Raw genomic sequence first — 57,671 nt, forward strand, 5'->3', positions numbered from 1 at the left:
AAGCCACATCGCTAGATGAAGCGCTAGCGATGATCAAAGAGTCCGACACGCCTATTTCTGTCGGTCTACTAGGTAACGCAGCAGACATCTTCCCAGAGCTTGTGGAACGTAACATCACGCCAGACGTAGTAACAGACCAAACCTCTGCGCACGATCCATTGAACGGCTACTTGCCTCAAGGTTGGAGCATGTCTCACGCAGCAGAAATGCGCTTGCGAGACGAAGCGGCCGTGGTTAAAGCTGCGAAACAATCAATGGCAGTGCAAGTTCAAGCCATGCTAGAGCTGCAAAACCGCGGCGCTGCAACACTGGATTACGGTAACAACATTCGTCAAATGGCCTTGGAAGAAGGCGTCGACAATGCGTTTGATTTCCCTGGTTTCGTACCAGCTTACATTCGCCCTCTGTTCTGTGAAGGCATTGGACCATTCCGTTGGGCAGCGCTGTCTGGCGATCCAGAGGACATCTATAAAACCGATCAGAAAGTAAAAGAGCTGATCCCGGATAACCCTCACCTACACAACTGGCTAGACATGGCACGTGAACGCATTCAGTTCCAAGGTCTGCCTGCGCGCATCTGTTGGGTGGGCCTGAAAGACCGTGAACGCCTTGGCCAAGCCTTCAATGAAATGGTGAAAAACGGTGAACTTAAAGCGCCGGTTGTTATTGGCCGTGACCACTTAGATTCAGGCTCGGTAGCCAGCCCGAATCGCGAAACCGAAGGCATGATGGATGGGTCTGATGCAATCTCGGATTGGCCACTACTCAATGCCCTATTAAACACCGCGGGTGGTGCAACTTGGGTATCGCTTCACCATGGTGGCGGCGTTGGTATGGGCTTCTCTCAACATTCAGGTATGGTGATTTGTTGTGACGGCAGTGATGAAGCGTCTGAGCGCATTGCTCGCGTACTTCACAATGACCCAGCGACGGGTGTTATGCGTCATGCCGATGCTGGTTATGATATAGCAAAACAGTGTGCAGCCGAGCAAAAACTGGATTTGCCAATGCTCAATGAAGAACTGAAAAAGCTGAAGTAAGGATAAAAGACATGCTCAATTTAACGCTAAAACCAGGCCATATTAGCTTAAACTTACTGCGTCAGGTGAGCCGCTCACCTGTTAACCTTACGCTCGACCCACAAGCCATTCCAGCCATTGAGGAAAGTACGAAAGTTGTCGAACGCGTGATTGCAGAAGATCGCACCGTTTACGGCATCAATACGGGTTTCGGTCTACTCGCGAACACACGCATTGCTCCAGAAGATTTAGAAACATTGCAACGCAGTATTGTACTTTCACACGCTGCTGGTATCGGTAAATTCATGTCAGACGAAACCGTTCGTTTGATGATGGTACTGAAGATCAACAGCCTTGCGCGTGGCTTCTCTGGCTTGCGTTTGAAAGTTATTAACATGCTCATTGACCTAGTGAACGCGCAAGTGTACCCATGTGTGCCACAAAAAGGCTCAGTAGGCGCATCGGGTGACTTGGCTCCTTTGGCTCACATGAGTACTGTTCTACTCGGTGAAGGCCAAGCACGTCACAATGGCAAAGTCATTTCAGGTCTAGAAGCTCTGCAAATTGCAGGTCTTGAACCAATCACACTCGCTCCTAAAGAAGGTCTTGCCCTGCTCAATGGTACTCAAGCGTCAACGGCGTTTGCACTAGAAGGCCTGTTCATCGCTGAAGACCTGTTCTCATCCGCTACCGTTTGTGGCGCCATGTCTGTAGAAGCAGCATTAGGCAGTCGTCGACCATTCGACCCACGTATCCATCGCGTTCGTGGCCATCGCAGTCAAATGGATGCGGCATTGGCGTATCGACATATGCTAGGATCGACCAGCGAGATTGGTGAATCCCACACCAACTGTGAGAAAGTGCAAGACCCATATTCACTGCGCTGTCAGCCTCAAGTAATGGGCGCGTGTTTACAGCAAATTCGAAATGCAGCCGACATTCTACAAGTGGAAGCAAACTCAGTATCAGATAACCCATTGGTGTTTGCGGAAGACGATGACATCATCTCCGGTGGTAACTTCCATGCCGAGCCAGTTGCTATGGCGGCGGATAACCTTGCGCTAGCCATTGCGGAGATTGGTAGCTTATCGGAGCGCCGTATGGCACTGCTGATCGACAGTGCTCTGTCGAAGCTCCCGCCATTCTTGGTCGACAACGGCGGTGTAAACTCGGGCTTTATGATTGCGCAGGTGACATCGGCGGCGCTTGCGAGTGAGAATAAAACACTAGCTCACCCAGCTTCGGTTGATAGTTTACCAACATCAGCTAACCAAGAAGATCACGTATCAATGGCCACCTTTGCCGCTCGTCGTTTGAAAGAGATGGGTGAAAACACGCGTGGCATCTTGGCAGTAGAGTACTTGTCGGCCGCCCAAGGATTGGATTTCCGTGCACCAAACAAATCCTCTGAGCGTATTGAGGTTGCAAAGCAAATGCTGCGTGAGAAAGTGTCGTTCTACGATAAAGACCGTTACTTCGCACCAGACATTGAGCAAGCCAATGCGTTACTTAAACTAGCACTTCACAATGCATTTATGCCTGAGCAATTGCTACCTAGCTTGCGCTAAGCAACATTCATTCTTTTTCTAATCTAAGGGCTCCATCATGGAGCCTTTATTCTATTTATCCCCATTAAGCCGCGCAGGAAATAGTAAATCAATGAATTATTGCCATACTGAATAAAGACAAGCAGAGACACATGCTTTAGTATTTTATTTCACTGCGTTATCGTTTCATTGTTAAGGTGTCACTGGATGGACCATTGTCACTAAGATATTCGCATATAATCCCTGACAGTTTTGGTTACTATCTAAAAATTATGTTTCTAACACCTTATTATTCACACACTAATCACCAGTTTCAATTCACCCGTGAACAAGCAAGCCATTTTGCTAAACGTGTTGCCGGTGATTACAACCCTATCCATGATGAAGACAATAAGCGCTTTTGTGTCCCAGGAGACCTACTTTTCGCGGTTCTTCTCAGCAAAGAAGGCGTCAGTCAGAAGATGCGTTTCAATTTCTCAGGCATGGTGAGTGCGGGCATTGCACTGCATATTGAAAATAAGTGTGAAAAAGAAAGTACTGTGGTGGATGAGACTGGTAAAGAATACTTGCTCATGTCGCGCGAAGGCGATACCAATCACGACCCTGCATTCATTGAACATGTAGTAACTAACTATGTTCAATTTTCTGGTATGAACTTCCCACACATCATGGTTCCTCTGATGAAAGAGAAACAAATGATGATCAACTGCCAACGTCCATTGGTGATTTATGAGAGCATGGAAGTCGAATTCAGCCGACTTGATCTCACAAACCCTGAAGTGGCCTTTACTGGTGCTACATTTGATGTTGAAGGAAAGCGTGGTGTCGTAACGCTGAACTTTGCATTTAAGCAAGACGGCAATGTGGTTGGGACAGGCATTAAACGTATGGTGGCGACAGGACTTAAACCCTACGATCAAGAAGCAGTAGATGATCTAGTACAGCGCTTCCAAGAACGCAAAGACGCTTTTTTAGCAAAGTTCACTAAAGCAGCCTAAGCCCCCTGTAGGCCTATTGAATAAAAAAGAAAGCCCAACCATTTGTTGGGCTTTCTTTGCTCTGTTTCGCTATTCCACGTTTAAATCCAGCGACGAACCTGATTCTTATAATCGACGTAATCTTCGCCAAATAGCCTTTCTAACGCGCGCTCTTCGGGTTTAATTTGGAACCGATTCATATAAACCACAAACAAAGCGCCGCAAAGTATTACACTTAAATGTTGCCACCAAAGACCCAATGCAATAATAATCAATAGTAATCCAAAGTACATCGGGTTTCGAGTGTAGGCAAAAACACCCGTATTAACCACCGATGACGCCGATTCAGGCTTGATGGGGTTCACCGTCGTTTTTGCTTTACGGAACTCATAAATACCCGCAGCAGCGACAAAAACCGCAATGCCAGTTAAACCCGCAGAAACAACTTTGACAAAAGGCACCGTAATTAATAGCGCTGGCGATATCTCTTTTAACCAATACATCAATAATACAACCGCTAAAAACACAGCCACAGGTGGTACTTTAAGCTCAAGAATTTTCAATTTTCATATCCTTATGAAAGTGTAGATTCGCTAACCCTATATAAGCGTTAGTAATGCTTGTATTGGGTGCTTAGGTTTGATGCCTTCAAAACGCTTCACCTGGCTTCGACATGAATAGCCCGTAATCAAGCATCTCTCGTTGTCGACTTTGTCCAAGTTTGGTTTCCAACTCAGGTCATAAATATCTTCCGAGATTGCAAATTTATCCACCTCATGACCGAATGTCCCCGCCATACCACAACAGCCAACAGGCACTGCCTTCAACACAGCACCAAAGTGAATAAAAATTGCGCCCCACTCTTTTTCTGCGTTTGGCATTTTGGTTTTCTCGGTGCAATGTGCGAATAAATACCAAGGCGCTTGCTCTTTTGGCTCATGCACATCGAACTCGCTCAATCTTGGGTGAAGCCATTCATGTGCAGTAAGCACATCAAACTCACCACGCTGGCAACCTAAGACCTCTGCATACTCATCACGATAGCAAAGTACCAGAGCAGGATCGACGCCAACCATTGGGATATTCAAACCTGCAACCATTTCCAGGAACTTCGCGGTATCTTGAGCGGTATTTCTAAACTGGCGCAAGAAACCTTTGATGTGCTGCGCTTTGCCGTTTGGTTTAAACGGAAGAAGTACCGGATTGATCCCTAGCTTTTTGACGAGCTTGATAAAGTCTTCCACTACCTCTGCATCGTAGTAACTGGTGAATGGATCTTGAACGATAAGTACATGCTTTTTCTTATCCTCGGATGATAACCCGCTCAAAGCTTGAAGATCATAAGCCGTGGTCAACGACTCAACGCGCTCCTTCAACGTTGGAACAGACAATAAAGGCGCATCCAGATAACCTACAGTAGAAGCGGTTAAACTTTGTACCCAAGACTGCTTCAGCATCCCATTCACCACACTTGGCGCCTTTGCCATGAAAGGCAACATCGTTTCGATGTTTGACACCAAATAATCTTTTACCGGGCGTTGGTAACGCGAGTGGTAAATATTGAGGAAGCGAGAGCGGAAGCTTGGCACGTCTACTTTTATAGGACATTGGCTGGCACACGCTTTACACGCCAAACAGCCATTCATTGCTTCGTACACTTCGTGTGAGAAATCGTACTCGTGACGACGATTAATCGAATGCCGCACGCGATCGATCATGGTTTTGATGGCCGGCTTGTTTTCGAGTATCTGCTTCTCTAAATCAAGAATATCGATGCCTTGCTCAGTCAACTGGCGTAACCATTCACGTACTAAACCCGCCCGTCCTTTTGGTGAATGGCGACGATCTGCTGTTACCTTCATTGAGGGGCACATTGGCGAACTAGTGTCGTAGTTAAAGCATAAGCCGTTACCATTACACTCCATGGCCTGTTTGAAGCTATCGCGCACTTGAACGTCAATCTGACGATCAAAATAACCACGCTTTGTATCGGTCACCTTGACCAACTCTGCATCACTGTTTAATGGTGTACAGATCTTGCCTGGGTTCATTTTATTGTACGGATCGAAAGCCGCTTTGACTCTACGTAATTCGGTAAACAGCTCTTCACCAAAGAACTCGGGGCCATATTCGGAGCGGAAGCCCTTGCCGTGCTCACCCCACATCAAGCCACCATATTTTGCCACCAGCTTAACCACATCATCCGAGAGTTCATGCATCAAGGCTTCTTGATGAGGGTCACACAGGTCAAGCGCCGGACGAACATGCAATACGCCCGCATCAACATGACCAAACATGCCGTAGTTAAGCGATTTCGCATCCAGCAACTCACGAAACTCTTCAATAAAATTCGCCAGGTTTTCGGGGGGGACACACGTATCTTCCGCAAAGGCAACGGGCTTCGCGCGACCTTTCGCCGCCCCTAGTAGACCCACCGCTTTCTTACGCATGTTGTAAATACGCCCAATACTGGCGACATCACTACACACTTGGTAACCAATGATGCCGGCTTCCTCAGTTTCTAACATGGTATCCAGCTTGGCAGTCAACGCAGCGACTTGTGCCGTCACCTCTTCCTCATCCTGACCTGCGTATTCCACCATGTTAATACCCAGCATCTCTTTATTTGGTACGTCGGTGAGTAAGTCACTTACGGTGTGCCAAACAATATCTTGTTTAGCGAGATTAAGAACTTTTGAATCGACAGTTTCAACCGACAGAGCGTTCGCTTCTACCATCAATGGCGCGTTACGCAATGCAGAATCAAAGCTGTTATATTTAACGTTCACCAAGGTACGCGCTTTGGGAATAGGCGTTAAGTTGAGCTTGGCTTCAGTGATAATTGCCAGAGAACCTTCAGCGCCACATAATACGCGGGTAATATCGAAGCTATCTTTGTCTTCATCAAAGGCATTCTTTAGGTCATACCCCGTCAGAAAACGATTGAGTGGAGGGAACTTATCGTTGATCTGCTGACGCTTTTCACGACAAACCGACTCCGTCACGCGCATTGCTTCCTCTGCAAACTCACCCTTACGAGGTAAACCATGAGAGAGATCAGATTCCAAAATCGATCCATCTGCGAAGACCGCTTGCAGTGAGAGAACATGATCAGAGGTTTTACCGTATTTTAGGGAACCTTGCCCAGAAGCATCGGTATTGATCATCCCACCAATCGTTGCGCGATTACTGGTCGATAAATCTGGAGAGAAGAAATAACCGTAGGGGCGAACGGCATCGTTCAGTTGATCTTTAACAACCCCCGTTTGAACGCGAACCCAGCCTGCTTCTTTGTTTACCTCAAGAACTTTGTTCATGTGGCGAGATAAATCGATCACGATCCCTTTAGTCAGCGACTGACCGTTGGTGCCCGTGCCACCACCACGAGGAGAAAATGTAATGCGTTCGAACTCTTCGGTATTGCTTAACTTGCCGATAAGGGAAACATCTTGAGTGGTTTTAGGATGCACAACAGCCTGAGGAAGTTGTTGGTAAACACTATTATCGGTGGCTACCGCGAGACGGCTTGAGTATTGGCTTTCAATATCGCCAGTGAACCCGGATTGGTCAAGCTCTTTGAGAAAACGAAGAACAAGAGGATCGACATCCGTTTGCGAGTGTAATCTTGGTAACATTTGCTTCCTGCCCCTACTGCGCTGATCCAATCAGCCACGGGTTATATAACTAAACATCATCCGCCTGCTTCATGCCTCAGAGAGAAGCCGGGGTTGAAGAACGAATAAGGTAATATTCCTTGAATTTCGTCACTTTACAACATTTAAAAAAGCGATCAAATCAGAATCTCAATGCAAGATGCTTTATTTCTTAGGCGTTAATCGCTTACATTGAAAAGAAAATAGCATCTCACTATGAGCTTTCGGAATGAAAAAAAATAAAGTTGTCACGACTGAAGATATTCTTTTAAAACTTTGCCAGTCTGTTTCTGGCGTCCTCACGTCCGCTACGTCATCACAAGTTAACTACTCTGCAATGGTGCAAAAGATCAACAAAACCAGTTTAAAACCTGATTTTGGTTGCTTTGTATTGTTTGACGGCGGTTTCACTGGTCTGGTTGTCATTAACTTTACAGCAAAAGCAGCACTAGAGATTTACACCAACTACATGCGCAACATGGGCATGCCTGAAGAAGAATTGGCGATTTCACATACTTCCGATGAAGTGGGTAACGTACTTGGTGAACTGATGAACCAACTGGTTGGTGATTTCACCAATAAGATTCGCAAAGAACTGCAAACGAATATCACTCAAAATCAACCAAAGATGCTAGCGCTAAACAAGCAAGTCATTCTGCAAGTAGATACCAACCTAGACCGACCTCAGGCGCGCCGTGTAACGTTTTCTACCGCTGACAACAATATTTTCTACCTAGAGTTAGCGATGGACAAAACTGAGTTTATCCAACTCGAAGAGTTTGAAGTGGCAGCAGATGAATGTCCCGATGACATTCTAGAAGCTACACGCAAAAGTATGGCCGATAACGCAGCGCAGTCCACAAGCTCAAGAAATGAAGCCGATGATCTGCTCGACCAATTAGGCCTGTAAGTTCCCCATCATCACAAACTACTTTTAGCCCCTACCACTAGGGGCTTTATTTACTCTCCCCCTCTTTCTCTCTCACCTCTTGTTTCGCTTTTGAAGCAAAAAAGGTAATATAGCCGACTTCATAAATTTTTTGTTCTCGTTACTGGTCGCCGATGAATAAACAAAAAGCCCTGAAAAAAATCGCCAAGTGTTTAGAGTTGGGTAATTCTGCCAACGTGAATGAGGCTGCTAACGCCATTAAAATGGCCCACAACCTCATGCTCAAATATGGATTAGATAAAGACGATATTGAGTTTATCAAAATGGGGAAAACTCAATCTTCTCATCTATTGCCAGCGAATATCAGCTCTACACTACTGCGTGTGATTCGTGGTATTAACACCAAGTTTGGTGTTGAAGCCGTTTTGTTGAATCATAAAGGGCTTAAGCGCGTTGAATTTATCGGTGAAGCTGATCGCGCCATTTTTGCGGCCTTTGCTTTTGACATTATTTACCGCGAGTTGAACGAGAGCACAGGTCAGTTTCGCAACAGCTTTGCGGGTTCTGGTACCTCTTCGATGGAAGTGACCCGTCGAGTGAACTCCTTTGTATCAGGCTGGGTGGAAGGCGCGTTAGAAAAACTGCCCGTGATCTCGCCAGACGAAGAGTCTGCCAACAAAATCAACAACTACATTGATAAAGAATTTAAAAACATCGACCGTGAAACATTTAAGAAGCAGCTTAAAGAAGCGATGAAAAACCTCACCGCCGATTATGAAGTCGGACTTAAAAAAGGTCGCAGAGTATCTGTTAACCGTGGGGTTGGCGGGGAGCAAGCAAGAAGAATGTTAGAAAACAAGTAGTTCTTTCTCAATCATGAGTCAATCTGACGTTCACATAACAAATATCAATAACTATTCATCCATAATCCAACACTTATTATGAGGTGCGCCTGCGCCTCAGTTTTATACGGAGATATTCCCTTGAAAAAGATGTCTATTGCACTTGCGCTAGTGCTGGCACTTACAGGCTGTCAAGCTACTCAACGACAAAACGCAACCACAGGTGAGTACGAAACAAACTCGACGACACAAGGTGCACTGATCGGTGCAATCGCAGGTGCGGCTATCGGTTTGGCAACGGGTGACAACGCAAAAGAACGTCGCAAACACGCATTAATCGGCGCTGCAGCTGGCGGTGCAACCGGTGCGGGTGTTGGCTACTACTTCGATAAACAAGAAGCAGAACTGCGACGTGCACTACTAAACTCTGGCGTACAAGTTGAGCGTGTTGGTGAAAATCAACTGTTACTTCGCATGGAAAACGGCATTGGATTCTCATCGAGCTCTTACCAATTAGATGCAAGCATTCACAATACTCTTCGTGGCGTCGCTCGTATCCTCGTTGAGTACCCAGATACAAGCTTAGTGATTGATGGCTACACCGATAGCACGGGTAGCGACTCATACAACCAAACACTATCTGAGCGCCGTGCCGAATCAGTACGTCAGTTCCTAGTATCTCAAAACGTTGCACCTGGCCGTGCAATCGCTCGTGGTTATGGTGAACGTAACCCACTGTGTTCAAACCAAACTTCTGAAGGTCGTGCTTGCAACCGCCGTGTTGAAATCCAGATCTTGCCACTGAAGTAATTTAGTAGCACCATACCGGTAGTAACCATTATTATCGGAGCAGGTCTAGTGAAATACGCTAGACCTGACATACCCAATGTCTTTCAGAATCACGACTCTTCTCTTTGTTTCAAGTGTCTGCCTATCTAGCCTTGCCCTCGCATTCCAAAATCCGACAAAACCTGAAGCTCAGTTCGAACTCGCTCAGCAACTGGCGCTAAAACCAAACCCAGACTCCCCTTCTGATGTACGTTATTGGTTAGAACAATCCGCTTACCACGGTTATATCCCGGCGCAAAAACAATTAGCGGCAGATTACGGTCGTGGTCTCACTGGTGAAATCAATTACTCACAAGCAATTTATTGGTTCACTTCTGTCGCTTTAAATGACCCAACCGATAGTGGTTTTTTGTTGGCAGACTTTGTCCAATATCATCAAGCACAAGTATCGAAGGCTGACCTCGTCGAATCTTGGTACCAACTCGCCGCACTCAAAAACCCTCAAGCAGAAGAAGCCTATAATCAGTTTTTGGAGGATCGCTTCAATCAGCTAAGAGCCAAGCAAGTCTCAGAGATTGTTGATCTAGATAAAAAAGCCATCGTTCAAGAAGAGCAAGAACAAGTGATATCCACAACGCAACAAAAGGCTGAGTTCTTAACTATAAGGTATGCCGCTGGGACATTTTGTTTGGCTGTTTTGATCGGAGGTGGCGCATTTGGCTATCGTTGGTCTTCCAAACGAGCACACATTCATTCAGCTTCCGAAGTAGCTAAATCTCAACAGTTAGAAAATCAAGTGAATGAACTACAGTTTGCAAACAAACAACTCAAGCGACAATTTGAAAAAGTATTCAAGGAGTTTAAGCAGATAAAAGCGCAAACTGGTAACCAAAAACTGGCTGTCGCATGTGCCATGTTTGGGTACACTCCACATTCTATTCCAGACAGTAAAACAGTGAAGTTGCGCTACAGACAATTGTCCAAACTCTATCACCCTGACTCAAGAGGAAGTGAAGAAGAAATGAAGCGCCTAAATCTCGCATTTAAAACCATCTCACAAAATGTTACAAAAGAGTAAAGTTTACTTCTATATCTTTTGAATCCGAGCTCTTTTTCCCCAAAAAGAGTGGCTCGCAATCGATCTCCCTCTCAAAGAAATTAACAGTCAGTTAACTTTCAACTGTTTTATATGCAATAATAACCACGAAAAATGACACCTAACGACACATAATTAATCTAGGTGGGGAGAAAATCAATGTTCACTGAAGAAGGCACCTGCGACTGGTGTAAAAAACCAAGTTTTATTACTCGTCACGATTATTTAGATGGCAAGCACAATCACTCATGCCAAACATGCTACGACATTGCGAAAATCGATGTTCGCTTGTTTAATCTAGGTGAGATGAAAATGCGTGAGCGCATGACACCGCACGCCAATTAGACAGAGTAAATCAACGGAACTGATTTTCAAGAGCGCCTTTCTCACAAGGCGCTTTTTTGATCGTCGCGCTCTACCCCTCCCCCACGACGCTACATCTTATTTATCCTCTTAACGGCGTCTTTCCTTTCCATTTACTATCCCAGCATAGCCACATTACTTAAATGCACTGTATAGCACACTAAAAACCACTGTATATACCGTATTTAGAATGTAATTATCATCACATTTTTAAATCCATAACAGACATATCCAAAAACAACCTTAAAAATATAAACTTTAATATTCAACAACTTAAACCGAACATTTCAAAATTGTATAAACAAAAGTCCACTAGGTGCATAAAAAATTGGTTGATCAGACATCAAAAACAAACTACTGTATATATACACAGCATGTATAAAGGAACAGTAGGATGCAGTTACAAAGTCAATTTCATACATACTCTCGCTACAACGTATTGTCACAAGCAACACAGCCTATGGATGTGTCTGACCTGCTTCTTGCTAAGTTGGCAGTATTGTCACAGCAACAACAGTGGATCCTGTTTACTGCGGAGTGCCATCGTCCTGATTTTGAGCAACTTACTGCGTCTAACATTCGCTGTCAAAACATCATTCAGATGAAGTCTTCTCAACAGCTTTCTGAAGTGGAAATTGTGATTAAAGCGATTCAGTCTGGGAACGCCAGTGCCATTGTCGCATCGAACAATATTGCGCTGATGAATCAATCAATGCTTCGCGATATTGCCCTGCGTTATCAGTGTGAAGTCTTTTTCGTCGAAGGCAGAATAAACAAGTATCATTAATAAGATCGACGTTATTCATCCTGCATCACGTCTCCATTAAAGGAGGCTTTTTTATGCTGCAACAAATTAAGGCAAACGTTTGCTTTTTCTCTGGCGCGTAAAAATAGTTCTGGTATGATGCCCTCATTCGATTTATTCAGCGAATCATTCTCACTGAATATCTTCTCTTTATGACGTTTGATTAAGATGATAGGAATGCCGAAATGAGCCTTGCCAATCAAGTACTTGCCGTCAATGACGACCTGCCAATTCGCACCCACAAACCTGTTCATAGCGGAAAAGTTCGCTCCGTTTACTGGTTAACTGAAGAAGACAGCGCACGACTGATCAAAGAAAAAGGATACGATGTCGCTCCTGATGCCCCACTGGCAATCATGGTGATCAGTGACCGTATCTCCGCGTTTGATTGTATCTGGCATGGTGAAGGTGGGCTAAAAGGCGTTCCAGGTAAAGGCGCAGCTCTTAACGCGATTTCTAATCACTGGTTCAAATTGTTCAAAGACAACGGTCTTGCGGATAGCCATATTCTAGACATCCCTCACCCATTCGTGTGGATCGTTCAAAAAGCCAAGCCAGTTAAAATTGAAGCGATCTGCCGTAAATACATTACTGGTTCTATGTGGCGTGCTTATGCGAACGGTGAACGTGAGTTCTGCGGTATTCAACTACCGGAAGGCCTTGAGAAAGACAAAGCGTTACCTGAGCTACTAATGACACCGTCAACCAAAGGCACTCTAAAAGATATTCCTGGTGTTCCTGAAGCGGATGATGTCAACATCACTCGTCAAAACATCGTGGATAACTTTGAGGCGTTTAATTTCTCTAGTGCAGAAGACATCGCACAATACGAGAAGTTGCTTAAAGAAGGCTTCAACGTTATCAGCCATGCTCTTGAAACAATTGACCAAACGTTCGTTGATACTAAATTTGAATTTGGCTACGTACACGACGCAGCAGGGAACGAGAAACTGATTTACATGGATGAAGTGGGTACACCTGATTCATCACGTATTTGGGATACGAAAGCATACCAAGCGGGCAACATCGTGGAAAACTCGAAAGAAGGTTTCCGTCAGTTTCTGCTTAACCACTTCCCTGACCCAGACATCCTGCTGAACAAAGAACGCATGCCTGAGCGTGAAGCACTGGCTCGCGATAACGCACTGCCAGTTGCGTCTTTGCTGGACATCTCTCGCACTTACATTGGCATCGCCGAAAAGATCACAGGCCAACCAATTAAGCTAAGCGACAACCCGAAAGCTGAAATCATCGAGATTTTAAGTAAAGACTACGGACTGGTTGACTAAGCGCTCCAGTAAAGAAAGCGTAACTTGCTTGGGTCTATTGACGGTATAAAAAAAGCGACCGATTTACGGTCGCTTTTTGGAGATTATCGTTAGAGCTTTAGATTCAATACATCTTGTTCTGTGGTATCTACTTTTAGTTTACTTCTAGATTCAATGTACTCAATTTGTTTTGGGTCTAACGAATAAGGCATCACTACGCGTAGTTCTTGAATCCCTTCATGCTTTGCTAGCTTAGCTAGTATCACCAAGTTGAATTCATCGCTTTGGCGTGAAGACATCGATTTCAATGCAGCATCCCAAAGGCGATCTTCAGGTTTGCTTAATTCCGCGATGCTCTGTTTCCACAATAGGCCAAAAATAGGTGCGATAGTGGCAAAAGCTTCTAAAAAGGTCCACTTTTTAGCGCCTGTTGCACCTAAAAAACTGGTGTAATCGAATTCAATGCACATCTTTCCTTGTTGTTCCATCCTATGCCTCGAAACTCTAAAAATGAGTTATACAAAATATCGTACAATTACTTTGATATAGCAATAGGATATAAAACAATAGTCTTTTATTTCCGCATTTAAATTCAAAAGGAAATATTAAAACCAACTTTGTAACAAATGATGTACAGCTTAGCTATATATATGCGTTCAATTGATTACTAATTCATACTGAAACAAAAAACGAGGTAAAATCAACAAGCCAATGAAAAGACTCTATAAATTCACCAAACGAATACCGAGTCCAATTCGGCTCTGGGAGTGGGCGTAATCGTTCTGCCGCAATGTAAAATCTATCCCAACAACGAGACAGTTTACTCGATTGACCATTCGACTCATGTCTATAACCTATTTCTAGATGGTTATATAACATCATATTTGTTTGATGGGCTAAGACCACTTGTGGTTTGTAGTTAGACTCTCTGAAAGAGAAGAGATGCCAGAATGAGCAAGTTGCAAAAGAGACTTCTGAGTGTACGAGCCCATCAGAGCAGTACCTGAATTGAATCGATAAAATGGAATAGATACGAAATTTTGAAACTTGACTTCAAAATGTTGCAAAGAGTCCATTTCAGAGCCAAGTTCATTGTATGCGTTTTGATTGATGTATGAGGTGTAGGTACCTAAAACATCGTTGTCTTCATAGGTTAAAATGTGCGTTATGCTTTTTCCGTAAGCCAATACGGGACATAACAGTAGTGGAATCACTTTATACTTCATCGTTTTCGTTTTCCTTTACACCGCCCAAACTGAACGGCAATATCATTCCTTATCGCTAAGATATTGGCCATAAATTGCAAAGGAAAAAAATTAAGCAATTATCTTTCCGAACGCCTACTTCACATCAACAACTCGACTGGCTTTTTTGTATTGTACTTTCCAACCTATCCAGCGAGGCAATTCCCAGCGTTTAGGATCGCCTTTGCGTCCCCCACCACTATAAACAACATGCACCAACTTGCGCGATACAAAGTATTCCACATCCAACTTAAGCTCGGCCAAAACAAGTTTAAGCGGGAACTGCTCAGCAAAATCTTCATATTCCCAATCCGGAATACCTTCGAACGGGATATCATCCGCTTCAAACAAGCCGATATCTTCAATGCCCTCAACGCCCAATGTTTCCAACTGTTCCACTACCCAAGTAGAAAAAGACAATGCGTCTAGAGCCGTTTTATCGACTGGATATGGATTCCTTCCAAGTGTGTTATAGATTTTCCAATGTTGGATCTGCTGTTTTCTTAACGGTGCGAATCCTGGCAACAAGGTTTCATCTTCAATCATTTCAACAATCGATTGGACGGCCACTTCGCCTTGGAGTGCTTGGTATTCCGTACAGATGGTTCGCCCTGCATAAACCAAATGCATGGTGGCTCGCGGTTCGTGTTCATCATAATTGGTTTCGCCTTGCTGCCAATCACCTAACGCTAACTCACGAAGCCAATTAAGTGGTACAGGTAACATAACAGAGGCGAGATTAAGCGTTTGTTTCACCCCTCGTCCTGGTACGCTATGACTGTCTAAAACCAATGCGGCTTCGCTTTTTTCTGGAAATCGGCTATTGCGACCGACCATCATTTCCATCACACCATTGCCCAATGCATCACGTCTACGTTCTCGACGTACAAACACTAACTCCGGGTGCAGTTTAGCAATGGCTTTGATGAGTTCGTCTCGCTTGTATCGCGAAGCTACTTCAAGTTCAGGCAGTTCAAACACTTCTCGCATCTGCGTAGCTAAACCTTGAGCCTCTTCCAGCACGCTAGCATCGATGCTTACACCTGGAAGTTGTTCTCCTCGCACTAAGCGAATCATCAACGATGCATCACAACCAAAAGGTTCTTGCTGTGCCAGTGTTTCAGCTGACTCCCCACCTTGCAATTGATACATCTGAGCAGGCACAGATAATGCTGCAGCTAAGTCAATCATGGCTTCTTTTTCAGTTTTGGCGTGAATGCGCGTCACTAAATCAGCGAACAAGGCATCAATTGGTAATGGATAAACTTTTTGACCATGCTCAGTCACGTCACCATGCTCATCTATCGCTTCCATCGCTTGCAGCGTTTGGGATGCAGAAGTCAGTGACTTTTCTGGCAACATATCGAGAAATTGCAGCTTAGAAAGTTGGTAACCGCAACATGCTGCTGCAAGCATTGGCTCAACAAGCTCTTCGCGGTGAAGCTCGGGAGGCGTCACAAGCTCCAGTGGCGCATGTTCACCGAATAAGCGAATGCATATCCCTTCAGCTACACGACCTGCACGGCCCATTCGTTGTGCTGCACTTGCTTTAGAAATATTGGTTAACGTGAGTGCCGTGCGCCCATTTCGTTGAACGGTTCTGCGCTCTAATCCACTATCAATGACGACTCGAATATTCGGTATCGTTAACGAGGTTTCTGCAACGTTGGTCGCCAACACGATTTTACGTTGCTTTTGGATGGTTAATGCCCTATGTCTCTCCTCATCACTGACTGACGCGTGCAGTTTGACCACCAGCACATCATCCAGACTTTGAAGCATCTGCCAACATTGAGTTATCTCTTTGCGACCCGGTAGAAAAACAAGGACATCGCCCTCTTCGTCTTCCAACACTTCTTTTACCGTTTTGACGACGTCAGTCTCGCAACCTTTCTTGTTTGGCAAGTAACGGCTATCAAGAGACCGATGTGACACTGCTACAGGGAAGCAGCGCCCCTCGGAACGCAGGCGCTTGGCGTCCAAATAGCACACCAGCTTTTCGCCCTCTAATGTGGCTGAAGTCACAATCAAGCGATGTTGTTTTTCTTGCTTTAAAATGGCGGTAAGGAGATCAGTGTCCCAGCGGCGTTCATGAAATTCGTCCACCATAACAATATCGAAGCGAGCAAGTTTATCTTCCACAAACCAACGTAAAGCGACACCAGGGGTCACAAATACGATTTGGGTATTTTCATCAAAATGAGCGTGAAGCTTGATGGCATACCCGACCTTTTTACCTAAAGACTCTCCTGATTGCTCCGCAAGAAACTCTGCTAATGACGTACACGCGATTCGACGTGGCTCAATCACCAGTATGCGACCATGATTGGCCGCCCATAACGGTAAACGCGTGGATTTACCCGAACCGGTTTCGGCTTCTACCACTAGATGATGGTGATTAATGAGTTGGTCAAATTCAGCTTGTAAAGCATCGATAGGTAATGGAGACATAAAGGTCACATCGTGATAAATAACTGCGAAGTATTATACCAACCTAGGTCGCTAATAGGTCAGATTATTACTTAGCAAATTGGCTGATGACGTCACAGAGAGGGAACAAGGTAGGCCCATTCCGCTGCTCTGTTTTATAGAGAAACCATCAGCGGATTTTGGTAAGTCGCCTGTTCTTTTGATAATCAAAGCCCATCAGTCGTATTTTAAAAAGTCACTACGCATCACTTACAGACGATATTTTCATCTACAACTGATTTTTTTTGCGACATTACGTTGATGTACATCAACGATTGTTTACAACTAAATAGTGAAGCCGTTAGAATTTTGCATGCTTCCTTCAACCCTACATTTAAGGCACCCAATGAACAACGACAAGCGCCCACTCTATATCCCATTTGCGGGTCCGGCTCTTTTGGCAACTCCACTTTTAAATAAAGGCAGCGCATTCTCTACTGAAGAACGCGGTTCATTTAACTTAGAAGGACTTCTACCTGAGACAACCGAGACCATCCAAGAACAGGTAGAACGTGCGTATCAGCAGTATAAAAGTTTCGAAAGTGACATGGACAAACACATTTACCTGCGCAATATCCAAGACACGAACGAAACCCTATTCTACCGTTTAGTGCAAAACCACATTTCAGAGATGATGCCTATCATCTATACCCCTACGGTAGGGGCGGCTTGTGAAAACTTTTCGAATATCTATCGTCGTGGACGTGGTCTGTTCATTTCTTATCCGAACCGTGATCGTATTGATGACGTGTTAAACAATGCTGCTAACCACAATGTTAAAGTTATCGTAGTGACGGATGGCGAGCGTATCTTGGGCTTGGGTGACCAAGGTATTGGCGGCATGGGCATTCCAATCGGTAAGCTATCCCTTTACACAGCATGTGGCGGGATTAGTCCTGCTTATACTCTGCCAATCGTGCTTGATGTAGGTACTAACAATCCACAGCGCTTGGCAGACCCAATGTATATGGGCTGGCGTCACCCTCGTATCACCGGGCCAGATTATGACGCGTTCGTTGATGAATTTATTCAAGCGGTGCAACGTCGTTGGCCAGATGCATTAATCCAGTTTGAAGATTTTGCACAGAAAAACGCAATGCCTTTATTGGAACGCTATAAAGATCGCATCTGTTGTTTTAACGACGATATCCAAGGTACCGCTGCTATTACTGTGGGCTCTTTGCTTGCGGCTTGTAAAGCGGCAGGTACGAAGCTTTCTGACCAACGTATTACATTCCTGGGCGCTGGCTCAGCAGGTTGCGGTATTGCGGAAGCAATCATTGCACAAATGGTATCGGAAGGTATTTCAGATAAGAAAGCACGCTCACAAGTTTACATGGTTGACCGCTGGGGTCTGCTACAAGAAGGCATGCCTAACCTTCTTGATTTCCAACAGCGTCTGGTTCAGAAGTTCGACAACACTAAGGAGTGGGAAAATGAAGGAAATGCCTTCTCACTGCTGGACGTCATTCGTAATGCCAAACCAACCGTCCTTATCGGTGTATCTGGTGCTCCGGGCTTATTTAGCCAAGAAATTATCGAAGAGATGCATAAACATTGTCAGCGTCCGATCGTATTCCCACTTTCGAACCCGACCAGCCGTGTAGAAGCGACACCAAACGACATCATCCGTTGGACAAACGGTGAAGCTCTGGTTGCAACGGGAAGTCCGTTCGAACCTGTCGTTCATGAAGGTCGCAGCTACCCTATCGCTCAATGTAACAATAGCTACATCTTCCCGGGTATTGGTCTCGGTGTACTTGCGGTAAATGCCAAACGCGTCACTGATGAAATGCTAATGGAATCTAGCCGTGCACTCGCAACGTGTTCCCCTCTAGCAATTCATGGTCAAGGCCCATTACTGCCACCACTGGAAGAGATTCACTTGGTATCGAAAAAGATTGCGTTTGCCGTGGCTAAGAAAGCGATCGAGCAAGGCGTTGCACTCGAAATTACAGATGAAGCACTAAATGATGCCATTGAGCAATCGTTCTGGCAGCCGGTTTACCGTCGCTACAAGCGTACAGCATTCTAAGTCTTGAGACGCTTTGTATAATTATTAGCCCTCGTTCTACGAGGGCTTTGTTTTTTTATGCTGTTTCATCTTATTTTAACCATATTTTGGCATAAATGAGCTTCTCAATTTTTGTGCCTATCAGATATGATGAGAAATACACATTCATTTAAGGACATCGATCGTTTTGCTGTTTTCTCGTAGGAAGTCAAAATGGAAGCTTAAATTTTCATGGAAGTGTCTGGCCTTGGTTTTGTCGATCTCTTTACTCAGTCTAGTTGTCACTGTCATTGCTATCGACCGGTGGGTGGTGCTTCAAGCAAAAGCGCAAATTTTTACGGATTATGAACAAGTTCCACAACATGAAGTTGCCGTTGTTCTGGGCACTAGCAAATACATTGGGAAGATTCTCAATATCTACTATACCCACCGCATCAATGCCGCTATCGAACTTTACCAACAAGGTAAAGTAAAGCAATTTCTGCTTAGTGGTGACAATGCTCATCGTTCTTACAACGAGCCCTGGACGATGAAACGAGATTTACTCAAAGCTGGTATTCCAGAAGAAGTGATACATCTTGACTACGCAGGGTTCCGCACATTGGACTCGATCGTCCGTGCTAAAAAGATTTTCGCCTCAGAGCGATTTCTTATCGTTACCCAGCGCTTTCATTGTGAACGCGCGCTATTTATTGCCGATGCCTACAGTATTGATGCTCAATGCCTTGCCGCTGCTGGGCCAACCACAAGCAAGCAAAAATCATCGATGCGTATACGTGAATTACTCGCAAGAGTAAAAGCCTTCCTAGACTTATACATCATGAATACGCAACCACGCTTCCTTGGCCCTCAAGTGCCCATTGTTGCGGTAGACGACATTACCGTCGATAAGAGTGCCGAAGAGCATTCCGAAGAGCGACAAATCCCTACGGAATAACAACGACCTCGAGCGTTTCTCTGCCCCTCAACAGACTCCAAAAATAAATGGGTAGTTTCCTACCCATTTCTAATTCTTAACATCACAATTTCTTATTCTTACTTTGATTAAGAACAAATTGATCTGCTCATTGCGTGTAACATCCACCCAACAAACACACAAGTCAGTTACCTTACTGTAATAAGTAAATAACAAGACAAAGCCTAAGGAGCATAACCATGACCGCTTTCGCTGTGACATTGAAGAACTGGTTCTTCACTCGCAACAGCATGATTTTAACATCCAATATCATGCTGTTCGTGATTCTATTTAATACCTTACCCTTTGAACCTCAAATCGTAACCGGATTATGCATTTTGGTCTTCGTCGCAGTATTGTGGTTAACGGAAGCCATTCACGTCAGTATCACAGCCCTATTGATTCCTCTACTGGCGGTGTTTCTTGGTGTCTTTAATACCCAAACTGCACTGAACAACTTTTCCAATTCAATTATTTTCTTGTTCCTAGGTGGTTTTGCTCTAGCAGCAGCGCTGCACAAACAAGAGTTGGACAGAGCCATTGCAGACAAAGTACTGCTTATCGCACGCGGTAAGATGTCTGTTGCGGTGTTCATGCTTTTTGGTGTCAGCGCTTCTCTTTCCATGTGGATCTCAAACACTGCGACCACTGCAATGATGTTGCCTCTAGTACTAGGCGTAATGAGCAAGTTAGACGCGGAGAAAAATCATCGCACATTTTTATTTGTGTTACTGGGCATTGCTTACAGTGCATCCATTGGCGGGATCGCTACGCTTGTAGGTAGTCCACCTAACGCGATTGCAGCAGCAGAAGTCGGATTGAACTTTACGGATTGGATGAAATTAGGCCTACCAATTTCATTGATGTTGTTACCGATTGCCGTGCTGGTATTGTATACCATCACCAAACCAGACTTAGGCCATACGTTTGAACTTTCCCATGAGCCTGTTGAGTGGACCAATGGCAAAATGATCACGTTAGCCATCTTCCTGCTAACCGTAACGCTTTGGATCTTCAGTAAGCCAATCAACGCCATGTTAGGTGGTTTTGCCAAGTTTGATACGTTAGTGGCAATGGGTGCAATCTTAATGCTTGGTGCTTCTCGTGCAGTAGAGTGGAAGGACATTGAAAAAACCACGGACTGGGGCGTATTGATCCTCTTCGGCGGTGGTATCTGTTTGAGTAATGTGCTTAAAACAACGGGGACCAGCGTTTTCCTTGCGCACGGATTAACGGGCTTCTTAGAGCAAGCAGGCATTCTACTGACCATTCTTGCGGTTGTGGCGTTTGTGGTATTTCTTACCGAATTTGCGAGTAACACGGCCAGTGCGGCTCTACTAGTGCCGGTCTTTGCCACTATTGCTGAAGCTCTGGGTCTATCCCCGGTGATCTTGTCTGCACTGATTGCAATCGCTGCTTCGTGTGCCTTTATGCTCCCTGTTGCGACCCCACCAAACGCGATTGTATTCGGTACTGGGCACATCAAGCAACAAGAGATGATGCGAATCGGTCTTGTGCTTAATATTGCTTGCATTGGCGCATTAACGCTCTTTGCATGGCTATTCTGGTAACCCTAAAAATAGAGCAGCATACGCTGCTCTATTTTTACTGTTGGCCACGGCATCAAACCAATGCCGCCACTTCCCCCAAAGAGATGATCATTGGTGGTCACAGACCACTTTTATGCCTTAAAACACCTTACTGGTTGATGGCTAGCTGGTTTTGCATACCATAGTTTACTTCGATACAATTTCGACCGTTTCGCTTCGCCAAGTACAACACCTCATCGGCTCGAGCCATCGTTTCTGACACGCGCTCATTTTGCATTTGAGCCACACCAATACTGCATGTTAGTGGTTCCCCATGAACCCACAAATGGCGTTCCACATTTTCACGAATACTCTCCGCTCGTTTCACCGCTCGCTCAATATTGGTATTTGGGCAAAATACGACAAACTCTTCCCCACCCCAGCGTACCAATCGGTCTTCAGCCTCGATTGAGCTTGCAATGACCATGACAAACTCTCTCAACACATCGTCACCCATTTGATGACCAAACTGATCATTTACATTCTTGAACTTATCTAAGTCCAGATAGAGAACGGAGAAAGAGTCATGCCCCCATCTCACCTCTCTTGCTTTTTGCTCCAACCAGGTTTGAACAGCATGGCGATTCATCGCACCCGTTAATGCATCTCGGTGAGCGAGTTCGGCAAACTCACAATTCTGAGTTCGCAGCGTACTATTCATTTTTTTTAAGTGGCGGTGACGCTTCTCCACCCTTTCAAAAGCCAGTTGGCTCTTGCGCAACTCATGAAGAGAAAAAGCAAGACCAAGCGTCATCCAAGAAAACAATAGAACAAACAGTAATGTTGACTGTTCTACGTATTCACCTTCAAACTCGATTTTCTCAATCACAATCTTGTGCTCGCCAAGGCCTGCACTCGCCCCGGTAGCAAGATCAATACGAGTAATGTTGGAAAACTCTGGGCCCGAATGTTCAATCGCGACATGGTTATCAGCCAACCACCATGTCATCACTTGCAAGTTGTTAATTGGAATTTCAATCGTTTCACCAAAGTCCGATGGTGAAAATTGCATCCCATTGTACTTAATCGTGTATTCATCATCTGGATTCGAATACTCGGGGTTATAGTTTCTCAGATACAAACGAAGCTCTTTATCACCTTCGCCTGCATTTTCATAGCGTAACTTCAGTCGGACGGTGTGGTAGTTTGAAAGGTCAATGCCCTTTGTCGCCTCTATGACATCGGTATAAATTGAGATACCGCAATATGGCCAAGCATATTGGCTTTTTTTAATATCACAACTCAGAGTTAAACCATTTTCTTGATAGGAGATATCAGCTTCACTCATGCCTCCTGCGCTAGCATCACTCGTCGCATGAAAGTTGAATTTGTCCGGCGTAATCACAAGCTTTCGCGTATCACCTATCAGACTATAAATGGCAACCAAACTGATGGTAAAAATAGAGAGTGCAAAAATGAGTTTATGTATCCGCTTCATTGACAATATTACCTAGCTTCGCTGTTGTTATACTTATTTAGCTGTCATTATGCTATATAGCACAGTGTACTGATGCTTTTTCTAACTTCAAATTAAGTTTTTTATCAAGAGATATTGCCACCTCTTTCCAAAAAAATCTCATTTTTGAAACCGACTACAATTATATGGCGTGATATTACTCCAATAAAACATCAATTTTCCATTAAGTACTGCTTTGCGAAAAGGTTCACACTCTCACCTCTTGAGCAGCGTAGGTACTGTTCTGATATAATGGCCAAAAACACAATAATGAGTAATGTCATGTCAATAATTGCGACTGGCACGCTAAACAAAATGCGTGCTTCTCTTGATGGTGCTGTCAGCTACCGTTTACCAGTAGGCAAGGAAGAGGTGGATTTAAGTCTGTTTCTTGGTCAAACACTTACCCTGACTCACACAGGCAACATCTACTGCAGCTCTTGCGGCAACAAAACTAAGAAAAGCTATTCTCAAGGTCACTGCTTCGTTTGTATGAAGAAGTTGGCGAGCTGCGATATGTGCATCATGAAGCCAGAAACTTGTCACTACGAGCAAGGCACCTGCCGAGAACCGCAATGGGGTGAAGAAAACTGCATGGTAAATCACTTCGTTTACTTATCGAACACTTCAAGCCTAAAAGTGGGTATCACCCGTTACACCCAAATTCCAACACGTTGGATTGATCAAGGCGCGACGCAAGGTCTACCGATCTTTAAAGTAAAAACGCGTCATATTTCTGGTTTGATTGAAGTGGAATTAGCAAAACATATCGCTGACAAAACTAACTGGCGTACATTACTAAAAGGCGATGGCGAACCTATCGCACTGCAAGACCGCTTTGCTGAACTTCTGCCACTGGTGGAAGATAAGATTGCTGAGATCAAACAACAATACGGTGAAGACGCGATTGAAGTACTCAGTGAAAGCATTACCGATTTGAGCTACCCAGTTCAGCAACATCCAACCAAAATAACGTCGCACAATTTCGATAAGAACCCTGTCGTAACGGGCACGCTGCAAGGCATCAAAGGTCAGTACCTAATCTTTGATACTGGCGTAATCAACGTGCGTAAATTTACCTCGTACGAAGTAGAAGTGAGCGCATAAGCCATCTTTGACCTTACCGAAAAGCAAAAAGCTCGAGCACATGGCTCGAGCTTTTATTTTTTCTGGGAAATAATAGGCGTTACGCGTCTAGAGTCCTTTCCAACACATCAAACAACATATCGATTTCCGCCGTTGTGTTGTAGTGCATACAGCCAATGCGAACCACGCCACCAGATTCTTCTAAACCTAATTGACGAACCAAGGCAAGTGCGTAGAAGTGGCCATTCCAAACGCAGATGTTATTCTCGCCTAATGTCTTGGCGATGAACTCCGGTGAGTACTTGTCGAACGTAAGCGCAAATGTCGGCGTTCTTCGTTGGCTACTTTCATTATCAATACCAAACAGATTCACCCCATCAAGTGCGCTTAAACGCTGTAAAAAATGCTCGCTCAGTTGTTGTTCATGCTGATTGTATAAAGCATAGCTTTGTTCTAAACGCTGGCGAAGTGATGAGCCCGCATCACCAAATTGAGCTAAATACGCCACCGCAGCCGTCACGCCGGCTAAGCCTTCAAAGCTTTGTGTACCGGTTTCAAAACGCCCCGGACCAATGTTGGTTGCAGGTTCAACTTTATAGGGCTTAATACTGTGTAGCCATTGATCTGCAACATAAGCGATGCCCACGTGTGGACCAAAAAACTTGTACGCCGAACAGACTAGAAAATCACAATCTAACTCTTGCACATCAATTAAGTGGTGCGGCGCGTAATGAACCGCGTCTACATAAACTTGAGCACCAGTGTTGTGTGCCATCTCAACCACTCGATGTATATCAACAATAGACCCGGTCGTATTCGAAGCATAGGTTACGGCTACTAAGCGGGTCTTCTCACTCAATAAGCTCTGAAGATGCTCAAGATCGAGTGTACAATCTTCTTCATTAATACGAACCTGATGAACCACAGCCCCTTTATCTTCTGCTGCTTGTTGCCAGCTCGACACGTTAGAGTAATGATCTAGAGCAGAAACAATGATTTCATCCCCTTCTTTCCAATCGCGGCTAATGGCGCGGCTTAGTTGGAAAGTCAGTGACGTCATGTTGGCACCAAACACAATATTACCGGATGACGGCGCGTTCAGTAATGCTTGTGCTGACTCTCGTGCCGCTTGCATGACATTGACTGTCACTTGGCTAGAGAAGTAGTGGCCACCAAGATTGGAATTAAAATGGCCAAGGTAGTTCACCATGCTATCCAACACCGATTGCGGCACTTGTGAACCACCAGGGCCGTCAAAAAATGTCACCGGCCGCTCATTGTGATATTGCGCTAGTGCCGGGAATTGATCTCGGATTTGATTAAGATTGAAGTTCATTTCGCTTGTCCATCGCTGTCAATACAAAGACATCCATATGACCTTCTTGGTCATTAATTACTGAGCGAATTGGCACAGCATTGTGCCACAGTTTGCTGTCTGCCAGCATCGCCACTTCCCCATTCTCAAGCACTTTGCGGAAGAATGGTGCTTGGTTATGGCTGCTATAAAGCATGATATCGCCACCCATAATGTTGTGGCGACTCACTCCAACCAAAGCAATATGATCGAAACCGTCTTGGTGTACGCCTTCTGGTGCCACTTGGGTTTCATCATAAATCGCGGTGATTCGAATTTGGTGAATTTCTATTTCTTGACCATCGACCAAGTGATTCGCGTTGACGAACAACTCGCACATTTCACGGAAGCCCTCACTTAAAAGAATATCTTTCTCGATCGGTTCGAATTGACGAACCACATCTCCCTGAAATCGGTTGATATCCGAAGATTGCACAAAGCTGTTTTTATTTAAGTCAATGACCTGTCCATCTTCAAAACCAACAACAGAGTAACGTCTTAAACGATATTGACCATCTGCATGCTCGGTACGTGGTAAGCCTTCAAAGGAAGCAGAAAGTTGTTCAATCGCAGCCATGCTGAGCTGAGTTAAATGTAGAGTATTCTCACGTGAATGTAACATCATTGGCTCCTTTAATGAGGCACACCTGGTTAGCTAAGTTAACATTTAATTTACATTCTAGGATACGCAAACATTCTGCAATTACCAGAATTTGACGTTGATAGCTTCAACAAAACAGAAAAAATAATACTTAAAACCACCGAGTTATCACTTCGTAGTTTAAATGTTCAAAACGAGCCTAATGCAACATTTGAAACTAGAGTTCTCCACTATAAACAGAATTTTATTCTGCCCCGTACAGTTGCTCCACTATCACAAGCAAGTTCTAACCTATAACCAATAATTCGATCGGCTCTTTTCGTTTATGCTTTTAAAGCACTAAGAATTTCCATACAATCGAAAGAAATGTTCAGCCCTCTTTGGAGCCATAATGAGCGACGTAAAACACTGTAAACTATTAATTCTTGGTTCTGGTCCAGCAGGTTACACTGCGGCGGTATACGCAGCGCGTGCCAATCTAAACCCTGTGCTTGTGACGGGAATGCAACAAGGTGGCCAGCTAACCACAACAACAGAAGTAGAAAATTGGCCTGGCGACGCAGAAGGTCTAACTGGCCCTAGCTTGATGGAGCGCATGAAAGAACACGCAGAACGATTCGAAACAGAAATCGTGTTCGATCACATCAATGAAGTGGATCTGTCTCAACGTCCATTCCGCCTGAAAGGTGACTCTGGTAAGTACACTTGTGATGCGTTAATAATCTCTACAGGCGCATCAGCTAAATACCTAGGTCTTGAATCTGAGGAAGCATTTAAAGGTCGTGGTGTATCAGCGTGCGCAACCTGTGACGGTTTCTTCTACCGTAATCAAAAAGTGGCGGTTGTGGGTGGTGGTAATACTGCCGTTGAAGAAGCACTTTACCTATCTAACATTGCATCAGAAGTCCACCTAATCCACCGCCGTGACACTTTCCGTGCGGAGAAGATCCTTGTGAATCGTCTGATGGATAAAGTAGAAAGCGGCAACATCATTCTTCATACGGATCGAACTCTAGATGAAGTGCTAGGCGACGAAATGGGTGTTACTGGCGTCCGTATTAAAGATGTCAACAACGGTACAACGGAAGATTTAGAAGTGATGGGCGCATTCATTGCGATCGGTCACCAACCGAATACGCAAATCCTTGAAGGCCAAGTCGATATGAAAGATGGATACATCATCGTTAAGTCAGGCCTAGAAGGCAACGCGACGCAAACCAGTATTGAAGGTGTGTTTGCAGCTGGTGACGTTATGGACCACAACTACCGCCAAGCTATCACCTCCGCAGGTACTGGTTGTATGGCAGCACTTGATGCAGAGCGTTTCCTAGACGCTTTACCAGAATAACTGAACACAATCGGTATATTGACAAATAACTTTTCACATTTGTGTCATATCCTTATAGCCCAACGGTATTCCCGTTGGGTTTTCTTTTGTATACTACTGCCCCATTAAAACAATTATCATTAAACCTTCATAATGGATAAGAAAAAGCAAAGCAGCTTGAATAAGTGGCTTAAGCAACAAAGTAAACTGGCCAAGCGCTGGTTAATGATTGCAATAGGCCTAGGCGTACTATCAAGCGTGTTTTTATTGGCTCAAGCAGCCCTGCTCGCCTCCATTCTTCATCAGTTAATCATTGAGCATGTGGACAAAAGCGAACTCGTTTGGCATTTTGCTGGATTAGGTGCCACTGTAGTTGGACGCGCAGTCTGTGCTTGGGGGCGCGAAATTGCGGGGTACCGTTGCGGTGAACAGATCCGTGTGTATATTCGTCAACTGATTCTAGACAAAGTCCATCAACTCGGTCCGGCATACATCAAAGGCAAACCTGCCGGTAGCTGGGCAACACTGATCCTAGAGCAAGTCGAAGACATGCAAGATTTCTTTTCTCGCTACCTTCCTCAAATGTCGCTTTCTATATTAGTTCCTTTCGTCATCCTTGTGGTGGTATTTCCAATTAACTGGGTGGCTGGCTTAATCTTTCTAATCACGGCGCCGCTTGTGCCTATATTCATGGCGCTAGTTGGCATGAAAGCCGCAGACGCAAACCGCAAAAACTTCAAAGCACTACAGCGACTTTCTGGTCATTTCTACGACCGTCTGCAAGCCATGACGACGATCCGCTTGTTCGACCGTACAACATCAGAAACTGAAACATTGAAAGGCGCGTCAGAAGTGTTCCGTACTCGTACTATGGACGTGTTGAAGATTGCCTTCCTATCTTCTGCCGTGCTTGAGTTCTTCACTTCGATTTCGATTGCCATTACTGCGGTTTACTTCGGTTTCAGCTACATCGGTGAACTGAACTTCGGCTACTACGGAACTGGCGTGACGCTGTTCGCAGGTCTGTTTATTCTGATCCTTGCGCCTGAGTTTTACCAACCACTGCGAGACCTTGGTACTTTCTACCATGCGAAGCAGCAAGCGGTTGGCGCTGCAGAGAGCATCGTTGAGTTCTTAGATCTCGATGTAGACCAAGTTAAAAACGGCAGTAAAGTTGTTGAGCAAAACGCTCCGATTCATATAGAAGCCAATGATCTCGTTATCTTCAGCCCAGAAGGCAAACAGCTAGCAGGTCCCCTCACCTTCTCATTGAATGCCAACCAAAGTACAGCATTGGTCGGCCCAAGTGGTGCAGGTAAAACCAGCCTAGTAAACACTATTCTTGGCTTTATGCCATATAGCGGCAGCTTAAAGATCAACAACTGTGAATTGTCTGAACTTGATTTAGCCATATGGCGTAAGACGATCAGTTGGATTGGTCAGAATCCAATGCTTCTACATGGTAGCATTCGTGACAATGTCACGCTTGGTAAGCAAGATATTCAAGACAAACAAGTGCACTCGGTACTCAGTGACTCTCACGCCGCAGAGTTTGTAGAGATGCACGGTTTGGAATACCAAATCTCTGACCGCTCAGGTGGCTTGTCTGTGGGCCAGGCGCAACGCCTCGCGCTGGCTCGTGCAATGCTACAAAACGGTCGTTTTTGGCTATTAGACGAACCGATGGCAAGTTTGGATGCACGTAGCGAGAAACTTGTGATGGAAGGCATCGACAAATACACAGCGTCGACTACAAATTTGATGATCACTCATCAGCTGGCACCACTGCAGAATGTGTCTCAGATTTTGGTGATGCAACAAGGTCAAATCATTCAACGTGGTGACTACGCAACATTGGCGTCTCAAGAAGGTTTATTTAAAGAAATGTTGACGGCCAACTTAGCTCAACGTGAATCAGACAAGGGCAACTTAGATGCGTGATTTACTCCCTTATCTAAAACTGTATAAAAAGCATTGGTTTGGTTTGTCACTGGGTATGCTCCTAGCATTCCTAACACTAGCCGCTTCTATTGGTCTGCTAACGCTGTCAGGTTGGTTTATCTCTGCAGCTGCGGTTGCAGGCTTGACCATCGCTCGTGAAACCTTCAATTATATGCTTCCAGGAGCAGGTGTTCGTGGTGCAGCAATGGCACGTACGGCAGGTCGTTGGGGTGAGCGCGTTGTTAGCCACAACGCAACCTTCAAATTACTGACTGATTTACGTATCTTCTTCTTCAAGAAGCTTGCACCGTTGATCCCCGGTCGTGTTTCGACTTTGCGTGATGCGGATTTGCTAAACCGTCTGGTGGCGGATGTAGATGCAATGGACCATGTTTACTTACGTCTGATCAGCCCTGTGATTGTGGGCGTGTTTGGCATCTTGTCGCTAACCGCTGTGCTTGCTTTCTTTGACTGGCACCTTGCCCTATTACTTGGCGGTACTCTAACGGTAATGCTGCTAGTGTGGCCGGTATTGTTCTACAAACTTGGTAAGAATAACGGCGAACACCTGACTCAAAATAAAGCACAGTTACGAGTAGCAACACTGGACTGGCTTCAAGGTTACAGCGAACTGAGCCTATTTGGCGCAGAAGAACGCTACCGTAATGTGATTCTAAAGAAGCAAAAGCAGCTACTATCCAATCAATTCGTCAACGCTAACCTAACAGGTATGGCTTCTGGTCTGTTGATGCTAGCGAATGGTTTAACCTTAGTTGCTATGCTTTGGTTTGCTGCGGACGGTGTTGGTGGTCGTGCGCCAGATCCTTGGATTGCGCTATTTGCGTTTGCCACCATGGCGAGTTTTGAAATTCTGATGCCAATCGCAGGCGCTTTCCAATACCTTGGTCAAACATTGACTTCAGCACGTCGATTAAACGAAATCACCTTAGCTGAGCCAGACGTTGTCTTCCCAGAAGCATCAAAACATGTAGACCAACCACTGGATATTGAGTTCAACAAAGTTGATTTCACCTACCCTGATGGGCAGCAAAAAGTACTGAAAGATCTAACACTATCACTGCCACTAGGCTCAAAAACGGCGATTGTCGGTCAAACCGGTTCTGGTAAATCGACGCTTATTCAATTGCTTTGCCGCTACTGGGATGTAAACCAAGGTCAAGTGAGCATCGGTCGTGCGCCTCTACAAGATTGGAGCGAATCCGATCTGCGCGCAGCAATCACAGTAGTGAGTCAACGTGTTGATGTTCTTAATGGCACATTGCGTGACAACCTATTGCTTGCAGCCCCAGAAGCCACGGACGAACAACTGGCTGATATTCTTACGAAAGTAGATTTAACGAATCTATTAGACGAGCCGGGATTGAACGCTTGGTTAGGTGATGGCGGACGTCAACTGTCCGGTGGCGAAAAGCGTCGAATTGGTATTGCTCGTGCCCTATTGCGCGATGCCCCTATCCTACTTCTTGATGAACCAACCGAAGGCCTGGACAAACGCACTGAGCATACGGTAATGAAACTGTTCAAAGAGCACTTTGCGAACAAAACTGTGGTATTTATTACTCACCGTTTGATTGAGTTAGAAAGCATGGACAACATCTGTCTGATGGAGCAAGGCGAGATCATCGAACAAGGTAGCCACCTAGCTCTGCTTGCTCAGAAAGGGCGTTACCACCAGCTTTTTCAGTCTCTGTAATTTAGAGACTCAAATACACAAAGGGCTCATCCGCTCATGAGCCCTTTTCTTTTGCTCTCACTGTTCCCAAAGCAAGTGCAAAATCGATTATCGACCCGATTCTGCCAGGTAAGCCGACATTCCAGCCTCAGGCACCATAACGTCAACCGTAGCCCACACTAGGTGCGTCTCATTTTTCAATCTGTCTTCAGTAAGCACCATTCTCGCTTGGTACTCTTGGTCATTCGAAACATACACCGATCCAACCATACCAGCCAACTCGGAAGGCTCTAAGCGAATACCTGCTGGGCTTCACTGTTGTCCGTATAGCGAAGGTGTCCGGGGTTTCTCGAAGTGGGTTTTATTATGGATTAAGCTCCGTCATAAGGCTATTCAGCGCGAGGCAAATCGTCACGAGCTTGATACAAAGGTCAAAGAGGCTTTTGACAACAGTAAAGGTCGAGATGGCTCGATGCGCATCCACCCATTAGAAATTTACATCTATAGAAAAACAAAAAGCGCCGCAATTGCGACGCTTTAAAGGATTATATCACAGGTCGTGATTAAGCGTACTCTCGCTCAAATTCGCGCATGAAGTCAACCAAGGCTTGAACCCCCTCTAACGGCATTGCGTTGTAAATCGACGCGCGCATACCGCCGACTGCACGATGACCTTTTAACGCTTTCAAACCTTTTGCGTCTGCCAATTCTAAGAACGTAGCATCGAGCTCTGGTTTTGCTAGTTGAAAGGGTACGTTCATTAATGAACGATTTACCTTGTATACATTGTTACTATAGAAATCAGACTGATCGATGTAATCATAAATCAGTTGTGCTTTCTCACGATTCACCTGTTCCATCGCTTTGACACCACCCTGCCCTTTGAGCCATTTGAATACCAGCCCTGATAAATACCAAGCAAACGTTGGTGGCGTATTGAACATCGATTCTTTCTCTGCCAGTACCGTGTAATCTAGAATACTTGGCAGTACTTCTTTAGCTAAACCAAGTAGATCATCTCTAACAATGGCGATTGCAATACCCGATGGACCGATGTTCTTCTGCGCGCCAGCATAGATAACACCGTATTTAGAGACATCGATTTCTCGCGATAAGATGTTCGATGACATATCAGCAACGATTGGTTTGTCCGTTACCGGTAAATCATTGATTTCAACACCATCAATGGTTTCATTTGGACAAAAATGCACGTACGCCGCATCCGGAGAAATGTGCCACTCACTTGCAGGTAAAATCGCCACTTTACCTTCAATTTCAGTCTTAGCGTTGAATACATCTGGTTCACAGTATTTTTGGGCTTCTACAACCGCACTTTCTGCCCAGTATCCACCATCAATGTAAGTCGCTGTTTCCGCGTTACCTAATAGGTTTAGCGGCACAGCAGCGAATTGAGCTCGAGCACCACCCTGGCAAAACAGTACTTTATAGTTATCTGGAATGCTCAGAAGATCGCGCAAGTCTTGCTCAGCCTCTTCTGCAACCTTGATGAATTCTTTACTTCTGTGACTGATTTCCATCACTGAAGTACCCAGACCTTGCCAGTTAATTAGCTCCTTTTGTGCTTGCTGCATGACTGCTTTAGGCAGACCTGCTGGCCCTGCACTGAAGTTAAATACGTTGTCCGTATTTTGTTCCATGATGCTCATTGCTCCTGCTAAATAAAGATTACAAAGAAAGTAATATCACGTTTTTACAAGGATAAAAACAAGAAAAGAGGTCTTACGACCTCTTTTTAAAATGAAAAAGCTAAAACTCACTTTGTATACCCAAATGACCTTAAGATATCGATACTGCGATACGGGTGTGGGTAGCAATCCTCTACTGCATCAAAGCCGGCATGAGTAAGGCTATTAAAGAAAACTCTTGCCCATTTTCGAACTTCAACTTTCCGTCCGATATTTGTGCTTTCAACTCGTAACCGCTGTCAGTTTTTTCAATCAATTCCATCACCATTAACTCGTCAATACTCTCCTGAATGAATGGGTAAAGATCCACTAACTCATCAGAAAAATAGGTACTTAATGAGCCATTAGTCGCCGTCACGAGTTTCATTGGGTCCTGAGTAATATCAGTCGTTCCTTGAGGCACAGACAATTGCCATTCATTGCGGAACTTACCTTCACCAAACGCTAAAGACAGTTCGTTTACTGAAAGACGGAAACCTTTATCAAACAACGTATTAATATGAGGCAATAAACTTTTAATGTCTTGATCATCTAACAGGGGAGAACTTTGATATATCGACATTATTTGATCAAACGACTGACTATCTACATCAGCAATAGAGAAGTCCAGTTTAAAATCGTCTACTTGTGTCCCATCTGTCAGATGCATTTTCTTCGCGCTAATATTCAGATCGCTATTGAGCTTCTCACCCGCCTCATCTAACTTGGTATGACCACGATAGCTTGCATTCTCTATCACGAAAACCGGCACAAGTGTCGCATCAACCACATCCAACTTTTGTAACGTGAAAGTCTGCTCGCCTAACCAATACCCTTTTGCTTGCTTGCCTTTACCTTGTCCAGTTAAATTACTGAGGTGGAACTCTTCGCCATTCGCAAAATCGACTTGAACAGAAGGCACAGACACTTGATAGTTCAAATCACCTAACACGGTGACATCCCCTGTCACTTGTACTGGGCTAGTCGAGAAAGAAACGCCTTGTGCTTCATTCTGGTAACTCCAACTATCGAGATCAAGGGTAAATGCCGTGTTGCCATTAAGTTGAGTTTGGCTGTGCATAGTAAGAGGTAAGAAAGCGCTATCAACCAACGTGGAATCAGCCGTCAGACTGGTGAGGCCATGGCTTACCTTGCTAGTCACATCAAATGTTGTTGCCAACCCATCGCGCTCCAACTGTGTTTTTAACACGGGATCGACAACCGTATAGCGAGTCAGCACCAAAGATGAAAGGTAGCCACGATCGTATTTAACGATTTCCCCCTTAACTGTTCCATCATTCATATTGGCAATACCATCCTCAATGATGGATTGGCCAATTTGCCCAACCGCCAGCGGCCAACAAAGCGCAAGTACAACAGCACCACCGATTGCACCGATTTTTTTTAAATTTTCCATAATGTCACTTTTTAAGTATTTTTGTTCAGTCTAACCTAAACCTAAAGCGGATAAAACATTGAGACAAATCAGAGTATTGATGCTTACCCTAGCCCATTAGTCAAGAATAAAACCTAGCTCTCACTCATTAGCGCACTAAATTGGTATGGTAAATTTGCTAACTGATAACCGGAGCTCAAACACTCGTGAACCGCTACGCTGTATTGTGCCTTGATAATAACCCCAACAGTGCCGAGCAATTTCGATTGGAGCTGACCGCTTTTTCTAGCAAGTTTGATATCCTCTCTGCTGAATCAATAGAAGAAGCAACACTTGCATTAAAAGAGATAGAGCTACGCCAACAAACGGTCGCCCTCGTCATCGCGAGCCATCATGGCAATTTTAATAGCGTTGATTTTCTTATTGGACTTGACCGAGAGCCTCACACTAAACGGGCCCGAAAAATTCTGATCAGCTGTTCCTCAGACATTGACGCCATTCTAACTGCAGTTAACGAAGGCCGACTCGATCATTGTTTAACTAAGCCTCTTCCGGACAACGTGCTTCTCCAAACAGCACAAAAAGAACTGACGCAATTTATTCTGCGCTATGAAAAAGATGACTTACTCAACTACAGTCAAATTCTAGACCAGCACAAATTGTTGCGCGCTCACATCGAGCATCAAATGCACAACTACCAAGCTGGTTTTTTGAATGACTATCATGCCCTTTCCGACCATGATTTAACCGAGCAAGTTGTGAGTGCACTAGAGCACTTTTTCCAACAAAATGACGACACTAACGCCTGTCGCACCTATTCCCCTGAACACTTTCTGACCATTGAAGGAGAACCTAATTGTTTTCTGTGGTTCATTACCAAAGGTGAAGTGGCGCTTTATAAAAGGGATGAATTGGGGATGCAAAGAGAAGTGGTGCGTCATTCAAAAGGCAATATTGTAGGAGGTATGTCCTTTGTCACGGGGGAGAGATCCTTTTCAACGGCACTCACGCTAACTCAAACTGAAGTGATCAAACTTGATCGCAATGTTTTCCGGAAAGTGATGCAAAGCAACTCTAACCTATTGCCCCTATTCACTAACCTGCTGTTGCGCCACTTTAACCGGCGTCTCCAACGTAGTATCAATACAAAACTAAAATTGCAAAAAACCTTAGAGTCTTTGGAGTCTGCTCACCAGCAATTAATTGAACGTGAGAAGATGGCTATGCTTGGTCAGCTTGTTGCTGGCGTTGCCCATGAGCTAAACAACCCCATAGCTGCAATATTGCGGGGGGTAGAAAACCTCTCGTCGACCTTAGAACTCATACTTAACGCGCTCCCCTCCCAGGATATCCAGACCAAAGGCGTGGAATTATTGACCCGAGCAAAAAGTACAACTCCCACCTCAACGGCCGAACTAAGAAAGAGAGTAAAGCAACTGACTCCTGCACTCCCAAATAGGACATTAGCCAAAAAAATGGTGAATTTAGGTCTGGAACGAGACTTAGAGCTCATCTCTCAATTAAAACGCCAAAAAACGGACACTTTACAAACACTCGGCACACTGGATCACTATCACCAGGCTGGCGTATCACTACGTTCTATTCATGTTTGTGCCGCTAGAATCGCCGATATGGTCAAAAGCTTGAAAGGTTATGCCCGCTCGGATGATGAGAGCTTGCACTACGCAGACTTACATGAAGGTATCGAAGATACGCTAGTGATATTTGAGAATAAGCTCAAGATGCACCATGTCACCACTGACTATGCCGAGCTTCCCTATACACTTTGTCAACCAGTCGCATTGCAACAAGTTTGGACGAACTTAATTTCCAATGCCATTGATGCATTCCCTGAAAAAGGGACACTCGCGATTCAATCAAAATTAGCCACAAAAAACCATCAAACCTACGCAGTAATTTCATTTAAAGATAATGGCAGCGGTATTCCAGAATCACAACAACAAGCCATTTTTGAACTCAATTTTACAACAAAAAAAGAAGGTAACTTCGGCCTAGGTATAGGACTGTCTATCTGTCAGCAAATCGTTGCGAGCCACAAAGGCTGGATAGAAGTGGAATCGGAAGTCGGCCACTTCACTTGCATGACAGTCTGGTTACCTATCATACGAGAAGGAAATGAAGAATGACTAAATATCTGATTTTATGCGTGGATGACGAAAGAGAGGTCTTGGACAGTGTCCTTCAAGATTTGATCCCATTCGAAGATAACTTTGTTGTAGAAGGCGCGCAGTCGGTTACGGAAGCGAAGCAAGTTATCGAAGAACTGGCGGAAGATGGTGTTCAGCTCGCGCTTATTCTTTGCGATCACATCATGCCAGAACAAACGGGTATCAGCTTTTTAATTGAACTTAGTCAAAATAGTCATACTAAAGCGGCACGCAAACTCCTCCTCACCGGACAAGCAGACTTGGAAGACACGGTAGAGGCGGTAAACCACGCGAGTCTAGACTACTACATTGCCAAACCTTGGACAGGCAAAGAGTTAAGAGAAACTCTCGTCGCTCAGCTCACTACATTTATGATTGAGAATGACGAGGATCTATTATCGTGGACCACCATTCTTGATTCTGAAACCATCTTAAATGCAATGGCAGCAAGACGGAGTAGCTTTGGCGAATGACGGATAATTAAATCTATCACCTTAACATCGCGGCACGATTTTTGCTCAGAAACTAGCACAATGGCATCATTTGACAAAACATCGACATATTTTTAATGGTCGTAGACCATGGTTTTTATTATGATGTCGAATAAATTAGAATATGGTTCAAGTGGTTACTTGAATCCATGGAAACATTGAACAAGGTTTATCGTTAGTTATGCGTAAAACATTATTAGCCACAGCCCTTTTGTTGGCATCAAGCCACGCGCTTGCCGCAAACGATCGCAACGCCCCGGCAACCATGAGCAACTTTAGCTACGACTACTTCGAAGCAAGAATTGGTGCAAGCCCTTTAACATTTGGTGCTGGTTTTAGTAAATCAATTCACCCAAACGCGCACATCATCGCTCGTATTGACTCTGAGTTCGAAAGCGATTTCGATTCTGCCGCAGGTTTTGGTTTCCACTCACCACTCAATAACTGGGCAGATCTAACTGGTGCAATGCTGATGCGGGTTGTACAACCATCCTCTTCTAGTAGTACTGACGTTGGTATGGAACTTAACCTAGGAGTGCGCCAATGGCTTGGGCCTCAACTAGAAGTAGGCGGAAAAGTGGGTTACGTGTCTATTGACAATGACGATGATTGGATGGGTTCTGCTTACGCACGTTTCCACTCTACAGAGCTATTTTCTCTAGGTGCTGAAGCGCGTATCAACGACTTCTATGGTGATCAGGTAATGTTCACTACCCGTTTCAAGTTTTAAGCATTAGAACTAAACATAAAAACCGAGGGTAATGCCTCGGTTTTTTATTTTGAGATAACGAACTCGACGAAGTAGTCAAAGCATCCATTTCCCTTCGTCCGCTTTCAATTCTCTCTTTTATGACTCACCTACTTCATCCTAAACGAGTCAATCGTCATAAACGCTATATGCCCAAGTGACTCCAAGATATAAGATTCAGAGCGCGTTGCCTCAACTCGTATACATCGTTAACCAGTTTTATTTAAAACCACTTCGGTATCGTTTATTCACACATAGCCAGAAGTTGCTTCTTGCGCGGCTCTTGGATTAATTTCCAATGCACACCGTCAACCGCACCGGCAAACTTCCATAAAAGCTTCACATCAACATCACTACCGTATGCCGCTTTCACTTTATTAAATGTTTCTACTGGTCCGATTGACAAAAACGTATCAACATCATCAATACCCGCTTTCTTGACCATGCGTTCAAGAGTGAGTTGCATGTTTGGTAAATCACGCAAGCGTCTGCTTTCAGAAGACTTCTGGTACTTTCGCTCTTTAATTGAGCAATCTATCGATTTTTGTAATAGAGCATCCAATCCCGAAAATTCCGAATCAAAAAGCTCGGTTACATCATAATAATTTACCGTTGCCGTCGTTTGTTTTTTGACGTGCTTATATTTTTCGCAGTTCAGTTGAGTAAATTCTTTGTCTAAGCCATTTCCACCACGTAAATAACAACTATCGTTACTTACTAGAGCAAACATGGCATCATTACTAAACAAACCTATTCCGCCGAACATTGAGCGTTTCTGATACTTACTAAAATTACTTACATAGTTAAAAAAAGCTTGGTCTGTCATGTCCATTGACCTCTTTAATCTGAATAAATTACCCCGATTAGCGATGTCACCAGATAAACAGCAGCTTGTTGCGAATAAAAAAATGTCGATATGTTGGCGATATTTATGTGAATTGTGCTTACCAACTAAGTCAATCATACTTAACGTTAAAAAATAAGTTAGGATCTCCGTCACAGATGCCAAATCACAAACTCAATACATGTGACGAAAATCACACCAGTGACAATTAGAACGCTATTTTTTTGACGGTTCACGTATCAATAATCACATAATCATATGCTAAACGTGAAAACTATCGTTATCGATTGCGCATTTGATTGAAAAGTCACACGCTGTGGATGTAAAATGTATGAAAGCTCTCTAGCACAATATTCTAATGGAACATTTATCATTTTTTTGGCTGCCAAATAATAAAGACAAGCTCATAAAAGCACTGGAGTCAGAGTTCGCTCAGTTAGTAGAGCAATCGATTTCTACAGGGAAAATTTCTCTCCCTCCCATCCCTGATGTCGTCTTAAAAATTCAAACACTTTGTACCGATGAAAGTACAACTATTGTTGAAATTGCTAACGCACTTTTAGAAGACCCTGGTCTTGCAGCTGTAGTTATTCGAGTTGCCAATTCCGTGATGTTCAATCGTCGCAATATCACATGTACGGACTTGACGACTGCCGTTTCGCGCCTTGGAATTCTTCGAGTAAGGGACATCGTAACCGCTCAATCGATTGAGCAGCTCAAACATTCCGTTAATCTCACTAAAGAGTGTAACGCTATATTGATGAAAAGTGCTGCGGTTTCACGAGAGCTTGGTGCCACCATGGTACTGGTGGCTCAAGAGTTTCGTAAACATGAGCCTGACACTTATGGGCACCTTGAACAAGAAAAGGCATTACTGGTCGGTTTATTAGCGGATATAGGCTTATTCTGCTTAATTAGCGAATACCACCTTTACTTGGATAAAGGGAATTACCTCGACGCTGATATTGCTTTGCAAATTTTCCAAACTCGTTGCTCAGCGACCAGTAAACTGGTTTTGGAAAGTTGGGGGTTTGATAATGACTTTAGAGAAGTCTCATCGAATGAAAAGTATCAAGAAATCAGACCTGATGTTAGCTATTTAGACATCGCGCGAATTGCCAATCACTTGCTGATGTTCCGCAGTCAAGATGAGCGAATTGAAGACCACGAAGTCGAATTTAATGTCACTGGCGCTGAAGTTTTGTTTGATTTAAGCAACATGAATGACACGCTCTTCAAAAATAAAATCAACGACGTTCTACGTACCAGCGGTCTCTAATTATTACATCAACAATACACAGTCACGTAAAATCTAATGCCCCGTCATCATGCATGAGGGTTTAATTTACTCGACTTGCCTCATAAGGAATGCTTGAGCTTTATGTTTTCAGGGATGTTATTTATCTTCGCCCCACTTGTTGTGGGGTATTTAATACCAATTTCTCGTGCTTCTATTCTTGAGAAAATAAATCAATCAACGTCGTACCTCATTTATGTCATATTGTCTTTAATGGGCTTGAGCTTAGCGGCATTAGACAACCTAGGCAGTAATTTACAGACCATTTTACTTTATGCTGGTACCTTTTTTGTCTGCTTGAGCCTATGTAACCTATGCGCTTTACCTATCGTTGATAAATTGCTTCCATTGCAGACCGATCAATCTCAAAAAAATCTTCCTTTATCTTCAATGGTGCTGGAATCCTGTAAGCTCATTATCGTTGTCGGCGGAGGATTAGTACTTGGCCTTCTCTTGCCGATAGGGCTTTCTTGGGTAGACACCGCCAGTGAATGGATTTTATTTCTCCTCCTGTTTTTTATTGGCATTCAGCTACGCAACAGTGGCCTCACATTAAGACAAATCTTGCTTAATAAACAAGGAATGGCGATTGCTAGCATCATAATTGCCACTTGTATGATAGGCGGAGCAATGGCTTCTGTTTTTCTTGATATACCTTTGTATAAAGCGCTTGCGATGTCTTCAGGATTTGGTTGGTATTCACTCGCTGGCATTTTGATGGGTGATGCTTTTGGGCCTGTTTTCGGTGGTGCGTCATTCTTAATCGAATTGATGCGTGAATTAGTTGCGCTCGTGGCAATTCCACTATTTATTCGTCGTTACCCTTGCACCGCCATTGGCTATGCTGGCGCTACTGCAATGGACTTCACTCTACCCGTGATTCAAACCACAGGAGGGGTTCGTTGTGTGCCTGTTGCGATTGTTAGCGGCTTTATCCTAAGCCTACTTGTTCCTGTCATGATGCTTTTCTTTGTATCACTTGCTAGCTAGATCTCAGGAATACTCGTTAACATCCATTACAATACGGCAAAAATTACGCCACCTGAGCAACCTAATATCGCGTGTAAGCTTGCAAATATAGTCATTATCACTAACCTTGCATATCGATGCTATTCAGGTAGAACAAACAGAAGGAATAACAATGAAACGCTTTGTCGTTGCCGCGTTACTGGCTACCAGCTCAACTTTAACTTTTGCTGCAGATCAACAATGCCTGTCTAACAAATATGACGGTTATGTTGGTGCTTCATTGCAGTGGTATCAGGATCTTGTCGACTTGACTGTCTCTCAGTACCCAGAATTGGTCGAAGTAAGCCAATGGTTTTTGGAAGGTCGAAAACACCATTTCGAATTAAATCGAGAAGCCGTTCATTATTTCCTCAAAAATGAGCCAAGCCGCGTTGCCACCGAGCAACCAATCGAAGCATGGCTAAAACTTGAACAACATGATGTCAAGCAACTGGCAACTCGTAGCGACAAGCTGGGAGACGTTGCAAAACGAACTTTCAATGATCGCCAGTCTACCAATCATCCAAAAAACTACGAACTTCGTTCAGCATTTGCGGACTTACTCAGCCACCCAAAACAGATTGATACTGCACTGAACAAATACAATCAATCAATTATTAAAATTGAACAGCAGAAGTGCAATTAACTTCCCTAGAGATTCCATTTAGGCAACATTCATTTCAATAATAAAAACGGGACATTGCGCCCGTTTTGGTTTAGATTGTACCGCTCGCATTACCAAATAACTACAAAGATTCTTTGCTATGGTTAAGGAACAAAAAACCGCTGACGTTAGCCTCGAGAGCTTGCTAAAGATCTTCACAATTCCTGAAGGTCCAGACTCTACGTTGACAAAAATAGAACTAAGTCTCTCGCAAAACTTAAACCAGTTTCTTCGCGAACACATCGTGGCAGAAGAAAAGCCTTTACATGAAATAGAGAAAGACTTTTCTTCTGCTCAGATCCCGGAACAACCAGAATTCGTTTCTGCCCATACTGAACATCTGCTCGATACTTTAGTTTCCCACTCGGTTCATACTTCGGCACCTAGCTTTATCGGTCACATGACATCGGCACTGCCTTACTTCTTAATGCCGCTTTCTAAGATCATGATAGCGTTGAACCAAAACTTAGTAAAAATCGAGACATCTAAAGCCTTCACGCCGTTGGAGCGTCAGGTGTTAGGTATGCTACATCGTCTTATCTATGCGCAAAACGACGATTTCTATAGCAAGTGGATGCACAGCGCAAATCACTCACTTGGTGCGTTTTGTTCTGGGGGAACGATTGCTAACATAACCGCACTTTGGGTGGCTCGTAACAAAGCACTCAAAGCCGATGGTTCATTTAAAGGTGTTGAGAAAGAAGGCCTGTTTAAAGCCATGAAGCATTATGGCTACGACGGTTTAGCGATTCTTGTATCTGAGCGAGGCCACTACTCTCTGAAAAAAGCAGCGGATGTATTGGGCCTTGGTCAGGATGGCTTAGTTGCTGTTAAGACTGACGCAAATAACCGCATTATTGTTGACGATCTGAAGGCCAAGATTGGAGAGTTAGAAAAACAAAACATCAAACCATTTGCGGTTGTTGGTGTGGCCGGTACCACAGAAACGGGTAATGTTGACCCTCTTCCTCAAATCGCACAAGTTTGCGAAGAGCATAATTGCCATTTCCACGTTGATGCTGCGTGGGGTGGTGCGACGTTGATGTCGAATCATTACCGTCAGCTACTTGATGGCGTTGAGTTAGCAGACTCGGTAACAATAGATGCCCACAAGCAGCTCTATATACCTATGGGTGCTGGAATGGTGCTTTTCAAAGATCCCGATGCAATGAAATCGGTAGAGCATCACGCGCAATATATTCTGCGTAAAGGTTCAAAAGACCTAGGCAGTCATACGCTTGAAGGCTCACGCTCGGGAATGGCCATGCTAGTTTATGCAGCAATGCACATCATCAGCCGTCCAGGCTATGAACTGCTAATAGACCAAAGTATTGAGAAAGCACGTTACTTTGCAGATCTAATCAAACAGCAAGATGATTTTGAACTGGTCTCGGACCCAGAGCTTTGTTTACTGACCTACCGCTATTTACCAGCAAATATGCGCGCGGCACTAGAAAAAGCACAAGGCGCACAAAAACAAAAACTCAACGAGTTGATCAACCAACTCACACAGTTTATTCAGAAGCGTCAACGTGAAACGGGCAAGTCATTTGTGTCTCGTACTCGATTAAACCCAGCCCAATGGCAACGTATGGATACCATCGTATTTCGCGTCGTCTTAGCTAACCCATTGACTACCAAAGACATTCTTAACTCGGTGCTTGAAGAGCAAAGAGAAATTGCTCTGCAAACACCGAGTTTAATGACAAAAATTGAAGATACTGTCCACGACATTTTCAATTCTTAACCTTCTGTGTGAGTTACACCAATTTGAAAATTTCTTTCGTTTTTGGTGTAACTCAAACATCAATACTGTGCTACTAAGAGTACAAAGGCACGATCTCACATTCAATTCTGTATTTTATTGAACATTTTGTTTGAGGTTTGTCAAATTCTCGCTAAATAGTAACCGTATTTGTTTTAGCCAGATTGTGGTTCAGGTTTATACTGGTTTTATGGCGCTGGTCGCTTTTGTTAACGCCTCTCTCGACCTAGATACGATGATGTATCCACTGTTAACAGAACCAGCGAGTTGTTCTCTATACCCTCGTGAACACTATGAATACATTAGAAAAAATTCAAAAAAATCTGGAGAATTTCAGTAAATCAGAGCGCAAAGTCGCAGAAGTGATTATGGCGTCTCCACAAACTGCGATTCATTCGAGCATTGCCACGTTAGCTAAAATGGCGGACGTGAGTGAGCCAACCGTTAACCGTTTCTGCCGTCGTCTGGATACCAAAGGTTTTCCAGATTTTAAACTCCACCTTGCACAAAGCCTTGCGAATGGGACACCTTACGTTAACCGTAACGTTGAAGAAAGCGATGGTCCCGATGCTTACACGCATAAAATTTTCGAATCCACAATGGCGTGTTTGGATGTAGCCAAAAATAGCTTAGATGCAATGCAAGTGAATCGAGCTGTAGACCTATTGACGCAAGCAAAACGAATCTCATTTTTTGGTCTAGGTGCCTCTTCTTCGGTCGCTCGTGATGCTCAAAACAAGTTTATTCGCTTTAACATTCCAATCACCTGTTTTGAAGACATTGTGATGCAAAGAATGAGCTGTATTAATTGCAGTGACAACGATGTGGTCGTACTTATTTCGCATACAGGCAGAACAAAGAGCCAAGTAGAGATTGCGAACCTTGCTCGTGAAAACGGAGCGACAGTCATCGCAATTACAGCAAAAGATTCGCCGTTGGAAAAAGCAAGCTCGTTAGCTATTACCCTAGATGTCCCTGAGGACACCGACGTTTACATGCCAATGGCAAGCCGCGTAGTTCAGATGACGGTAATCGATGTGTTGGCCACTGGCTTTACGCTACGTCGCGGAGCTGGGTTCCGGGAAAACCTAAAGCGTGTAAAGGACGCATTGAAAGACAGTCGCTACGACAAGCTCAGTCAATATTAATACCTAAAAACAAAGGGAGCCATTGAGTTCCCTTTGTTTTTGATAAGGTTAAACGCTGGATAAATCCGACTTTGATTCCAGCACTTCAACTGTACTTTTTTGATGTTCAGGTGCAGCAAAGCATTCGCCACTGCAATCACATACCTGACGTAAGATATACACCAACCTCTCTTGATTAAGTGGCAGCGGGTTACCTTTTATTGCCACCGACTTAAGGGCATCCTCGGCCACTTGCTCAAAAGAAGTTTGGCAGACTCCATACTTACCGAGTTGGGGTAACTCTAGCTTATCAGAGACCATTTTCACCCACAGTACGCCATCATATTCATTCGCATTTGCCCTCTCGGTAACGATTTGAGCCAATTTCTTATAGCGGCTCACGACATCTGATCTTCCTGCTTTCTTAGCCGCATTGATATTTTCTTGCATCACGTGTGGCGCTAATCTTGCGGTTATCACGCTATGCGGAGCGTCGAGTTTCCCTCCTAACGCAGATGCTAATCCATGAGCCGCTCCCAACTTAGCATTGGTAATCGCCATACCACCGAGCAAAGCGGCAAAAGATAAGTCAGAACGAGCCTTATGGTTGTCCTGTTTACAACCTGCAATCACCGAACGGCTCAAACGCCTTAAGCCCTCCTCACACACCATATCGGTCAATGGATTCGGATCACCACAAACATAAGCCTCCATCAAGTGTGTAAAAGCATCCATTGCTCCCCGACCAGAAGTATATTGATCGGTACCATAGGTTAACGTTGGATCAACAATCGCTGTGTCTGCAAGCATATCAGGGCTTCTTAGACTAACTTTCACTTGGTCTTGCCCGGATTTAAGTACTGCATTTCGTGTCACTTCCGAACCTGTGCTTGCCGTCGTAGGAATTGCGATAAAAGGTATCGGTTTCGCTTTTAGTGGTACGTTTCGTCCAACCACTTCAACATAATCATAAACATCGCCTTGATTAGGGATAACGGCTGCAAGCGCCTTCCCCATATCAATCACGCTCCCCCCACCTATAGCAGCAACCATATCGGGTTTAAACTTCCTTCCTATAACAGCGGTCTCTTCAACCATCGTTATATTAGGTTCTCCACAAATTGCGACATGTTGATAACGCATATTCTGCGCTTTGAGATAATTAATGATTGGTTTTGCTCTTTGCTTATCTTTTCCTGTGACAAGCAAAACACTATAGCCATATTGGTTGATTACTGACAACGAAGACTGTAGCGCTCCTTCACCAAAGATAATCTTTGTCGCAGTCATAAACTGAAACATACGCACCTCCCCCAAAAACACTTAACTATAGAGTGCTATGTATTGAGCAAAAAAAAGTTGACCAAGTGCACCTTGCAACCATTAACCCTATTTAATGTGTGTTTTTATGGGACGCCTCACAGAGTCAAAATAGACTATAACCGCTCATCTTATGCTTGCTTTTAATTCACTTGTGTATGAAATCTATACGATAGATTTTACCTATCGAATCAACAGGCAATTGCTGCTTTATTTCCGCTTCGGGATAAGGCATAGTTGTCCCAAGAAACGAAAGCGCCCTGAAAAGGTAGTTACTACGCTTTCAAAAAGAATAGATTAGGAGAAATAAGTATATGTTCGTAGTTATCTTTGGCCGTCCTGCTTGTCCTTACTGTGTTCGTGCGAAAGAGCACGCAGAAACGCTTAAAGCAAAACGGGATGATTTCAATTACCGTTACGTTGATATCCACGCAGAAGGTATTTCAAAAGCAGATCTTGAGAAAACAGTAGGTAAGCCAGTAGAAACTGTACCTCAAATCTTTATCGACCAAGTGCACATCGGTGGTTGTGATGAATTTGAAGCTTACGCTAAAGAGCATCTAGGTCTATTCGACGAGTAATACCATTTACTGATTGTTAAAAGCCGCTTTTAGCGGCTTTTTTTATAGGCGCTCATTTCGTTATTCCCCTGCAACAACTAATCGAAAAACCTAAAATATTTCACTTATCTTTTTGCTATTTTTAGTTACAATCCCTCCCTCATAACTTTTGGTCACATAATCTACCGAGCCACACTGTGAACATAGACGTCGTACATCTGCTTGAGCAAAACCCCATTCTTCTAATCTTCGTCGTATTAGCCATTGGCCTTGCTTTTGGAAAAATTCGTTTTGGTAACCTTCAGTTAGGTAACTCGATTGGTGTTCTCATTACTTCGCTTGTAATGGGTCACCTTGGTTTTTCTTTTAACGCTGAAGCGCTTACTATCGGTTTTATGCTGTTTATCTACTGTGTGGGTATTGAAGCTGGCCCCAACTTCTTTGGTATTTTCTTCAGAGACGGTAAGCACTACTTTATCTTAAGCATGACTGTACTCGTTGCCGCCGTGAGTCTGACTTATTTCTGTAGTCACTATTTGGGACTCGATTTCGGTTTGTCTGCAGGTATGATGGCTGGTGCACTCACTGCAACGCCAGTATTAGTCGGCGCTCAAGATGCCTTAAACTCTGGCCTAGCCACTATTCCACGTAATATGGACTTCTCTTTAGTGTTAGAGAATCTATCCGTTGGTTATGCAATGGCTTATCTAGTGGGTTTGATCAGTATGATCATGTTTGCCAAATTGTTACCGAAACTGCAAAAACAAAACCTATCGGATTCAGCACAACAAATCGCACAGGAACGTGGCCTTGGTCACTCTAGCCAACGCAAGGTTTACCTACCGATTATTCGTGCTTATCGTGTCGGGCCAGAGCTGATCGATTGGACTGACGGCAAAAACCTACGTGAATTAGGTATTTACCGCCAGACAGGTTGTTATATCGAACGTATTCGTCGTAACGGTATCCTAGCCCACCCCGACGGTGACGCAATTTTGCAAGAGGGTGATGAAATTGCACTGGTAGGCTTCCCAGACAGCCACGCGCGTTTGGATCCAAGCTTCCGTAACGGCAAAGAAGTATTCGACCGCAATCTACTCGACCTTCGAATTGTCGAAGAAGAGATTGTCGTTAAAAGTGATGCCATCGCTGGTAAACGTCTTTCAGACTTGAACTTGTCAGAATATGGTTGTTTCTTGAATCGTGTTGTGCGTGCTCAGATTGAAATGCCGATGGATTTAGATATCGTTTTAGCCAAGGGTGACGTTCTGCAAGTGAGTGGCGAAAAGAGCCGCGTACATGGTCTTGCTGAAAAAATTGGTTTCATCTCTATTCATAGCCAGATGGCAGATCTATTAGCATTTTGTAGCTTCTTTATCTTAGGCATTATGTTTGGCTTGGTGACGATGACGTTTGGTCAAGTCTCATTCAGCCTTGGTAATGCGGTTGGTCTATTGCTATCAGGTATCACTCTAGGCTTCTTACGTGCCAACCACCCTACTTTCGGTTATGTGCCGCAAGGCGCACTGAACATGGTGAAAGACTTGGGCTTAATGTTCTTTATGGTGGGGATTGGGTTAAGCGCAGGCGGCAAGATGTTTGAACACCTAACACAAGTAGGCCCGCAGATCATTGGTTTGGCCTTTATCGTGAGTGTAGTTCCTGTCGTTCTAGCTTACCTTGTTGGCGCTTACGTGCTTAAGATGAACCGTGCCCTACTCTTTGGTGCTATCATCGGAGCTCGAACATGTGCGCCAGCGATGGATGTGGTAAACGAATACGCGAAGTCAACAATCCCAGCACTGGGGTATGCTGGTACGTACGCGATTGCCAATATCTTAATGACTCTCGCAGGTACTGTTCTGATTATTCTGAGTTAATCTCTTTTGAAAGAGTTTTGCTGACAACGTAGCACCATTCACCTCAAAGATTTAAGACACAAAAAAGGCGCTCAATGAGCGCCTTTTTTAATTCAATTAGAAGTAGCTTAGATTTGAGTGAAATCTGTTTCTACTGCTGGGTTAACGTCTGCTTCGTAGTCCACACCGTCAACACCAAAGCCGAATAACTTCAAGAACTCTTCTTTGTACTCAACGTAGTCCGTTAGCTCTTTCAGGTTTTCAGATGTGATTTGTGGCCATAGGTCACGGCAGTGTTGCTGGATGTCTTCACGTAGTTCCCAGTCATCCAGACGTAAACGATTCACTTCATCTACTTCGGCTGCACTGCCGTCTTCTTTATATAGACGTTGGCTGAACATACGGAAAATCTGTTCCATACAACCTTCGTGTACGCCTTCTTCACGCATTTTCTTAAATACCATTGCGATGTAAAGAGGCATCACAGGAATTGCAGAACTTGCTTGTGTCACAACTGACTTAAGCACAGCAACATTTGCTGTACCACCAGTAGCTGAAAGCTTCTCGTTTAACGCTGCTGCTGCACGATCTAGGTCCATTTTCGCTTTACCTAGTGCGCCATCCCAGTAGATAGGCCAAGTCAACTCAGTACCGATGTAGCTGTATGCCACTGTTTTACAACCATCTGCTAGAACGCCAGCGTCTGAGAGTGCATTGATCCAAAGTTCCCAGTCTTCGCCGCCCATTACGGTTACTGTGTCTTGAATTTCCTGCTCAGTTGCAGGTTCTACGCTTGCTTCGATGATCACGTCTTTGTTGGTATCAACAGCAGTAGATGTGTAAGTCTCACCGATAGGCTTCAGAGCAGAACGGATAAGTTCGCCGGTTTCTGGCATTTTACGTACTGGAGAAGCCAGAGAGTAAACCACCATATCTACCTGACCAAGGTCTGCTTTGATCAAATCAATTGTTTTCTGTTTTGCTTCATTTGAGAACGCGTCCCCGTTTAGGCTTTTCGCGTACAAGCCCTCTTCACGAGCTAGCTTTTCGAATGCAACTGAGTTGTAGAAACCGGCAGTACCAGGTTTCTTCTCTGTGCCTTCTTTTTCGAAAAACACACCGATAGTTGAAGCGCCGCCACCAAATGCCGCAGCGATACGAGAAGATAGGCCATAGCCACTTGATGCACCCACAACCAGTACGCGTTTTGGCGCGTTCTTGATTTGGCCTTGTGCTTTAGTGTAAGCAATTTGTTCTTTTACGTTAGCTTCACAACCCACTGGGTGCGTAGTAGTACAGATAAATCCACGAATTCTAGGTTTGATGATCATATTCAACTTCCTTTAAACAACCTTGCTAGGATAAAAGTTTCGTCGTAACTTCGCATCTAATTTCTGTAAAAAGGCATCGAAAATGCAAGTGGTTGGAGCACTCAATCGTCAATCTCTGGCCAAAGGACATAAAAAAGCACCTCTTGGGAGGTGCTTTGATTATGTTGGTGGAAGAAGAAAGCTTATGCAACCGAGTTTAATTTCGATCCCTTCGAGCTATTGGTACGAACTTCTGAGAAATCGTGGCTAAAATGATCAACTTGAATCGCTTTGTTACGCAATTTATCCGCAGCCAGAATTTGATCAATTTCTTGCTCTGTTAACACACCAGCTTCAAAGGCTTGCTGTAAACGGTCATGCAATATGCCTTTACGGGCCACTTTGCCGTCTTTCGCCGCCTTCATTAATTTTCGCTCAAGCGGTTTGATATCATACATCGCTAGGAACGCGTTCTCCATCAAACCAACGCTATCATCCTCACCCTTTCCGATGTAACACAAATTGGTCAGTCTGTCACGTTGCACCCCTGGCGTCATCATTGCTTCCGCGAGACCAACACATAGCTCGTCGCTCGGCGCTTTAAAATGATTACCTAGAGGGAACAGTAAGCCTTTTAGTACACCACCCACATATTTCACTGGAAAATTTGAGTAAGCTTCATTCAATGACTTTGATACATTGTACAAACAGTGCTGCACCGCATAGTGAACAAAATTTAAATCACCTTGCTGACGACCTTCATCTTCGTACTTCTTCAGAGCTGCTGAAGCCATATACAAATAACTCAAACCATCACCAAGACGCGCAGAAATCATCTCCTTACGCTTTAAATCCCCCCCTAGCGTTAACATTGCAAAGTCTGCACTCACTGCTAAAGCTCTGCTCAAACGTGTGATGTCTTTGTAGTACTGCTGCGTAGGACCACTCATGTGAGCCTTGACAAAACGTGCCCCCGTTAATGCTGCTCCAAATGCGCCAAATGTATTGCCCATTGCGTGTTTAATGTGTTTAAACAGCAGATCATCAAATGCTTTCGCACCTTGGTTAGTGTCCGGGTTTGCTGCGGCTTCCATTTCTTTCAACACGTATGGATGACAGCGTGTCGCACCTTGACCGAAGATCATTAGATTACGAGTCAAAATATTTGCGCCTTCCACTGTGATGGCGACCGGAATACCAAGATAATGCTTAGCTAGGTAGTTCATCGGACCGTCTTGAATCGCCCGCCCCGCATGAATGTCAAAGGAGTCATTTAAGATCGTACGTGCGATCTCTGTCATGTGGTACTTAGCAATTGCGGTTACAATGCCGGGCTTCTCCTTCATATCAAGAGAAGTGGTTGTCAACGTACGAGTCGCCTCTAATAAATAAGTTAAGCCACCGATACGCCCCATGGCTTCGGCAACACCTTCAAACTTACCGATCGACATACCAAACTGCTTACGAACGTATGCGTAGGCACCTGTTGTGCGTGTAGTAAGGTGACCAATCGCCGTCCCTAGCGCAGGAAGAGAAATACCTCGTCCAGCCGACAAGCATTCCACCAGCATACGCCAGCCTTTACCTGCGTATTCAGAGCCACCAATCAGCCAGTCCATTGGAATAAATACATCATTACCACGAGTTGGACCATTCATGAACGCAGAGCCTAGAGGATCGTGTCGCTCACCAATTTCAACGCCCTCGTGATCCGCTGGAATAAGCGCACACGTAATACCAATATCTTTCTGATCACCAAGTAACCCATCTGGATCTTGTAGCTTAAAAGCGAGACCAAGTACGCTCGCCACTGGTGCAAGTGTAATATAGCGTTTATTCCAACTTACTCGAACACCCAGTACCTCTTTCCCTTCATGCGAGCCATAACAAACCACACCTTGATCGGGGATACCGCCAGCATCTGAACCTGCTTCTGGACCTGTTAACGCAAAACAAGGAATATCAGTACCGTCGGCTAGGCGTGGTAACCAGTAATCTTTCTGCTCTTGTGTACCATAGTGGGTCAGTAGTTCACCCGGGCCAAGTGAGTTTGGCACCATAACTGATACCGCTGCACTAATGCTACGAGTTGCGATGCGAGTGACGATGGTCGAGTTTGCTAATGCAGAAAACGCACGACCACCATATTCTTTTGAAATGATCAGTGAGAAAAAACGCTCTTTACGTAGGTATTCCCATACCTGTGGTGGTAGGTCACGGTCATCCTTAACGATTTTCTGGTCATCCAACATTTCTAGTAAAGTTTCCAGTTCGTTATCCATGAACGCTTGCTCTTCTGATGACAGGGCAGGCTTAGGATAATGATGCAGTGTTGTAAAGTCTGGTTTGCCGGAAAACAATTCAGCATCCCACCATACACTCCCCGCTTCCATTGCTTCTTTTTCGGTACTCGATAGTGGAGGGAGTACTTTTTTGAATACTTTGAATGCTGGGTCACTAATCCATTTTCTTCGTAGAGAGCTCATAGTTCAGATCCTTTTGTTCACTTCACCGCAGGTGATTAAATTTTCTTATTCATTATCAATGTCTACTTGGTCGACATGCCAGCCGACAAGTAAGGAATCAGTAAATCAACAACGGACTTTATGTCCACTTCCTTCTCAAATTTACTTTCTGCTAATTCTGTTAGTGCCTGACTTGACGCCATGGTAAAAACACATGTACCTAATGTGAAATGCAAGCGCCAGAACAATTGCTCTTCCGTCAAACTTGGGTTGGCTTTCATAATCGAGGATATGAAAAGGTTTAATACTTCTTCATATCTGGTGCTAATGAACCACCGCAGATGCCCTTGTACATCGGTATAACCGCGTCCAATCAAAAGCATGAATAATGCGGTACCATTCGGGCGTACCTCATTCAACGCACGTAAAGGCAAGCGTAGCGATTCAAACACTTCGTCCATGTTGTAGTCATCGCGCGTATTCAATTCGACTAATGATGTCTTAATACTAGGCATAAGTGCCTCGAGATATCGGTCAAGCACGGCTCTTACTAATGTTTTTTTATCACCGAAATGATAGTTAACCGAAGCTAGATTCACATTCGCTTTGCCAGTTATCGTTCGTAGTGAAGTGTCATTGAAGCCATATTCCGCAAATAGCCCTTCGGCTATGTCGAGTATTTTTTCTTTTGTTGTACTTCTCGGGGCCATTTCAATCACTCGTATTAAACAACTGTTTGAAATATACCTCCGAAACCTTAAGTTAACAAATGATTAACATCACATTTTTAGTCATTGGTCTGACCAGATTGAGGAACGTGAGCCATTAAGGGAATGAATTTGCAGAAATATCTGGGTGCAAAAAAACTTTGAAAAAAAATGGAACTGATTGGAATTGGCCTGGTCTGAATGTATGTAACAACTAGTGCATTTTAAGTTTTACTGGCCGTCAAACTTGTTTCCATCTAGTTGTTGTATTGCTGCTTTTTCTTATTAACTCCTATGTTTGTATCCGCCCAGACACTTTTTAATCTGGGCTTTTTTTCGCCCTCGATTTTGTACAGCTCCTTCTTCTGCTCTAAGCCCCCTTCTTCATCAATGTCACGGGATCGCGTGAATGCCTAGCAGCGCGTAATTCAATACATAAAAAAACCTCCCGGTAGGGAGGCTTCTCATATAACTAGACTGTCTAAGACTTATGCATCTTGAGCAGGCGTCTTTGGTAATGAGAAATGCAGCAGTGCATAACCAATGATCGCGGCAGTTGTTGATCCCATTAAGATTCCAAGTCGAGCATAGGTGTCGAACTCAGGACTTACGTTACCAAATGCCAGTGATGAGATGAAAATCGACATGGTAAAGCCGATACCACACAGTACTGACACCGCAAAGATATGTACAAAATTCACACCTTGAGGCAGCTTTGCAATACCCGCTTTTACCGCTACCCAACTGAACGTAAAGATGCCAAGTGGTTTACCTACCAATAGACCTAGAGCGATACCAAGAGGCAGCATTGACGTTAAACCAGCCAGTGACACACCCTCCAGTGAGATGCCCGCGTTTGCAAAAGCAAATATAGGAAGAATACCAAAGGCAACGTATGGATGCAGTGCGTGCTCCATGTGTTTGAGTGGCGAATGCTCACCTTTTTTGCCTTTTAATGGGATAGCAAAACCGATCACAACACCCGCCAAGGTGGCGTGAACACCCGATTTCAATACCGCAAACCAAAGAATCGCGCCGACAATCATATAAGGCGTAAGTTTGGTAACATTTTTAGAATTCAACATGAACAACACACCGGTCATAATAAAGCCAACCACAAGTGCCGTTGTTGATAGATCACTGGTATAAAACAATGCAATGATCACAACCACACCAAGGTCATCGATGATCGCTAATGCCAACAAAAATACTTTCAAGCTAATAGGTACACGCTTGCCTAATAGCGCCATAATACCTAGCGCAAATGCAATATCGGTTGCTGCAGGAATAGCCCAACCAGAAATTGCTTCCGGATCGCCCGCATTAAAAGCAACATAAACTAGAGCTGGCGCTAACATACCACCTACCGCGGCAATTGCTGGGAAAATCGCCGTTTCTTTCGATTTTAATGCACCTTCAAGCAGTTCACGCTTTACTTCAAGACCAATGAGCATGAAAAACACGGCCATCAGGCCATCATTGATCCAATGAGAAACTGACATACCCAATACATAAGTATGCAGCATTGCTTGATAAGTCTCACCAAATGGTGAGTTGGCAATGGTCATTGCGATTGCCGCTGCAATCACTAAAAGAATACCACCTGCAGATTCCATTTTGAAAAAGTCACGAATGACATCGTTCATGGTTTCGCCCTTATATTTATTATCTTAATAAACGAGTAACAAAGAATGATGAGAGTGTATATCTATGGAAAATTTAAGAATAATCGCTTGTTCAGAGTATAAACTTCGTTATTTCCGATACAAACTAAACGACACATCGAATTTTCCAACAGAAGAATAAATACGTAAAAGTCCTTTTCATCTCCTAATAAGTCGAAATACTCACTGAGACCACTATTAACATAGTGTAATATGAGATTAATTTTCGTAATATCCATGTTATTTTGAGACAAGCATGATGCTATCCCTGCCCAAAAAAGCCGCCTTTCTCGGCGGTTTTTATATCGTATTTAGTAACCCGTAAGCTGCATAAATCCCCATGCTTCGTTAGAGCCAGAAGCCTGTATAGGTCCTTCCCAGTAAGGAATCAAAAAAGGCTGCCACATATCTGACTTGGTGATTCTCGTCGTTAAGTTAATACCATGCTCGGGCACATTAATGATCCATTGCAGAGGTAATCGTCGACCATTAGGTAAGCTCGTCACCTGCATTGGGGTAATACTAAAATCCTTCTCAGTCAAATTAAATACCGCCCCAGAGCGAGTAGACAGAGTCCCAAAGATGTGTGGTAACTGGCCATTATGACGATAGCGACTCACGGTAAGCGCTCTACCATCATCGAAGTTAAAGACAAGCCAGTCCCAACCTTGCTGACCTTCTCCGATCATACCACTTCCCCATTCCTTCTGAGCCCATGCAGAGCCAGAAACAGATATAAGCTGACCATTGAGGGTAAGTGTCCCTTTCACATTTAGGAACGGCGCACTAAAGCTAAAAGAAGCGACCGATTGCAATGCGTGTTTAATTTGAAAGCCCTTATCACCATTTACCACAAATGGGCCATTGGTTATGGTGTTGAGTTCAAGTCCAAATGCATCCGTTGACACATCAAGTTGACCAGGAAATGGCGTCAAGCCCAGCGAGCGCCAGTTCCAATTGTCTATCCATAAGCGAAATGGGTGGTTAGTCATTCCTGCTTGGCCAATTCCGCCACGAGCAACACGCTGCTCTCGCCATACTTGAGAGCCACTGCTTATTACCACATGAGATAGATAGAGCTGTGGATTTTGCCACCCATGCGTATCTCGTTCATCCGTCGCAACCCTAAAGTAGCTCCATTGCACGTTGTATACTTGACCATTTTTATCCTGCAATTTCGCAAAATAATTCCACCATTCGTGTTGATAGCCTAGGTGAAAACGAAAGTCTTTAGGCAAAGAGACATGTTCATCTGGTAAAACTGGATCAAAGACCGTCTTACTTTCACGTTGTAGCACGTGACTGATCTCATTTTCTTCTGTTGCTGTTGCTTCGTCCCAATGAGTCCAATAAAGCGCGGCGCCAGTCAAAAAGATAAATGCTAGAAAGAGCAAAGCAGAAATAGAGAAAATCTTTTTGTTTTTCATTTCTTTCACTACAACGCATCCCTCAGTGACTTCATTGGTGTGCTCTTAATCATTCGGATAACAGGTAAGGCTCCGGCAATCATAATAGCCAACATTGCCCAGGCAATGGTCTGTACGTACTCCCACGGAATGATTTGCAACTCTAACGACCAACCAAAAGATTGTTTAATAATGATGTCGACGATCAAGTTCGCTAATGCCAAACCAAGCGGAACGGCAATAATTGCCGAGATAGTGCCAAAGACAAACAACTGCAAGCCACCTAGTGCTACTAGCTCTTTACCTGACACGCCCATACAGCGAAGCAAAGAAAAATGTCGTTGACGAGACAACTCACCCGCTAAAGTTGCAAAAAACAGGCCGAATACTGCAATAATCAACGTGATATTGCCGAGCGTTCCTGCAATGGCAAACGTATGATCAAAGACCCGCATTGCTTGATTGTAAATATTGCTATTATCGAACACACGATCTTGTGGCAGACGGTATACACTTTCCAACCGTCCTTTAAGCCCTTCGCCATTCACGTTTTCTTTGAGCAACACGCCCAAGCCAACGTTGCCAGAACCAGCAAATGCATACAGCCAATTCCTATGAGACATCATGATTTGGTTATATGGATTACCGTAATCGAAGTAAACGCCAACGACCTGCCAACCACTACCGAGCGGAGAGAGCAAATCAATATAATCACCAGGCCGAATATCCAGTTTTAGCGCCATGGATTCACTGATCATCAAACTCTTAGCATGATGTAAATGGTACCAATAATTCGGAATCCCCAGCTTCACCGTCAGTGCATCTAACTCACCTTCTGAAGCCCCAGTACTCACAACTTGTAGCGAACCGCGTTCAGTTGGAAAATCTTTCTCCCAACGCCACCAAACCGCATCCACCTCTGGTTGTTTTTTCAACCAAGCACTCATACGCGCGGCTGAACTATTGGTTGGGTAAACATACAAATCCGCTGCCAAACGCTGACTTAACCATTTATCGGTGGTATCACGAAAGCTACCCACCATGGTTTCCACGCCAATGTTTGCCGCTAACGCAAGCATAAATGCCATGGTTGCCACACCGCGATAACTCATGCTTGCCGCTGAATCAGCAAAGAACCAACGAACCCGAACCCAACGCATAGAGTATGAAAGGCTCTGGAACACATGCCACATAATGAACGGCATAAACAGCGCAACACTGACTAACATTAACGCAATGATAGTAAAACCTGACTCCTGAGTCTTAGGCGCCTGATACACCGCGACAGCAGCAACACAAAAAGCACACGCCGCAAGTGCTTGCCAAGAAAATTCACGACCCGCAAAACGCATTAATGATAAGCGAGAAGAAAGGCGAATAGGCTGTGACTTAAGTAAGCGAATCAACGGCCACAGACACGATAGCAATGCACCTAATGCAGACATCGCCAAACTGTACAGACTCGATTCCCATGACCAACCAATCGCAAGGCCAACATTCGCATTATAAAGATCGCTCAAGCTCGATGACACTGCAGGAATAAGTTCATTGGCCAAAATTAAACCCAAAAAATTACCGCATCCCCACGCCAACAGAACTAGTAGACACAACTCGAGCAGCAGCGCTTGCGTGAGCTGCGTACCCGTCACACCTGCTTGACGCAAGATCCCAACCAGTCGTTGACGTTGAATAAAAGAAAGCGACATAGCTTGATAGAAAATGAACAACCCCACTAGGAACGATAACATTCCCATTGCGGTTAAATTCAAATGAAACGCTTTGGTAAGAGATTCCAGTTCACTACGGCTGTTCCGTACTAGCACCATCCCATTTGGCAGCAGTTTCTTCAGTGCTAATACTTTCTCTTCAGGCATTTCTCCACAAGAAATTGCAGAAAGACCAGAACTGCGCTTTAACATTCGTAAAAGGGAAATATCAGTAACCAACCGAGTGCCAGATAACATCTGATCGGTATCGACCTTTACAGGTCCCAGTCTACTGCCGTCATTTAACTCGATAAAATCGCCATTTTTCAATTCCATGTGAGACGCCAAGTCTTGGCTAATGAGCGTGGGATAAGGGGGTTTCATCAATGAAAGCAGTGGTAGATCGCCCAGTGACTTACCCTGATGTAAAGGTAACAAGGCCACAGGATCAACGCCAACCAGCATGAGTCCCAAATCGTTTTTGGTATCAAGGTGCAAGACGTC

General features: G+C 44.3%; 44 protein-coding genes and 3 pseudogenes (2 of these 47 cut by a window edge). 28 read left to right on the forward strand and 19 right to left on the reverse strand.

Annotated elements, in window-relative coordinates; genetic code table 11:
* The 3 genes from hutU to AK966_RS00260 all read left to right on the forward strand — a co-directional run.
* Positions 1 to 1,040 carry the 3' portion of a urocanate hydratase gene (hutU, locus tag AK966_RS00250; protein ID WP_099078762.1) on the forward strand. 658 nt of this gene lie to the left of the window's left edge, so the window shows 1,040 of its 1,698 coding nt (coding positions 659-1,698); the start codon falls outside the window, past its left edge; the stop codon is at positions 1,038 to 1,040.
* Positions 1,041 to 1,051: 11 nt separating this feature from the next.
* Positions 1,052 to 2,587 (forward strand): histidine ammonia-lyase, encoded by a 1,536-nt coding sequence (hutH, locus tag AK966_RS00255; RefSeq protein WP_119463316.1) that lies wholly within the window; start codon positions 1,052 to 1,054, stop codon positions 2,585 to 2,587.
* Between the two features lie 251 nt (positions 2,588 to 2,838).
* A complete protein-coding gene (locus AK966_RS00260; protein WP_099078760.1) occupies positions 2,839 to 3,564 on the forward strand; it encodes a DUF3581 domain-containing protein in 726 nt (241 codons plus the stop codon).
* 80 nt (positions 3,565 to 3,644) lie between these two features.
* Here AK966_RS00260 and AK966_RS00265 read toward each other — a convergent pair whose 3' ends face one another.
* Positions 3,645 to 4,106 (reverse strand): isoprenylcysteine carboxylmethyltransferase family protein, encoded by a 462-nt coding sequence (locus AK966_RS00265; RefSeq protein ID WP_119463317.1) that lies wholly within the window; start codon positions 4,104 to 4,106, stop codon positions 3,645 to 3,647.
* A 36-nt stretch (positions 4,107 to 4,142) separates the two neighbouring features.
* The gene (locus AK966_RS00270) at positions 4,143 to 7,178 is read right to left on the reverse strand and encodes an FAD-binding and (Fe-S)-binding domain-containing protein (RefSeq protein ID WP_099078758.1); all 3,036 of its coding nucleotides are present in this window, start codon (positions 7,176 to 7,178) and stop codon (positions 4,143 to 4,145) included.
* Positions 7,179 to 7,425: 247 nt separating this feature from the next.
* On the opposite strand from AK966_RS00270, the gene AK966_RS00275 reads away from it, so the two are divergent.
* The 7 genes from AK966_RS00275 (at position 7,426) to AK966_RS00310 (ending at position 13,269) form a co-directional block, all read left to right on the forward strand.
* Entirely contained in the window at positions 7,426 to 8,106 is a 681-nt protein-coding gene (locus AK966_RS00275; RefSeq protein WP_099078757.1) for a DUF3334 family protein, read from the forward strand.
* Between the two features lie 152 nt (positions 8,107 to 8,258).
* Positions 8,259 to 8,948 carry a DUF2786 domain-containing protein gene (locus AK966_RS00280; RefSeq protein ID WP_119463318.1) on the forward strand — a complete coding sequence of 230 codons (690 nt, stop codon included), beginning with the start codon at positions 8,259 to 8,261 and terminating at the stop codon, positions 8,946 to 8,948.
* Positions 8,949 to 9,077: 129 nt separating this feature from the next.
* Entirely contained in the window at positions 9,078 to 9,737 is a 660-nt protein-coding gene (locus AK966_RS00285; protein WP_409119914.1) for an OmpA family protein, read from the forward strand.
* A 76-nt stretch (positions 9,738 to 9,813) separates the two neighbouring features.
* The gene (locus tag AK966_RS00290) at positions 9,814 to 10,794 is read left to right on the forward strand and encodes a molecular chaperone DnaJ (RefSeq protein ID WP_099078754.1); all 981 of its coding nucleotides are present in this window, start codon (positions 9,814 to 9,816) and stop codon (positions 10,792 to 10,794) included.
* 177 nt (positions 10,795 to 10,971) lie between these two features.
* Complete coding sequence (locus AK966_RS00295) at positions 10,972 to 11,157, forward strand: hypothetical protein (protein ID WP_172438083.1); 186 nt, start codon at positions 10,972 to 10,974, stop codon at positions 11,155 to 11,157.
* A gap of 412 nt (positions 11,158 to 11,569) precedes the next feature.
* Positions 11,570 to 11,962, forward strand: a complete 393-nt coding sequence (locus AK966_RS00300; RefSeq protein ID WP_119463319.1) for a SulA-like leucine-rich domain-containing protein — start codon at positions 11,570 to 11,572, stop codon at positions 11,960 to 11,962.
* 203 nt (positions 11,963 to 12,165) lie between these two features.
* Complete coding sequence (locus tag AK966_RS00310; protein WP_119463321.1) at positions 12,166 to 13,269, forward strand: phosphoribosylaminoimidazolesuccinocarboxamide synthase; 1,104 nt, start codon at positions 12,166 to 12,168, stop codon at positions 13,267 to 13,269.
* An 89-nt stretch (positions 13,270 to 13,358) separates the two neighbouring features.
* Here the strand turns inward: AK966_RS00310 and AK966_RS00315 are convergent, their stop codons facing one another.
* The 3 genes and pseudogenes from AK966_RS00315 to AK966_RS00325 form a co-directional block, all read right to left on the reverse strand.
* The gene (locus AK966_RS00315) at positions 13,359 to 13,736 is read right to left on the reverse strand and encodes a transporter (RefSeq protein ID WP_119463322.1); all 378 of its coding nucleotides are present in this window, start codon (positions 13,734 to 13,736) and stop codon (positions 13,359 to 13,361) included.
* Positions 13,737 to 14,025: 289 nt separating this feature from the next.
* A pseudogene (locus AK966_RS00320) lies at positions 14,026 to 14,474 on the reverse strand (phospholipase A); the annotation flags it as partial.
* Positions 14,475 to 14,588: 114 nt separating this feature from the next.
* Positions 14,589 to 16,943 carry a helicase-related protein gene (locus AK966_RS00325; protein ID WP_119463323.1) on the reverse strand — a complete coding sequence of 785 codons (2,355 nt, stop codon included), beginning with the start codon at positions 16,941 to 16,943 and terminating at the stop codon, positions 14,589 to 14,591.
* Between the two features lie 364 nt (positions 16,944 to 17,307).
* Here AK966_RS00325 and AK966_RS00330 point away from each other — a divergent pair, with 364 nt between their 5' ends.
* The 3 genes from AK966_RS00330 (at position 17,308) to AK966_RS00340 (ending at position 21,501) form a co-directional block, all read left to right on the forward strand.
* Positions 17,308 to 18,996, forward strand: coding sequence for an NAD-dependent malic enzyme (locus tag AK966_RS00330; RefSeq protein ID WP_099078748.1), 1,689 nt, complete (start codon positions 17,308 to 17,310; stop codon positions 18,994 to 18,996).
* A gap of 166 nt (positions 18,997 to 19,162) precedes the next feature.
* Positions 19,163 to 19,912 (forward strand): vancomycin high temperature exclusion protein, encoded by a 750-nt coding sequence (locus AK966_RS00335; protein WP_099078747.1) that lies wholly within the window; start codon positions 19,163 to 19,165, stop codon positions 19,910 to 19,912.
* Positions 19,913 to 20,130: 218 nt separating this feature from the next.
* Positions 20,131 to 21,501, forward strand: coding sequence for a DASS family sodium-coupled anion symporter (locus AK966_RS00340; protein WP_099078746.1), 1,371 nt, complete (start codon positions 20,131 to 20,133; stop codon positions 21,499 to 21,501).
* A 127-nt stretch (positions 21,502 to 21,628) separates the two neighbouring features.
* On the opposite strand, the gene AK966_RS00345 is transcribed toward AK966_RS00340, so the two are convergent.
* On the reverse strand, positions 21,629 to 22,957 hold the full coding sequence (locus tag AK966_RS00345) for a GGDEF domain-containing protein (RefSeq protein ID WP_099078745.1): 1,329 nt from the start codon (positions 22,955 to 22,957) through the stop codon (positions 21,629 to 21,631).
* 300 nt (positions 22,958 to 23,257) lie between these two features.
* On the opposite strand from AK966_RS00345, the gene AK966_RS00350 reads away from it, so the two are divergent.
* The gene (locus tag AK966_RS00350) at positions 23,258 to 24,082 is read left to right on the forward strand and encodes a DUF2797 domain-containing protein (RefSeq protein ID WP_119463324.1); all 825 of its coding nucleotides are present in this window, start codon (positions 23,258 to 23,260) and stop codon (positions 24,080 to 24,082) included.
* A gap of 79 nt (positions 24,083 to 24,161) precedes the next feature.
* Here the strand turns inward: AK966_RS00350 and AK966_RS00355 are convergent, their stop codons facing one another.
* Together AK966_RS00355 and AK966_RS00360 are read right to left on the reverse strand one after the other, a co-directional pair.
* On the reverse strand, positions 24,162 to 25,397 hold the full coding sequence (locus tag AK966_RS00355; RefSeq protein ID WP_119463325.1) for a cysteine desulfurase-like protein: 1,236 nt from the start codon (positions 25,395 to 25,397) through the stop codon (positions 24,162 to 24,164).
* Positions 25,381 to 26,037, reverse strand: a complete 657-nt coding sequence (locus tag AK966_RS00360) for a 2OG-Fe dioxygenase family protein (protein ID WP_172438082.1) — start codon at positions 26,035 to 26,037, stop codon at positions 25,381 to 25,383. The genes AK966_RS00355 and AK966_RS00360 overlap by 17 nt, the downstream gene beginning before the upstream one ends.
* 370 nt (positions 26,038 to 26,407) lie before the next feature.
* On the opposite strand from AK966_RS00360, the gene trxB reads away from it, so the two are divergent.
* The 3 genes from trxB to cydC all read left to right on the forward strand — a co-directional run bounded on the left by trxB (position 26,408) and on the right by cydC (position 30,998).
* Positions 26,408 to 27,364 carry a thioredoxin-disulfide reductase gene (gene trxB / locus AK966_RS00365; protein WP_119463326.1) on the forward strand — a complete coding sequence of 319 codons (957 nt, stop codon included), beginning with the start codon at positions 26,408 to 26,410 and terminating at the stop codon, positions 27,362 to 27,364.
* Between the two features lie 132 nt (positions 27,365 to 27,496).
* Entirely contained in the window at positions 27,497 to 29,284 is a 1,788-nt protein-coding gene (gene cydD, locus AK966_RS00370; RefSeq protein WP_099078740.1) for a heme ABC transporter permease/ATP-binding protein CydD, read from the forward strand.
* Complete coding sequence (gene cydC, locus AK966_RS00375; protein WP_119463327.1) at positions 29,277 to 30,998, forward strand: heme ABC transporter ATP-binding protein/permease CydC; 1,722 nt, start codon at positions 29,277 to 29,279, stop codon at positions 30,996 to 30,998. The genes cydD and cydC overlap by 8 nt, the downstream gene beginning before the upstream one ends.
* 87 nt (positions 30,999 to 31,085) lie before the next feature.
* On the opposite strand, the pseudogene AK966_RS00380 reads toward cydC, so the two are convergent.
* Positions 31,086 to 31,277, reverse strand: a pseudogene (locus tag AK966_RS00380) (D-serine dehydratase); the annotation flags it as partial.
* Between AK966_RS00380 and AK966_RS00385 the strand changes: the two are divergent.
* Positions 31,274 to 31,458, forward strand: a pseudogene (locus tag AK966_RS00385) (IS3 family transposase); the annotation flags it as partial. The pseudogenes AK966_RS00380 and AK966_RS00385 sit on opposite strands and share 4 nt — an antisense overlap.
* An 82-nt stretch (positions 31,459 to 31,540) precedes the next feature.
* Here AK966_RS00385 and serC read toward each other — a convergent pair.
* Both serC and AK966_RS00395 read right to left on the reverse strand, forming a co-directional pair.
* Positions 31,541 to 32,635, reverse strand: coding sequence for a 3-phosphoserine/phosphohydroxythreonine transaminase (serC, locus tag AK966_RS00390; RefSeq protein ID WP_172438081.1), 1,095 nt, complete (start codon positions 32,633 to 32,635; stop codon positions 31,541 to 31,543).
* A 181-nt stretch (positions 32,636 to 32,816) separates the two neighbouring features.
* Complete coding sequence (locus AK966_RS00395) at positions 32,817 to 34,079, reverse strand: DUF945 family protein (protein ID WP_119463328.1); 1,263 nt, start codon at positions 34,077 to 34,079, stop codon at positions 32,817 to 32,819.
* Between the two features lie 185 nt (positions 34,080 to 34,264).
* Between AK966_RS00395 and AK966_RS00400 the strand changes: the two genes are divergently transcribed.
* The 3 genes from AK966_RS00400 to AK966_RS00410 all read left to right on the forward strand — a co-directional run bounded on the left by AK966_RS00400 (position 34,265) and on the right by AK966_RS00410 (position 37,447).
* Positions 34,265 to 36,205: an ATP-binding protein gene (locus AK966_RS00400; RefSeq protein ID WP_119463329.1), complete on the forward strand. Its 1,941-nt coding sequence runs from the start codon at positions 34,265 to 34,267 to the stop codon at positions 36,203 to 36,205.
* A complete protein-coding gene (locus AK966_RS00405; protein WP_099078735.1) occupies positions 36,202 to 36,699 on the forward strand; it encodes a response regulator in 498 nt (165 codons plus the stop codon). Before AK966_RS00400 ends, AK966_RS00405 begins: the two co-directional genes overlap by 4 nt.
* Positions 36,700 to 36,898: 199 nt before the next feature.
* A complete protein-coding gene (locus AK966_RS00410) occupies positions 36,899 to 37,447 on the forward strand; it encodes a hypothetical protein (protein WP_099078734.1) in 549 nt (182 codons plus the stop codon).
* 262 nt (positions 37,448 to 37,709) lie between these two features.
* On the opposite strand, the gene AK966_RS00415 is transcribed toward AK966_RS00410, so the two are convergent.
* Positions 37,710 to 38,297, reverse strand: a complete 588-nt coding sequence (locus AK966_RS00415; protein WP_099078733.1) for a TfoX/Sxy family DNA transformation protein — start codon at positions 38,295 to 38,297, stop codon at positions 37,710 to 37,712.
* 370 nt (positions 38,298 to 38,667) lie between these two features.
* Between AK966_RS00415 and AK966_RS00425 the strand changes: the two genes are divergently transcribed.
* The 5 genes from AK966_RS00425 (at position 38,668) to AK966_RS00445 (ending at position 44,191) form a co-directional block, all read left to right on the forward strand.
* Positions 38,668 to 39,588: an HDOD domain-containing protein gene (locus AK966_RS00425; protein ID WP_099078732.1), complete on the forward strand. Its 921-nt coding sequence runs from the start codon at positions 38,668 to 38,670 to the stop codon at positions 39,586 to 39,588.
* A 102-nt stretch (positions 39,589 to 39,690) separates the two neighbouring features.
* Positions 39,691 to 40,596, forward strand: a complete 906-nt coding sequence (locus AK966_RS00430; RefSeq protein WP_099078731.1) for a lysine exporter LysO family protein — start codon at positions 39,691 to 39,693, stop codon at positions 40,594 to 40,596.
* A gap of 151 nt (positions 40,597 to 40,747) precedes the next feature.
* Complete coding sequence (locus AK966_RS00435; RefSeq protein WP_099078730.1) at positions 40,748 to 41,260, forward strand: hypothetical protein; 513 nt, start codon at positions 40,748 to 40,750, stop codon at positions 41,258 to 41,260.
* A gap of 118 nt (positions 41,261 to 41,378) precedes the next feature.
* Positions 41,379 to 43,025, forward strand: a complete 1,647-nt coding sequence (gene panP / locus AK966_RS00440; RefSeq protein ID WP_099078729.1) for a pyridoxal-dependent aspartate 1-decarboxylase PanP — start codon at positions 41,379 to 41,381, stop codon at positions 43,023 to 43,025.
* A gap of 311 nt (positions 43,026 to 43,336) precedes the next feature.
* Positions 43,337 to 44,191, forward strand: a complete 855-nt coding sequence (locus AK966_RS00445) for a MurR/RpiR family transcriptional regulator (protein ID WP_099078728.1) — start codon at positions 43,337 to 43,339, stop codon at positions 44,189 to 44,191.
* Between the two features lie 48 nt (positions 44,192 to 44,239).
* Here the strand turns inward: AK966_RS00445 and AK966_RS00450 are convergent, their stop codons facing one another.
* A complete protein-coding gene (locus AK966_RS00450; protein ID WP_119463330.1) occupies positions 44,240 to 45,472 on the reverse strand; it encodes an iron-containing alcohol dehydrogenase in 1,233 nt (410 codons plus the stop codon).
* Positions 45,473 to 45,804: 332 nt separating this feature from the next.
* Between AK966_RS00450 and AK966_RS00455 the strand changes: the two genes are divergently transcribed.
* Together AK966_RS00455 and AK966_RS00460 are read left to right on the forward strand one after the other, a co-directional pair.
* Positions 45,805 to 46,071, forward strand: coding sequence for a GrxA family glutaredoxin (locus AK966_RS00455; protein ID WP_099078726.1), 267 nt, complete (start codon positions 45,805 to 45,807; stop codon positions 46,069 to 46,071).
* A 176-nt stretch (positions 46,072 to 46,247) separates the two neighbouring features.
* On the forward strand, positions 46,248 to 47,930 hold the full coding sequence (locus tag AK966_RS00460) for an aspartate:alanine antiporter (protein WP_099078725.1): 1,683 nt from the start codon (positions 46,248 to 46,250) through the stop codon (positions 47,928 to 47,930).
* Between the two features lie 107 nt (positions 47,931 to 48,037).
* On the opposite strand, the gene fabV is transcribed toward AK966_RS00460, so the two are convergent.
* From fabV to AK966_RS00490, 6 genes are all read right to left on the reverse strand, one after another.
* The gene (gene fabV, locus AK966_RS00465) at positions 48,038 to 49,240 is read right to left on the reverse strand and encodes an enoyl-ACP reductase FabV (RefSeq protein ID WP_119463331.1); all 1,203 of its coding nucleotides are present in this window, start codon (positions 49,238 to 49,240) and stop codon (positions 48,038 to 48,040) included.
* A gap of 182 nt (positions 49,241 to 49,422) precedes the next feature.
* Positions 49,423 to 51,705 (reverse strand): acyl-CoA dehydrogenase, encoded by a 2,283-nt coding sequence (locus AK966_RS00470; RefSeq protein WP_099078723.1) that lies wholly within the window; start codon positions 51,703 to 51,705, stop codon positions 49,423 to 49,425.
* Between the two features lie 62 nt (positions 51,706 to 51,767).
* Positions 51,768 to 52,394: a TetR/AcrR family transcriptional regulator gene (locus tag AK966_RS00475; RefSeq protein WP_099078722.1), complete on the reverse strand. Its 627-nt coding sequence runs from the start codon at positions 52,392 to 52,394 to the stop codon at positions 51,768 to 51,770.
* Between the two features lie 485 nt (positions 52,395 to 52,879).
* Positions 52,880 to 54,037 (reverse strand): Na+/H+ antiporter NhaA, encoded by a 1,158-nt coding sequence (nhaA, locus tag AK966_RS00480; RefSeq protein WP_099078721.1) that lies wholly within the window; start codon positions 54,035 to 54,037, stop codon positions 52,880 to 52,882.
* Positions 54,038 to 54,366: 329 nt separating this feature from the next.
* Entirely contained in the window at positions 54,367 to 55,491 is a 1,125-nt protein-coding gene (locus tag AK966_RS00485) for a lipocalin-like domain-containing protein (protein ID WP_182852541.1), read from the reverse strand.
* Positions 55,491 to 57,671 carry the 3' portion of an ABC transporter permease gene (locus AK966_RS00490; RefSeq protein WP_119463332.1) on the reverse strand. Its footprint extends 273 nt past the window's final position, so only the last 2,181 of its 2,454 coding nucleotides appear in the window; its start codon lies off the right edge, out of view; it ends in the stop codon at positions 55,491 to 55,493. Before AK966_RS00490 ends, AK966_RS00485 begins: the two co-directional genes overlap by 1 nt.

The sequence above is a fragment of the Vibrio sp. PID23_8 genome, assembly GCF_003584965.1.
GTDB lineage: Bacteria > Pseudomonadota > Gammaproteobacteria > Enterobacterales > Vibrionaceae > Vibrio.

What these genes read in the sequence shown, in the direction of transcription:
- hutH (WP_119463316.1), top strand. Translation starts at nt 1,052, where the DNA reads ATGCTCAATTTAACGCTAAAACCAGGCCATATTAGCTTAAACTTACTG.
- AK966_RS00260 (WP_099078760.1), top strand. Translation starts at nt 2,839, where the DNA reads ATGTTTCTAACACCTTATTATTCACACACTAATCACCAGTTTCAATTC.
- AK966_RS00270 (WP_099078758.1), bottom strand. Translation starts at nt 7,178, where the DNA reads ATGTTACCAAGATTACACTCGCAAACGGATGTCGATCCTCTTGTTCTT.
- AK966_RS00275 (WP_099078757.1), top strand. Translation starts at nt 7,426, where the DNA reads ATGAAAAAAAATAAAGTTGTCACGACTGAAGATATTCTTTTAAAACTT.
- AK966_RS00280 (WP_119463318.1), top strand. Translation starts at nt 8,259, where the DNA reads ATGAATAAACAAAAAGCCCTGAAAAAAATCGCCAAGTGTTTAGAGTTG.
- AK966_RS00285 (WP_409119914.1), top strand. Translation starts at nt 9,078, where the DNA reads ATGTCTATTGCACTTGCGCTAGTGCTGGCACTTACAGGCTGTCAAGCT.
- AK966_RS00290 (WP_099078754.1), top strand. Translation starts at nt 9,814, where the DNA reads ATGTCTTTCAGAATCACGACTCTTCTCTTTGTTTCAAGTGTCTGCCTA.
- AK966_RS00295 (WP_172438083.1), top strand. Translation starts at nt 10,972, where the DNA reads ATGTTCACTGAAGAAGGCACCTGCGACTGGTGTAAAAAACCAAGTTTT.
- AK966_RS00300 (WP_119463319.1), top strand. Translation starts at nt 11,570, where the DNA reads ATGCAGTTACAAAGTCAATTTCATACATACTCTCGCTACAACGTATTG.
- AK966_RS00310 (WP_119463321.1), top strand. Translation starts at nt 12,166, where the DNA reads ATGAGCCTTGCCAATCAAGTACTTGCCGTCAATGACGACCTGCCAATT.
- AK966_RS00315 (WP_119463322.1), bottom strand. Translation starts at nt 13,736, where the DNA reads ATGGAACAACAAGGAAAGATGTGCATTGAATTCGATTACACCAGTTTT.
- AK966_RS00325 (WP_119463323.1), bottom strand. Translation starts at nt 16,943, where the DNA reads ATGTCTCCATTACCTATCGATGCTTTACAAGCTGAATTTGACCAACTC.
- AK966_RS00330 (WP_099078748.1), top strand. Translation starts at nt 17,308, where the DNA reads ATGAACAACGACAAGCGCCCACTCTATATCCCATTTGCGGGTCCGGCT.
- AK966_RS00340 (WP_099078746.1), top strand. Translation starts at nt 20,131, where the DNA reads ATGACCGCTTTCGCTGTGACATTGAAGAACTGGTTCTTCACTCGCAAC.
- AK966_RS00345 (WP_099078745.1), bottom strand. Translation starts at nt 22,957, where the DNA reads ATGAAGCGGATACATAAACTCATTTTTGCACTCTCTATTTTTACCATC.
- AK966_RS00350 (WP_119463324.1), top strand. Translation starts at nt 23,258, where the DNA reads ATGTCAATAATTGCGACTGGCACGCTAAACAAAATGCGTGCTTCTCTT.
- AK966_RS00355 (WP_119463325.1), bottom strand. Translation starts at nt 25,397, where the DNA reads ATGAACTTCAATCTTAATCAAATCCGAGATCAATTCCCGGCACTAGCG.
- AK966_RS00360 (WP_172438082.1), bottom strand. Translation starts at nt 26,037, where the DNA reads ATGTTACATTCACGTGAGAATACTCTACATTTAACTCAGCTCAGCATG.
- trxB (WP_119463326.1), top strand. Translation starts at nt 26,408, where the DNA reads ATGAGCGACGTAAAACACTGTAAACTATTAATTCTTGGTTCTGGTCCA.
- cydD (WP_099078740.1), top strand. Translation starts at nt 27,497, where the DNA reads ATGGATAAGAAAAAGCAAAGCAGCTTGAATAAGTGGCTTAAGCAACAA.
- cydC (WP_119463327.1), top strand. Translation starts at nt 29,277, where the DNA reads ATGCGTGATTTACTCCCTTATCTAAAACTGTATAAAAAGCATTGGTTT.
- serC (WP_172438081.1), bottom strand. Translation starts at nt 32,635, where the DNA reads ATGGAACAAAATACGGACAACGTATTTAACTTCAGTGCAGGGCCAGCA.
- AK966_RS00395 (WP_119463328.1), bottom strand. Translation starts at nt 34,079, where the DNA reads ATGGAAAATTTAAAAAAAATCGGTGCAATCGGTGGTGCTGTTGTACTT.
- AK966_RS00405 (WP_099078735.1), top strand. Translation starts at nt 36,202, where the DNA reads ATGACTAAATATCTGATTTTATGCGTGGATGACGAAAGAGAGGTCTTG.
- AK966_RS00410 (WP_099078734.1), top strand. Translation starts at nt 36,899, where the DNA reads ATGCGTAAAACATTATTAGCCACAGCCCTTTTGTTGGCATCAAGCCAC.
- AK966_RS00415 (WP_099078733.1), bottom strand. Translation starts at nt 38,297, where the DNA reads ATGGACATGACAGACCAAGCTTTTTTTAACTATGTAAGTAATTTTAGT.
- AK966_RS00425 (WP_099078732.1), top strand. Translation starts at nt 38,668, where the DNA reads ATGGAACATTTATCATTTTTTTGGCTGCCAAATAATAAAGACAAGCTC.
- AK966_RS00430 (WP_099078731.1), top strand. Translation starts at nt 39,691, where the DNA reads ATGTTTTCAGGGATGTTATTTATCTTCGCCCCACTTGTTGTGGGGTAT.
- AK966_RS00435 (WP_099078730.1), top strand. Translation starts at nt 40,748, where the DNA reads ATGAAACGCTTTGTCGTTGCCGCGTTACTGGCTACCAGCTCAACTTTA.
- panP (WP_099078729.1), top strand. Translation starts at nt 41,379, where the DNA reads ATGGTTAAGGAACAAAAAACCGCTGACGTTAGCCTCGAGAGCTTGCTA.
- AK966_RS00445 (WP_099078728.1), top strand. Translation starts at nt 43,337, where the DNA reads ATGAATACATTAGAAAAAATTCAAAAAAATCTGGAGAATTTCAGTAAA.
- AK966_RS00450 (WP_119463330.1), bottom strand. Translation starts at nt 45,472, where the DNA reads ATGTTTCAGTTTATGACTGCGACAAAGATTATCTTTGGTGAAGGAGCG.
- AK966_RS00455 (WP_099078726.1), top strand. Translation starts at nt 45,805, where the DNA reads ATGTTCGTAGTTATCTTTGGCCGTCCTGCTTGTCCTTACTGTGTTCGT.
- fabV (WP_119463331.1), bottom strand. Translation starts at nt 49,240, where the DNA reads ATGATCATCAAACCTAGAATTCGTGGATTTATCTGTACTACTACGCAC.
- AK966_RS00470 (WP_099078723.1), bottom strand. Translation starts at nt 51,705, where the DNA reads ATGAGCTCTCTACGAAGAAAATGGATTAGTGACCCAGCATTCAAAGTA.
- AK966_RS00475 (WP_099078722.1), bottom strand. Translation starts at nt 52,394, where the DNA reads ATGGCCCCGAGAAGTACAACAAAAGAAAAAATACTCGACATAGCCGAA.
- nhaA (WP_099078721.1), bottom strand. Translation starts at nt 54,037, where the DNA reads ATGAACGATGTCATTCGTGACTTTTTCAAAATGGAATCTGCAGGTGGT.